The sequence below is a fragment of the Secundilactobacillus paracollinoides genome, assembly GCF_001702155.1.
GTDB lineage: Bacteria > Bacillota > Bacilli > Lactobacillales > Lactobacillaceae > Secundilactobacillus > Secundilactobacillus paracollinoides.
Genome location: NZ_CP014912.1, coordinates 865,071 through 922,741 on the forward strand (window position 1 = coordinate 865,071; position 57,671 = coordinate 922,741).

The 57,671-nt window shown below is 47.2% G+C and carries 57 protein-coding genes (2 of these 57 cut by a window edge); 24 read left to right on the top strand and 33 right to left on the bottom strand.

Annotated features, from left to right (window positions below):
* The 3 genes from adhE to AYR61_RS03540 all read right to left on the bottom strand — a co-directional run.
* Positions 1 to 654 carry the start of a bifunctional acetaldehyde-CoA/alcohol dehydrogenase gene (gene adhE, locus AYR61_RS03530; protein ID WP_156319314.1) on the bottom strand. Its footprint begins 1,977 nt before the window's first position, so the window shows 654 of its 2,631 coding nt (coding positions 1–654); the start codon lies at positions 652 to 654; its stop codon lies beyond the left edge, outside the window.
* Positions 655 to 969: 315 nt separating this feature from the next.
* On the bottom strand, positions 970 to 1,494 hold the full coding sequence (locus tag AYR61_RS03535) for a DUF1836 domain-containing protein (protein WP_065901708.1): 525 nt from the start codon (positions 1,492 to 1,494) through the stop codon (positions 970 to 972).
* Between the two features lie 322 nt (positions 1,495 to 1,816).
* Complete coding sequence (locus AYR61_RS03540) at positions 1,817 to 4,150, bottom strand: cation-translocating P-type ATPase (protein ID WP_065901710.1); 2,334 nt, start codon at positions 4,148 to 4,150, stop codon at positions 1,817 to 1,819.
* Between the two features lie 148 nt (positions 4,151 to 4,298).
* Between AYR61_RS03540 and AYR61_RS03545 the strand changes: the two genes are divergently transcribed.
* Positions 4,299 to 5,153, top strand: coding sequence for an aldo/keto reductase (locus AYR61_RS03545; RefSeq protein WP_156770454.1), 855 nt, complete (start codon positions 4,299 to 4,301; stop codon positions 5,151 to 5,153).
* Between the two features lie 708 nt (positions 5,154 to 5,861).
* Here the strand turns inward: AYR61_RS03545 and AYR61_RS03550 are convergent.
* The 5 genes from AYR61_RS03550 to AYR61_RS03570 all read right to left on the bottom strand — a co-directional run bounded on the left by AYR61_RS03550 (position 5,862) and on the right by AYR61_RS03570 (position 9,016).
* Positions 5,862 to 6,287 (bottom strand): Hsp20/alpha crystallin family protein, encoded by a 426-nt coding sequence (locus AYR61_RS03550; RefSeq protein WP_054710568.1) that lies wholly within the window; start codon positions 6,285 to 6,287, stop codon positions 5,862 to 5,864.
* Between the two features lie 120 nt (positions 6,288 to 6,407).
* The gene (locus AYR61_RS03555; protein WP_065901714.1) at positions 6,408 to 6,824 is read right to left on the bottom strand and encodes an Hsp20/alpha crystallin family protein; all 417 of its coding nucleotides are present in this window, start codon (positions 6,822 to 6,824) and stop codon (positions 6,408 to 6,410) included.
* Between the two features lie 584 nt (positions 6,825 to 7,408).
* Complete coding sequence (locus AYR61_RS03560) at positions 7,409 to 7,771, bottom strand: rhodanese-like domain-containing protein (RefSeq protein ID WP_056987180.1); 363 nt, start codon at positions 7,769 to 7,771, stop codon at positions 7,409 to 7,411.
* Between the two features lie 2 nt (positions 7,772 to 7,773).
* Positions 7,774 to 8,301 carry a MarR family winged helix-turn-helix transcriptional regulator gene (locus AYR61_RS03565; RefSeq protein ID WP_054710575.1) on the bottom strand — a complete coding sequence of 176 codons (528 nt, stop codon included), beginning with the start codon at positions 8,299 to 8,301 and terminating at the stop codon, positions 7,774 to 7,776.
* Between the two features lie 100 nt (positions 8,302 to 8,401).
* Positions 8,402 to 9,016: a TetR/AcrR family transcriptional regulator gene (locus tag AYR61_RS03570; protein ID WP_156319316.1), complete on the bottom strand. Its 615-nt coding sequence runs from the start codon at positions 9,014 to 9,016 to the stop codon at positions 8,402 to 8,404.
* A gap of 103 nt (positions 9,017 to 9,119) precedes the next feature.
* Here AYR61_RS03570 and AYR61_RS03575 point away from each other — a divergent pair, with 103 nt between their 5' ends.
* Positions 9,120 to 10,070 (top strand): alpha/beta fold hydrolase, encoded by a 951-nt coding sequence (locus AYR61_RS03575; RefSeq protein WP_065901716.1) that lies wholly within the window; start codon positions 9,120 to 9,122, stop codon positions 10,068 to 10,070.
* A gap of 141 nt (positions 10,071 to 10,211) precedes the next feature.
* Here the strand turns inward: AYR61_RS03575 and AYR61_RS03580 are convergent, their stop codons facing one another.
* Positions 10,212 to 10,913: a TVP38/TMEM64 family protein gene (locus tag AYR61_RS03580; protein ID WP_054710583.1), complete on the bottom strand. Its 702-nt coding sequence runs from the start codon at positions 10,911 to 10,913 to the stop codon at positions 10,212 to 10,214.
* Positions 10,914 to 11,289: 376 nt separating this feature from the next.
* The gene (locus AYR61_RS03585; RefSeq protein ID WP_065901718.1) at positions 11,290 to 12,459 is read right to left on the bottom strand and encodes an iron-containing alcohol dehydrogenase; all 1,170 of its coding nucleotides are present in this window, start codon (positions 12,457 to 12,459) and stop codon (positions 11,290 to 11,292) included.
* Positions 12,460 to 13,046: 587 nt separating this feature from the next.
* Here AYR61_RS03585 and AYR61_RS03590 point away from each other — a divergent pair.
* Both AYR61_RS03590 and AYR61_RS03595 read left to right on the top strand, forming a co-directional pair.
* Positions 13,047 to 13,421 carry a hypothetical protein gene (locus AYR61_RS03590; protein ID WP_054710587.1) on the top strand — a complete coding sequence of 125 codons (375 nt, stop codon included), beginning with the start codon at positions 13,047 to 13,049 and terminating at the stop codon, positions 13,419 to 13,421.
* A 446-nt stretch (positions 13,422 to 13,867) separates the two neighbouring features.
* Positions 13,868 to 15,250, top strand: a complete 1,383-nt coding sequence (locus tag AYR61_RS03595; protein ID WP_065901726.1) for a hemolysin family protein — start codon at positions 13,868 to 13,870, stop codon at positions 15,248 to 15,250.
* 146 nt (positions 15,251 to 15,396) lie between these two features.
* Here the strand turns inward: AYR61_RS03595 and AYR61_RS03600 are convergent, their stop codons facing one another.
* Positions 15,397 to 16,848 carry an aminotransferase-like domain-containing protein gene (locus AYR61_RS03600; RefSeq protein ID WP_225353201.1) on the bottom strand — a complete coding sequence of 484 codons (1,452 nt, stop codon included), beginning with the start codon at positions 16,846 to 16,848 and terminating at the stop codon, positions 15,397 to 15,399.
* Between the two features lie 36 nt (positions 16,849 to 16,884).
* Between AYR61_RS03600 and AYR61_RS03605 the strand changes: the two genes are divergently transcribed.
* Positions 16,885 to 17,499, top strand: coding sequence for a LysE/ArgO family amino acid transporter (locus AYR61_RS03605; protein ID WP_056987178.1), 615 nt, complete (start codon positions 16,885 to 16,887; stop codon positions 17,497 to 17,499).
* Between the two features lie 583 nt (positions 17,500 to 18,082).
* Here AYR61_RS03605 and AYR61_RS03610 read toward each other — a convergent pair.
* Positions 18,083 to 18,646, bottom strand: coding sequence for a TetR/AcrR family transcriptional regulator (locus tag AYR61_RS03610; RefSeq protein WP_054710593.1), 564 nt, complete (start codon positions 18,644 to 18,646; stop codon positions 18,083 to 18,085).
* A gap of 155 nt (positions 18,647 to 18,801) precedes the next feature.
* Between AYR61_RS03610 and nrdI the strand changes: the two genes are divergently transcribed.
* The 4 genes from nrdI to AYR61_RS03630 all read left to right on the top strand — a co-directional run bounded on the left by nrdI (position 18,802) and on the right by AYR61_RS03630 (position 21,107).
* Complete coding sequence (gene nrdI, locus AYR61_RS03615; protein WP_065901730.1) at positions 18,802 to 19,269, top strand: class Ib ribonucleoside-diphosphate reductase assembly flavoprotein NrdI; 468 nt, start codon at positions 18,802 to 18,804, stop codon at positions 19,267 to 19,269.
* Positions 19,270 to 19,281: 12 nt separating this feature from the next.
* Positions 19,282 to 20,031, top strand: a complete 750-nt coding sequence (locus AYR61_RS03620; protein ID WP_054710595.1) for an NADPH-dependent oxidoreductase — start codon at positions 19,282 to 19,284, stop codon at positions 20,029 to 20,031.
* Positions 20,032 to 20,366: 335 nt separating this feature from the next.
* Positions 20,367 to 20,579 carry a helix-turn-helix domain-containing protein gene (locus AYR61_RS03625; RefSeq protein WP_054710597.1) on the top strand — a complete coding sequence of 71 codons (213 nt, stop codon included), beginning with the start codon at positions 20,367 to 20,369 and terminating at the stop codon, positions 20,577 to 20,579.
* Between the two features lie 9 nt (positions 20,580 to 20,588).
* Positions 20,589 to 21,107, top strand: a complete 519-nt coding sequence (locus AYR61_RS03630) for an IclR family transcriptional regulator domain-containing protein (protein WP_083215466.1) — start codon at positions 20,589 to 20,591, stop codon at positions 21,105 to 21,107.
* Positions 21,108 to 21,177: 70 nt separating this feature from the next.
* Here the strand turns inward: AYR61_RS03630 and AYR61_RS03635 are convergent, their stop codons facing one another.
* Positions 21,178 to 22,356 carry an MDR family MFS transporter gene (locus AYR61_RS03635; RefSeq protein ID WP_191982275.1) on the bottom strand — a complete coding sequence of 393 codons (1,179 nt, stop codon included), beginning with the start codon at positions 22,354 to 22,356 and terminating at the stop codon, positions 21,178 to 21,180.
* Positions 22,357 to 22,494: 138 nt separating this feature from the next.
* A complete protein-coding gene (locus AYR61_RS03640; RefSeq protein WP_065901736.1) occupies positions 22,495 to 23,748 on the bottom strand; it encodes an MFS transporter in 1,254 nt (417 codons plus the stop codon).
* Between the two features lie 108 nt (positions 23,749 to 23,856).
* On the opposite strand from AYR61_RS03640, the gene AYR61_RS03645 reads away from it, so the two are divergent.
* The gene (locus AYR61_RS03645) at positions 23,857 to 24,345 is read left to right on the top strand and encodes a MarR family winged helix-turn-helix transcriptional regulator (RefSeq protein WP_065901737.1); all 489 of its coding nucleotides are present in this window, start codon (positions 23,857 to 23,859) and stop codon (positions 24,343 to 24,345) included.
* A gap of 545 nt (positions 24,346 to 24,890) precedes the next feature.
* On the opposite strand, the gene AYR61_RS03650 is transcribed toward AYR61_RS03645, so the two are convergent.
* From AYR61_RS03650 to AYR61_RS03660, 3 genes are all read right to left on the bottom strand, one after another.
* A complete protein-coding gene (locus AYR61_RS03650) occupies positions 24,891 to 25,232 on the bottom strand; it encodes a hypothetical protein (RefSeq protein ID WP_056987173.1) in 342 nt (113 codons plus the stop codon).
* Positions 25,233 to 25,236: 4 nt separating this feature from the next.
* Positions 25,237 to 26,400, bottom strand: a complete 1,164-nt coding sequence (locus AYR61_RS03655; RefSeq protein ID WP_065901739.1) for an MDR family MFS transporter — start codon at positions 26,398 to 26,400, stop codon at positions 25,237 to 25,239.
* A gap of 99 nt (positions 26,401 to 26,499) precedes the next feature.
* Complete coding sequence (locus AYR61_RS03660) at positions 26,500 to 27,525, bottom strand: zinc-binding alcohol dehydrogenase family protein (RefSeq protein ID WP_065903766.1); 1,026 nt, start codon at positions 27,523 to 27,525, stop codon at positions 26,500 to 26,502.
* A 195-nt stretch (positions 27,526 to 27,720) separates the two neighbouring features.
* On the opposite strand from AYR61_RS03660, the gene AYR61_RS03665 reads away from it, so the two are divergent.
* Positions 27,721 to 28,059: a hypothetical protein gene (locus AYR61_RS03665; RefSeq protein WP_054710612.1), complete on the top strand. Its 339-nt coding sequence runs from the start codon at positions 27,721 to 27,723 to the stop codon at positions 28,057 to 28,059.
* Positions 28,060 to 28,071: 12 nt separating this feature from the next.
* Positions 28,072 to 28,899 (top strand): SPFH domain-containing protein, encoded by an 828-nt coding sequence (locus tag AYR61_RS03670; protein WP_065901741.1) that lies wholly within the window; start codon positions 28,072 to 28,074, stop codon positions 28,897 to 28,899.
* Positions 28,900 to 29,671: 772 nt separating this feature from the next.
* Here AYR61_RS03670 and AYR61_RS03675 read toward each other — a convergent pair.
* The 14 genes from AYR61_RS03675 to AYR61_RS03740 all read right to left on the bottom strand — a co-directional run bounded on the left by AYR61_RS03675 (position 29,672) and on the right by AYR61_RS03740 (position 43,336).
* On the bottom strand, positions 29,672 to 30,469 hold the full coding sequence (locus AYR61_RS03675) for an Ig-like domain-containing protein (protein ID WP_054710616.1): 798 nt from the start codon (positions 30,467 to 30,469) through the stop codon (positions 29,672 to 29,674).
* 635 nt (positions 30,470 to 31,104) lie between these two features.
* The gene (locus AYR61_RS03680; protein WP_054710618.1) at positions 31,105 to 31,359 is read right to left on the bottom strand and encodes a hypothetical protein; all 255 of its coding nucleotides are present in this window, start codon (positions 31,357 to 31,359) and stop codon (positions 31,105 to 31,107) included.
* 1 nt (position 31,360) lies between these two features.
* Positions 31,361 to 31,891 (bottom strand): shikimate kinase, encoded by a 531-nt coding sequence (locus AYR61_RS03685; protein WP_054710620.1) that lies wholly within the window; start codon positions 31,889 to 31,891, stop codon positions 31,361 to 31,363.
* 3 nt (positions 31,892 to 31,894) lie between these two features.
* Entirely contained in the window at positions 31,895 to 32,761 is an 867-nt protein-coding gene (locus tag AYR61_RS03690) for a prephenate dehydrogenase (protein WP_065901742.1), read from the bottom strand.
* Between the two features lie 4 nt (positions 32,762 to 32,765).
* A complete protein-coding gene (gene aroA / locus AYR61_RS03695) occupies positions 32,766 to 34,061 on the bottom strand; it encodes a 3-phosphoshikimate 1-carboxyvinyltransferase (RefSeq protein WP_056987171.1) in 1,296 nt (431 codons plus the stop codon).
* Between the two features lie 519 nt (positions 34,062 to 34,580).
* Positions 34,581 to 35,747 (bottom strand): chorismate synthase, encoded by a 1,167-nt coding sequence (aroC, locus tag AYR61_RS03700; RefSeq protein ID WP_065901743.1) that lies wholly within the window; start codon positions 35,745 to 35,747, stop codon positions 34,581 to 34,583.
* Between the two features lie 20 nt (positions 35,748 to 35,767).
* On the bottom strand, positions 35,768 to 37,276 hold the full coding sequence (locus AYR61_RS03705) for an MFS transporter (RefSeq protein WP_065901744.1): 1,509 nt from the start codon (positions 37,274 to 37,276) through the stop codon (positions 35,768 to 35,770).
* Positions 37,277 to 38,236: 960 nt separating this feature from the next.
* On the bottom strand, positions 38,237 to 39,382 hold the full coding sequence (gene folP, locus AYR61_RS03710; RefSeq protein ID WP_225356511.1) for a dihydropteroate synthase: 1,146 nt from the start codon (positions 39,380 to 39,382) through the stop codon (positions 38,237 to 38,239).
* Positions 39,379 to 39,978 (bottom strand): non-canonical purine NTP pyrophosphatase, encoded by a 600-nt coding sequence (locus AYR61_RS03715; RefSeq protein ID WP_054710626.1) that lies wholly within the window; start codon positions 39,976 to 39,978, stop codon positions 39,379 to 39,381. The genes folP and AYR61_RS03715 overlap by 4 nt, the downstream gene beginning before the upstream one ends.
* Entirely contained in the window at positions 39,971 to 41,296 is a 1,326-nt protein-coding gene (locus AYR61_RS03720) for a bifunctional folylpolyglutamate synthase/dihydrofolate synthase (protein ID WP_065901746.1), read from the bottom strand. Before AYR61_RS03720 ends, AYR61_RS03715 begins: the two co-directional genes overlap by 8 nt.
* A gap of 6 nt (positions 41,297 to 41,302) precedes the next feature.
* The gene (gene folE / locus AYR61_RS03725) at positions 41,303 to 41,872 is read right to left on the bottom strand and encodes a GTP cyclohydrolase I FolE (RefSeq protein ID WP_065901748.1); all 570 of its coding nucleotides are present in this window, start codon (positions 41,870 to 41,872) and stop codon (positions 41,303 to 41,305) included.
* Entirely contained in the window at positions 41,865 to 42,368 is a 504-nt protein-coding gene (gene folK, locus AYR61_RS03730) for a 2-amino-4-hydroxy-6-hydroxymethyldihydropteridine diphosphokinase (protein ID WP_054710630.1), read from the bottom strand. Before folK ends, folE begins: the two co-directional genes overlap by 8 nt.
* Positions 42,365 to 42,772, bottom strand: coding sequence for a dihydroneopterin aldolase (gene folB / locus AYR61_RS03735; RefSeq protein WP_082409244.1), 408 nt, complete (start codon positions 42,770 to 42,772; stop codon positions 42,365 to 42,367). The genes folK and folB overlap by 4 nt, the downstream gene beginning before the upstream one ends.
* Before the next feature lie 72 nt (positions 42,773 to 42,844).
* Positions 42,845 to 43,336, bottom strand: coding sequence for a hypothetical protein (locus tag AYR61_RS03740; protein ID WP_156770456.1), 492 nt, complete (start codon positions 43,334 to 43,336; stop codon positions 42,845 to 42,847).
* 156 nt (positions 43,337 to 43,492) lie between these two features.
* On the opposite strand from AYR61_RS03740, the gene AYR61_RS03745 reads away from it, so the two are divergent.
* The 7 genes from AYR61_RS03745 to AYR61_RS03775 all read left to right on the top strand — a co-directional run bounded on the left by AYR61_RS03745 (position 43,493) and on the right by AYR61_RS03775 (position 52,756).
* The gene (locus AYR61_RS03745) at positions 43,493 to 43,996 is read left to right on the top strand and encodes a phosphatidylglycerophosphatase A family protein (protein ID WP_056987182.1); all 504 of its coding nucleotides are present in this window, start codon (positions 43,493 to 43,495) and stop codon (positions 43,994 to 43,996) included.
* Between the two features lie 425 nt (positions 43,997 to 44,421).
* Positions 44,422 to 45,726 (top strand): IS1380 family transposase, encoded by a 1,305-nt coding sequence (locus tag AYR61_RS03750; RefSeq protein ID WP_065900857.1) that lies wholly within the window; start codon positions 44,422 to 44,424, stop codon positions 45,724 to 45,726.
* A gap of 220 nt (positions 45,727 to 45,946) precedes the next feature.
* Positions 45,947 to 48,841, top strand: a complete 2,895-nt coding sequence (locus tag AYR61_RS03755) for a hypothetical protein (protein ID WP_083215474.1) — start codon at positions 45,947 to 45,949, stop codon at positions 48,839 to 48,841.
* On the top strand, positions 48,831 to 50,120 hold the full coding sequence (locus AYR61_RS03760) for a hypothetical protein (RefSeq protein WP_054708189.1): 1,290 nt from the start codon (positions 48,831 to 48,833) through the stop codon (positions 50,118 to 50,120). The genes AYR61_RS03755 and AYR61_RS03760 overlap by 11 nt, the downstream gene beginning before the upstream one ends.
* Before the next feature lie 203 nt (positions 50,121 to 50,323).
* Positions 50,324 to 50,977, top strand: coding sequence for a hypothetical protein (locus AYR61_RS03765; RefSeq protein WP_054708192.1), 654 nt, complete (start codon positions 50,324 to 50,326; stop codon positions 50,975 to 50,977).
* A gap of 160 nt (positions 50,978 to 51,137) precedes the next feature.
* Positions 51,138 to 51,881 carry a glucose 1-dehydrogenase gene (locus AYR61_RS03770; RefSeq protein ID WP_065901751.1) on the top strand — a complete coding sequence of 248 codons (744 nt, stop codon included), beginning with the start codon at positions 51,138 to 51,140 and terminating at the stop codon, positions 51,879 to 51,881.
* A 338-nt stretch (positions 51,882 to 52,219) separates the two neighbouring features.
* Positions 52,220 to 52,756: a TetR/AcrR family transcriptional regulator gene (locus AYR61_RS03775; RefSeq protein ID WP_054708195.1), complete on the top strand. Its 537-nt coding sequence runs from the start codon at positions 52,220 to 52,222 to the stop codon at positions 52,754 to 52,756.
* A 69-nt stretch (positions 52,757 to 52,825) separates the two neighbouring features.
* On the opposite strand, the gene AYR61_RS03780 is transcribed toward AYR61_RS03775, so the two are convergent.
* The gene (locus AYR61_RS03780; RefSeq protein ID WP_054708198.1) at positions 52,826 to 53,134 is read right to left on the bottom strand and encodes a hypothetical protein; all 309 of its coding nucleotides are present in this window, start codon (positions 53,132 to 53,134) and stop codon (positions 52,826 to 52,828) included.
* 237 nt (positions 53,135 to 53,371) lie between these two features.
* Here AYR61_RS03780 and AYR61_RS03785 point away from each other — a divergent pair, with 237 nt between their 5' ends.
* From AYR61_RS03785 to pepI, 4 genes are all read left to right on the top strand, one after another.
* Positions 53,372 to 53,692 (top strand): PadR family transcriptional regulator, encoded by a 321-nt coding sequence (locus AYR61_RS03785; RefSeq protein ID WP_054708201.1) that lies wholly within the window; start codon positions 53,372 to 53,374, stop codon positions 53,690 to 53,692.
* Entirely contained in the window at positions 53,685 to 54,317 is a 633-nt protein-coding gene (locus AYR61_RS03790; protein ID WP_054708204.1) for a DUF1700 domain-containing protein, read from the top strand. The genes AYR61_RS03785 and AYR61_RS03790 overlap by 8 nt, the downstream gene beginning before the upstream one ends.
* A complete protein-coding gene (locus AYR61_RS03795; protein ID WP_065901755.1) occupies positions 54,314 to 55,273 on the top strand; it encodes a DUF4097 family beta strand repeat-containing protein in 960 nt (319 codons plus the stop codon). Before AYR61_RS03790 ends, AYR61_RS03795 begins: the two co-directional genes overlap by 4 nt.
* 416 nt (positions 55,274 to 55,689) lie before the next feature.
* Positions 55,690 to 56,568 (top strand): proline iminopeptidase, encoded by an 879-nt coding sequence (pepI, locus tag AYR61_RS03800; protein ID WP_065901757.1) that lies wholly within the window; start codon positions 55,690 to 55,692, stop codon positions 56,566 to 56,568.
* A gap of 46 nt (positions 56,569 to 56,614) precedes the next feature.
* Here the strand turns inward: pepI and AYR61_RS03805 are convergent, their stop codons facing one another.
* A complete protein-coding gene (locus AYR61_RS03805) occupies positions 56,615 to 57,217 on the bottom strand; it encodes a TetR/AcrR family transcriptional regulator (RefSeq protein WP_056987020.1) in 603 nt (200 codons plus the stop codon).
* A gap of 95 nt (positions 57,218 to 57,312) precedes the next feature.
* Here AYR61_RS03805 and AYR61_RS03810 point away from each other — a divergent pair, with 95 nt between their 5' ends.
* Positions 57,313 to 57,671 carry the 5' end (the start) of an MDR family MFS transporter gene (locus tag AYR61_RS03810; protein WP_083215473.1) on the top strand. Its footprint extends 1,105 nt past the window's final position, so the window shows 359 of its 1,464 coding nt (coding positions 1–359); it begins with the start codon at positions 57,313 to 57,315; its stop codon lies off the right edge, out of view.

Here is a 57,671-nt window from a genome sequence, read left to right on the forward strand (position 1 = left end):
CTTCACCATGCCGGGACCACCAGTTGCCAATACTGAGGCAACCATTGGATGGTTCATCAAGGCGTTCGTAGCTTCCAAACTAGGCTTGTCGATCCACTGGATAACACCTTTTGGCGCGCCGGCAGCAACCGCAGCATCACGAACGATCCGAGCGGCTTCAACAGATGACTTTTGTGCTTGTGGGTGGAAACCAAAGATGATTGGGTTCCGCGTCTTAACAGCAATTAATGATTTGAATAAAGTAGTAGAAGTTGGGTTGGTAACAGGTGTAACACCGGCTAAGATCCCCAGTGGTTCAGCAACGGTGATGAGTTGACGTTCGCGGTCATCATTGATGATGCCGACCGTCTTATCATTTTTGATGCTGTTCCAAATTTCTTCAGTGGCAAACATGTTCTTGATTGCTTTATCTTCGGTAACCCCACGGCCCGTTTCTTCAAATGCCATCTTGGCGAGCTTCATGTGGTTGTCCAGACCTGCGATTGCCATTTGGTGCACAATGTGGTCTACTTTTTCTTGAGAAAAATCATCCATGGCACAAAGTGCATCGTGCGCCTTGGCAGTCAACCGGTCGATCATTTGATCAACGGTTTCTTCTTTAGTAGTAGTTTTAGTTGTTTTTTGGTTTTTGTCTTGGTTCATTTCTTTTAACATTTTCCGACCTCCGTCATGAAAACTTCTTTGTTATTTCTTTCACATGTATTACTATAACACCTATTTTTTGAATGTAAACAGTTTTTATAGAACTTTTTTAGCGTCTTGCTCATCAATATGCAATACTGTTATATCAGCGATTACATCATTTTCATAGAAAAATAGGCAATGAAAGCGCTTTATATTTTTGATTGTGAATCGAATTACGAACTCAAAAATTATTTTCATTTTTTTGACTGTTTGATTTTCATTTTAAGTCATCAAAAAGACCCAACTAACGATTAAATTAGTTGGGTCTTAATTTTAGTGTTTTTGTTAGATTTTCTTCACGCGGCGAGCCGGTTTTTGAATCATCGTCAGTAATTTTTCGGATTGGATCCGGCTGATCACGGCATCAATTGCGACCTGCATCAGTTTTTCGTTCAGAGTCGTAGCAACTTTCACGTCGTGTTGTTCACCAATGTGTGCCAGCGCGTCGTTTAATGCATCCACGAAGTTATCGTAGGCCTGCTTAGGAAAATCGCCCGCCGTCACCTGATCGATTCCGTTGCGGATCGTATCTGTGCTAAAGAGCGGTTTTAACAGCCCAATCAGCAAAAGATCGGCCAGATGCATGGTCTGATACTTCTTTTTAACAGGCGACAAGATCACCTGATGCTTGACGTAATTGTTGATCATCGCTGGTGTCATTGGATCAACACCGAGTGGCCCCAGGGCGTCGTTTATAAACGCAATCACCTGGTCCATGTATAAATCAAATTTTGGTAATTCGCTCCAGTGCGGTATCCGCAGCTCGCGAATCTGGTTTTTCCAACGATGATACTGATCAAACTCAGCCATGTCTGTCACCCTTCCTGCTTCCTCTTTACTCAATATCTTAATGATAACACGACAATCTAGTTTTTAAAACTAGCTAATCCAAAGTTGTGACTATTTGGATAGAATCTGATACTAACAGAGTGTGCGCCTCTTTTAATTCTTTGCTACCTTAGTTGTTAAACTCACAGAATATACCAAAGCAGTTTTTTCATATGGTAGGGGATGGTCCGTTGCATTCCGCAATTTGGCATTGCGGAGCTACACTTTTACATTGTCGAAAACGTGTTCCGCAGACCAATCGCGCAACGCCACGAAATGGCTACCAGACCGTCCTTTTGCAAAGTTACCGCCATCTTATTCGACTAAACAGCCGCTTTCCAAGCAGTTCCTGCACCAGGTAAAAGAACGGATAAACCGACGCCAATAGTGGCAGATAGAACATTGCCAGTTGAAGATTGAAGATGGACGACAGTGAGAACAGGTTCCCAAAGAACACAAAGATCATGACGAAGCAGACCAGCATCAGGACTACCAGTCCCACCTTCAGTCGGTTCAGCGGTCTTGCGCACATGATCAGCGCCATGAAGCAGACCGCGCCCGTCATCATGACACTCAGCGTTGAGGTCTGGACGTACGGCATCTGAAGCTGCACACCGCCGACCAAGAAGATGAACATGATATAGGAAACAATACAGATTGCCGCTGGAGCTGCGATAACCATAACTTGCTTCATAAATTGGCCACTTAACCGTTGATGGTTCGGCTCCAGCGCCAAGAAGAACGACGGAATCCCCACCGTAAACATAGAGATCGGCGTCAGTTGGATCGGCTGAAATGGGTAGCTGCTGGCCATGAAGATGAAAATAATACTAAGCGCCACCGAATACATCGTTTTAATGAGGTAAAGCGAGGCCACACGTTCAATGTTGTTTACAACTCGACGTCCCTCGTTTAACACGTGCAGCATGGCATCGAAGTTGGAATCAATCAGCACAAAGTCCGCGATACTCTTGGTTGCCTCGCTCCCGCTAGCCATGGCAATGCTGCAGTCAGCCTGGCGCAACGCTAAGATGTCGTTGACCCCGTCACCGGTCATCGCAACCGTGTGATCTGCCCGTTGCCAAGCCTTCACCAACTCCCGCTTCTGTGTGGGCGTGACCCGGCCAAAAACGGTATACGTTTCAACTAAATGGTCGTAGTCGATAGGCTCTGGCAGCGTGCTCATATCAACATGGTGCTCGCAGCCCGCAATCCCTGCGCGGCTGGCGATATTTGCCACCGTTGTTGGATTATCGCCGGAAATGACCTTCAACGCCACATCCTGATTTGCAAAGTAGGCAAACGTGTTGGCGGCATTGGGCCGCAGTTCATCCGTGATCAACACCAATCCCATCGGTGTCACCGTACCCAGATCATCCGCAGACAGGTGACTCACACGTGCCACAAAGAGCACCCGGTAGCCCTCAGCGGCATATTGGTGCACACGTTTTTGAAGCGCGGGATCCGGCTGTGGCAGGATAAACTCCGGCGCACCCAGTACATAGGCCCCCTGCTCAAACGCTGCCCCGCTCCACTTACGAGCGGAAGAAAGCGGCATGACCTGTGTGGCTGTCCAGTTGGGATTCGGCCAGGCAGTTTTGAGAGCCATGGCGGTTTCGTTATCGTCACCAATCGCGTGAATCAGCCCACTGGTAACGGTTTCAAGTTCCCCTTTAGTCGTTTGACCAAGTGGGACGACTTGGTCTAATTTCAATTTGCCGCTCGTAATCGTTCCTGTTTTATCCAGACAGAGCACGTCCACGCGGGCGAGGCCTTCAATGGCTGGTAATTCTCGCACCAGCACGTGGCGCCGCGCAAGATTCATTGCAGAAACGGCGAGTGACATGGAGGTCAATAACACGAGCCCTTCAGGAATCATCCCGACCATTCCGGCAACCGTTCCTAATATGGCGGCGTTTAATGAATTCCCGTTGACAAGTTTTGAAATAAAGAGTGCGGCCCCCAACGGCACAATGACGATCGTCAAAATTTTAATAATGCGGTTAATTGTTGCCAACAACTGACTGTGGCTGGCGTGCTCGGTCTTGACCTCACTCGATAGTTCGCGAATAAAGCTCTGACTGCCGACAGCTGTCACCTGAGCGACTGCCTGCCCGCTGACCAGAAAGCTCCCGGAGGTCAGTGAATCGCCGACCTGTTTGGCAATCGGCGTCGACTCCCCAGTAATTTGCGACTCATCGACTTCCAACCCCTTCGTTGAAACGATATGGGCGTCCACCGGCAGCTGATCGCCGCGGGTTAAAAAGATCAGGTCGTCTTGCACAATGGCGTCCTGATGGACTTGGATAAGTGCACCATCCCGTTTAAGCTGATACGTGGCTTCCGACAACAGACTCATTTTATCGATCTGTCGTTTCGAGCGAATTTCTTGAAAGATTCCAATTGCCGTATTGAAAAGCGCAACCCCAAAGAACAGCATATTCTTATAGCTGCCGGTAAAGAACACTAAGGCTGCCAGTAAAATGTTAATTAAGTTGAACCAGGTCAGGAGATTATCGCTGAAAATGCGTTTCACTGACCGGGTCAACGCGGGCGCCGGGTCATTCTGCTGACCCGCATCGATTCGTTGCTGTACTTCTGTCTTCGTTAAGCCCGTCTCTAAATTAGTGGGTGTCATCCCAGCGCCTCCTGTTCATTATTCATTACTTATATTGTAACTAAATTTCCCACCATTTGGCCGAAATATGCTGTCGTCTTAAATAAAAGCCAAGAAATGAAAGCGGTTTGATATAATGGAGAGGACGAAACAAATGGAGGATGAGGATATGACGACAAAATTAGACACAGTGAAACTCGCTGATGGCAATGAAATGCCAACGGTCGGCTTCGGAACTTACCTGATCGACACGCAAGAGTTAATGGATAGCACGATCAAAACAGCGTATGAAACGGGATATCGCCTCTTTGATACCGCGCAGTTGTACCGCAACGAGGATCTGCTGGGTGATACCCTGGCCAAACAAAGCATTCCACGAGATCAGATTTTTATTACCTCAAAGGTTGCAGAAATCAGCCAGGGCTTCGACAATGCGATTGCCAGCATTGATGATTCACTGAAACGTTTAAAAACGTCCTACTTAGATTTAGTGATGGTCCACTGGCCAGTTCACGATCATTTTTTTGAAACTTGGAAGGCGCTGGAACAGCTTAAAAAGGACGGCAAGGTCAAATCAATCGGTGTCGCAAACTTTGAGCTGTCCCACCTTGAACTACTAAAGACCCAGGCCGAAGAGATGCCCGTTGTTAACCAGATTGAGTGCCACCCTTACCTGAGTCAAAAACCACTTATTGAATTCGATAAGGAAAATGACATCGTCACGCAGGCCTGGAGCCCCCTTGGTCGCGGCGTTGTTTTGGATGACCCCATGCTCAAGAAGATGGCGGCTCACCATAACGTTTCCGTCGCGCAACTTGTCCTCCGCTGGCACACCACAAACGGCGTCACGATCATTCCAAAGTCTAAAACACCAGAACGTATCCAAGAAAATATCCAGCTGGACTTTGACCTCACCGAAGACGAGATCGACATGATCAACATCATGAACCGCAACCAGCGAACTGGCCGCGAACCTGAACTCGTTTATGAACTTGGAAAACAGTATAAACTGCGGAAGGATTAGTGCTTTGCAGTCGCTGCGTTGCGCCGGTCGGCCCTGCAGGCTGTAGTGGGTCGCTACGGAGCTATTGAATTTCTTTCAGAAATTCAAGGATCTCCTCCGTCTCCCGTGTTTGTAGGCGAGGAAAGGACCCTCACCAACAAACACCGACACTACTGCCTGCAATGCCGACCGGCGCCACTCCGCTTACTATTTGCGAAACGATTAAAATTCCGATGCACGGTTACATCAACTATCAGAACGTTGACCTCAGCATAGTCGCTTAATTCAAGCTCATACCGTATTGCATAATGGTTTACTGTCAGTGGTTAATCAGCAGTCGAGCGCGGATAATCTGCAAACTAGTTTTGACTGAATTTTTGATACTTAGCCGCTCTCAACAGGTAGCTCACAGTCAGTGGAATGGCGCGATTTGGCACGGAGTTGTGGTGTCGATATCACTTGGTGGGCGAGGTCTTCGGCCACCTAGTGATATGCGAGTCGAATGAGATCCACTCGAGAGCCGCACAGCGGAAATCGAGTTAGCTCATTCGCGAGCCACCACTGCGGAGTGCCAAATCGTGCAATGCAACGGACAGATACATCTCATGACAGCATCAGCCTTTAAAAGAAAGTGGCTGTAAAAAAACACCCCGACGAAACCGCCGGGGTGTTTTTGTGTCTTAGTTAGGTTAGATGAGTGTGTGTGTCTTGTTGATTAGCGCGAGTTGATTAGTCGATTTCAATGTGGTGGCTGTCTTTTTGATCTTCAGCAACCTTTGGTAAGGTCAGGGTCAAAATACCGCCATCGTACGTTGCTTTAACGTTATCCTGATCAACACCTGGCAGGTAGAAGCTGCGCGTGATGTTGCTGGAGCTGCGTTCTTGACGTAATACCCGGCCATCTTCGTCCTTGTCTTCCTTTGCAACGTCATGGGAAGCGTTGATTCTTAATGTGTCATCACGGTAGTCAAGGTGAATCCCATCCTTCTTGAAGCCTGGCAATTCAGCCTTTACTTCATAGCCCTTGTCTGTTTCGTTAATATCGGTCTTCATCGTGGAGTTGCCGTTGAAGAAGTTGCGGCCAAAGTTGCCCATGTCGTTGAAAATGTTCATTGGATCAAACTCATTGTTCCGGTTGATTAAATAACGTGCCATAATTAAAACCCCTTTTTTAGTTTTTAATTTAGCAATCTAATATTTAGAGTGCTAACGTTAGTCAAAATTTATCCCGCCGCTCTTTTATCTGCGGGGGGGTGTCGTTAAGTTGCTTAGTGTTTAGTTGATATCAATGTGGTGACTGTCTTCAGTTTCCGGAGCCCGCTTTGGCAACGTCAACTTCAGCAACCCACCATCGTAAGTTGCGGCGATCTTGTCAGCATCCGCGCCTGGCAGGTAGAAACTGCGGCTGATGTTACGTGAAGACCGTTCCTGACGCAACACGCGACCTTGTTCATCCTTATGCTCCTGAGTCAGATCGTGGTTCGCGTTGATCCGCAACGTATCATTGTTATAGTCCAGGTGAATGCCATCCTTCTTGAAACCAGGTAACTCAGCTTTCACTTGGTAGTCGTTCTCGGTTTCTTTGATATCGGTCTTCATGGTGGTGCTGCCCCCAAAGAAGTCCTGGTCGAAGTCATCAAAAACGGTCATTGGATCAAATACAGTGTTTTCATTTGGTAAATAACGCATCATGTTAAAAACCCCTTTCAGCATCTTCATCTAGGTTCGGTCGGTCATTGGAAATAACCCTTAACCAACCTTGCAAGATATATAATAGTCAGTATTGGTCAAAGTTTCAAGCATTTAGCACTCTTTTATTTAGAGTGCTAAAATTAATTTTGCTTGATTGCTTTAAAGCACTGTTATTAAGGCGTTTATACGCATAAATTATTTTCAAAGAATTAGTTAAATAAGGTAAAATTGGAATCGTTTAAAAAATAAAGGTCAATTAATTTATGCATCTGTTCCTGTATGAACGCATAAAAAGGCCGATGCGTTTTTGTGCGCATCGGTCTTTTTATTTGCTTTATGATCTGTCTTTCTTGGCAACCGTGCCGAAATGAGCTCCACAAGGCACGGGACTAACGTGTAACGGACTCTGGCCAAAAAGTCAGGCCCGGACTTTTCGGCCAGAGTTGACTTTCTTTGCAACCGTGCCGAAATGAGCTTCGGAAAACTGAGGGCTACTGCCTAAGCCACTCTGGTAAAAATGCCAAACCCAGGCATTTCTACCAGAGTGGCTTAGGCTCCGCCCTCAAACCGTTTTCCTCCGCTCTCTAGATCTCTTCAATCGGTAAATTCATACCTTTCCAACCTTCCAAAGCGCCGGCTAATTCAAAGGCTTTGAATCCCGCAGACAGCAAGGTTAACAATGCTTCCTTACCTAGGGTCGTCCCAGCATTCCAATCGTACACGACGTAGGTCTTAGACTTATCCAATTCGTCTAAATGGTCGGCCAAATCCTTTGCAGCCAACGCAACAGCACCCTTGATCTGATTCTTCTTGACCTGAGCTGGCGCGTTACGGACATCCAGCACCACCATTTCAGGGTCAGCCTTCTTCATATCGGCTAAAACGGCAAAGTGACTGATGTACAAGCTCAAATACGTTTTTAAAAAATTAATTTTTTCTGTTTCCATGGTTAAGACTCCATTTCTGTTTTCAAATTTGAGGTACCCTGATTGATCTTGTTCAACAACGACGCAAATGTTTTCAGTTCGTCTGGGGTCAACTGACCAAAGAGCGTCTTGACGGCCGCAAAGTTGGCGGGCAAAAATGCATCCAGGGTCGCCTTACCAGTTGGGGTCAACTGCATGTACGTTGCCCGTTTGTCCGTCTCGGAGGCTCTTTTTTGTACCCACCCATCAGCCGCCATTCCGCGCAGCAGCTTGCTGACGGTGGCTCTCGTGGCGCCCAGCTGATCCGCAATTTCAGACGGCAATAACTGTTGGTCTGTCGCTTCTGACAAAAACATCAGGATGATAAAACGTGATTCCGTTAAATGATGCTGCGTCAAAACAGCATCATATTGTCGCTGCATGCCACGGTAGGCCCACTGAAAATTGAGGAACTGTAATACGACTTCGGTATCAATATCCGACAGCGCACTGTTTTTCGTCAGTTCAATACGTGCCGCGTTCGGGCGGTTGTTAAAGTTAAATTTATCCATGTCGTCACATCTTTCAATCTAATTAGCCGGCTAACTATATTGGGTAGTATACGCCGGTCATCTTGAATGTCAATCTTTTTGGTTTTAAAAAATGACGAGCCTAATTTTCGTCGTTAGTCTTGGGTTGTGCCTCATGAGTTAGTCGAGTCCCCGCTTGCCGCATCTGGTCGAGGACTGGCGGCTCACCAAACAGGCCGTTCAACTCAGCGACCACTTCTGCCGGTGAATCGTCCGGAAAGACGGTCATTGCCACGCGTAAGCCGGTCATCATCATCGCCGACCGTACCTCAATGAAGTAGCGCCAATCCCGCTGGGCAATGTGCCCGCTCTCGCGTAGAAAGCCCAATTTGTCAGCTAACAGCTCCGCTACCATCTGCTGAAACTGATCAAATAATTTAGCCGCCATAAGTGCATTAAACAGTGGCTTCTGATCCAACCAGCCCTGCATTAAGGCCGTCATCACCGTCTGCGTACTCGTCTGCCATGAGGTTTGCGCCACGATGGCATCAAACTGCTGATTCATTTGGTACAACAACACGTCACCCTTATCATCAAACAACCTGTAAAAGGTTGCCCGGCCAACGCCAGCTCGTTGGGTCAGCATTGTGATCGTGATCGTTTCGAATGGGGTTGTCGCTAACAGATTCGTCATGCCTTGATAAATCAGCCTAGCTGATTGCTGTTTTCGTTTGTCATTACCAACGTGATACATCATCCCGCCTCCTGTTTCACTTCTTCTTATACGCTATAATTCATGAATTAAACGTGTTACGATACAAATGTATCATATCATAACCACTAAAAACGAGATGATTTTTATGACAAAAACAACCTTTAAACAACCACTTTTAGACCACAACTCGCCAGAATTCAAGACTGCCAAGCAAGCTGAAGCGGCCCTCTTTAACGTGTATAACCTTACCGGGACTGACACATACTATCAGTTGCCGGATTCAGACATGCGCGTACGCGTGACCGAAATCGGATCCGGAACACCCATCTTCATCGTTCCCGGTAACACGGGCGACGGTTTCCCTTTCAGTAGTCTCATTGGTCATATGGGCAACCACCATTTCTACCTTTTTAACCGCCCTGGTGGCGGACTTAGTGACGGTATTGACCTGACGAAATTACCTGACATCCGCCAGTTTGTCGTCGACACTATCGATACCGTTTTAAACGACCTTCACCTAGACCGGGTGCCAATCATGGCCCACTCAATGGGCTGCCACTGGGCACTCTGGTACGCTCTGGCGCATCCGGAACGTGTCAGCAAGTTAATTTTAATTGGCAACCCAGGCCGCGTGATGCTGGGGAAGACGCCGGCGCCACTTAAGGTGCTTACACTGCCCGGTCTCGATAAAATCGTTTCAAAGCGCCTCATTCCTAAGAATCAAGATCAGGCATTCAACGGCTTGAAACTGATGGGCACTAACAAGGAAACTCTGGCAACCTTGCCGAATGAACTGCGTGAAGCCTACCTGCGCTTTGAGCACTTACCAAACTACAGTGTTTCTACGTTATCGTTGCTTAAGACCCTGACGGTAAACCCTAAGTATGAGATCAAGGCCGCCGATCTGGCTCAGATTCAATGCCCAACACTGATGTTATGGGGTGAAAACGATACGTTTGCCTCCGTTGATAAGGGACGTGAAATTGGAAACGCCCTGCCTGATAATCGGTTCCATCTAGTCAAAGATGCCGGTCATATGCCTTGGCTGGACCGGCCTGAAGAGTGTGCTGGTCAAGTTGAGTTGTTTTTACAATAATGAAGTTTAAATAAGCAGCCATATTAAAACCCCCAGATACAAATTCCGAATTGAATGTTGTATCTGGGGGTTTTATGAGTTATTGATAGGTTTTGTCGAAACACCTTTTGAGAAACTGAGGGTGACTGCCTAACCAACGCGCTATTCTGTGGCTTCACGTTTCTTGATCCGCTTTGTCAGCACAACTAACAGACAAACCGCTAGGATCACAATGATGCCAATCGTCATATTGCCGTTACTGATCAGATGGCCACCCATTGCGTAAATAATGGCAACTGGTAACGTGCCAACAAGCATTGGTAGTAAAATTTCACGCATGGTTAATTTTAAATTCACGGCTGTAAAATTGACGAACAGTGTCGGTAACATAGGTACCGCGTAGCCAATTGTCAGGCCCACGCGTGGTGCCCGCATATTGGAGATCCGGTCAATGAGCCGAAAATCATGTTTCTGCGTCCAACGGGAAAGTCCCCACCGTTGCAACACACTAAACGTGATCAGATTACCAGCTGCGATACCTAGTAGATTGATCAGCCAGCCCCATGAAGCCCCGTAAATGGCGCCAATCAGGACACAGGCTGCTGAAACAGGGAAACCAGGAACTGCCGACAACGTGGTAATGAGCAGAAAAACGAGTACCAGCGTGGAAGGCCTAGCTTGGTTGGCTCGAACTGTATTCCAAAACTGCTGACGCGTGGCCGTGTTAAAGGATTCGATTGCATGAATCTGGGGTGCAAATTGTACCAGGAGAAGATTGACCAACAGGACAATGAGGATGACGCCCAGCATAAACATGGTAAAGTGCACCCACCGTCGCCGGCGATGCCAGTACTTCGGCCGCATGGTGTGGCCTCCCTTCTGTGATGGAAATTATAGTATCTAGGATACTCGTGAAGTTCTTCTCACTCAACTAAAGGTAATTCATTTTGGGTATTTTGTTGGTATTTGAAAGTATGTTTGATTGGTTATGCTTTCTATGGGTCTCTTCTACATAGCCGAAACGCGCAAAAAGGGGCACCCCCGGCCACGTATGCTAAATAAAAACAAGATCCCAAGTTCAGGGACCTTGTTTTTTACTGTGGTTCTCTCTCACATAGCCGAAACGCGCAAAAAGGGACAGCCCCCGGCCACGTAAGCTAAATAAAAAGAAGACCCCAAGTTCAGGGGTCTTCTTTTTATTTAGCTTACGCTCTGGGGGCTAACCGTCCCTTTTTACGCTCTATTCTGCGTCATAAGCTTCCTGGAACAACTTCACAATTTCTTCTTTAGTCCCCTTACGAGGGTTTGAGAATGCGTTGCCGTCCTTCAATGCATTTTCAGCCATCAATTCAAAGTCTTCTGGCTTTGCACCGATTGCCTTGATGCTACGTGGGATGTTGCAATCATCGGCCATTTGACGCATTGCCTTGATTGACAAGTCAGCAGCGTCGCGTGTTGATAAGCCATCGGTGTTTTCACCCATGTACTTAGCCAATTCAGCAAACCGTTCTGGGCAAGCCACGATGTTGTACTTTTCAACGATTGGCAACAAGATGGCACAGCAGACACCATGAGGGGCATCGTATTGACCACCCAATTGGTGAGCCATGGCATGAACGTAGCCTAAGTCAGCGTTGTTGAAAGCCATCCCACCGAGCATTTCGGCTTCGACCATCTTAGTACGGGCTTCAACATTGTGGCCGTTAGCAACGGCATCACGAAGGGCTTCTTCACAAAGCTTGATACCTTCGATACATTGACCGTCAGTGATTTCGTTACGGTTGGTTGACACGTATGGTTCGATCAATTGAACGAACGTATCCATACCAGTAGCAGCAGTTAAGCCAGCTGGCACAGCCAACATCAACATTGGGTCGTTGAAGGATACCAACGGAATGTTACGCCATGAAACAACAACGAACTTCAGCTTTGTTTCTTCGTTCGTGATCACACAGTGACGGGTCAATTCTGAAGCAGTCCCGGCAGTGGTGTTAACAGCCATCAATGGTGGTAATGGGTTTTCCAAAGTTTCGATCCCGGCTAACTTGGTGATATCATCGCCATTAGTCAAAATGATACCGGTACCTTTCCCACAGTCATGAGATGAACCACCACCAACAGTGATGATACTGTCACAGTTTTCGTCTAAGTATACTTGTTTTGCAGCTTTAATGTTGCGAACTTTAGGGTTTGGTTCTACACCATCATAAATGGCGTAGGTCACACCGGCAGCGTCCAATGAAGCTAAGGTTTGGGCAACTGGGCCGTTATCCATACCGCGCAGGAATTTGTCCGTTACGATCAATGGCTTCTTCATGTTCAACATCTTGGCACGATCGCCAATCTTTTCAATGACACCTTTACCAAAGAAGTTAACACTTGGCATTAAGAAATCGAAGTTCTCTTTCATGGTATAAACGCTCCTCATAAAATGTTTGTTATTAAGTTCACACCAGAATCATACCACCGCGTTTGTGAATTGTAAACGTTTAATCGACTGATATCGTGCAGATTAATTAACCCGGTAAATCGTATTCTAACGGCGTTTTTAGTTATTTATTATACTTATTTTACAAAAATGTCCATTAGAATTCACTAAGGTTACTCGACGTAATGTGGCCACTAATTTCACAAGCATTTTGGCATTAACTGACCAGCAAAAACAGGTGACACCCTTTAATGAACCTCCTTTTGGGACGTTAATTGTTTTACTTATCAAGGCATTTATTTGTGATTTCTTTCTGAGGGTGGCATGTGATGGTTTCTGTGAGAAATGACGTTGCCTATGATATTTTATAAATTGGTCGCACAAGCCACGAATAAGGTTCTTATATTCAGACCTAGATTTGGCAAATTAGTGCTAGTTTTATAGCGTGATTTTGCGCAGCTTGTTACCGAGCCCCACCTGCCGATTTGCAGCCCTGAACTTTTATTGCGCTAGTATCCGCTTTCAGTGCTAAGATAAAGGTGTCTATTAAAACAAAGGAGATCTTATTTATGGCAGACAAAAAAGCAGAGGGCGCCACGGTTACTGAGCCGACCTACGACTTTTCCGATGAAACGATCGAGAAAGCTGCTGACCTGATTGCCAAGCAAGGCTACATCACACGCAACGATATTCCAGAGATGAAGGACCTGCAGTGGGCAGATGCGTTCGGCAAGAAAATGGACGAGTACTTCCTGGCAAAACAGGCAGACCGGTTCATCTACTACGAAGACTTTGACTACGTCGGCGGCGACATTGACGCAATCATCTTTGATATGGATCAAGTCAAGACAAGAGACGATGCCCTCCACGTGCTGGGCAAGGCGCTTGGGTTGAAGATCGTTGATGGTAGTTTGGATGAGATCGAGAAGAATATTACGAATTAGAGCGTGGAACAAGGCGTTTTGAGGGCGGAGCGTAAGCTAACTCTGGCAGAAATGCCCGGGTTTGGCATTTTTGCCAGAGTTAGCTTATGCAGTAGCCCTCAGCCTTGTGGAGCGCGTTTCCGCTACGATTCCAAGAAAGCCGTAGCCTCACCCTACTTCAAACAAATTACCACAAAACAAAAACCAGTTCAGTTCAAATAAAGACCTCCAGCCAATCTCAATCCCGAGATTACTGAAGGCCTTTTTACATAAAAAACACCACACCAACAAAACCACCACCCAAATTTCACCCCCAACCCAAACACACCCCCAGCTATATGTTGGACTCCCCACTTCATCCCAAACACCCCATCAGTATTTTCCCTGATTAATGCAAACACTACTTAAAAAACAACTAACAACGCGGTATAATAAATGGTAGTTTTACAACTATATGCTTTTACGAAATGAGGAATGAATCTTTGGATAGTGGTCAGATAATTATCAATTTAATTGTTATTTTAATCACTTTCTGTTTTGCTGCGTTTTTCGTGGCTTGCGAATTTGCTCTGGTTCAAACCAGACCCAGCGCCCTTGAAGAGGCACTGGACAACGGAGAAGGCTCAAAAGCCCGTCTAAAGCGCTCGCTGAAGATGGTCACGAACCTTAACGAATACCTATCGACGACACAAGTTGGGGTTTCAGTAGCCGGCATTATTTTAGGTTGGCTTGGGGAATCCACACTTTCTGCCATTTTAATCGATCTGCTAAATATTACCCACACGAATCCAGGTGGCGCCACTGCTCATGCAATTGGCGCGGTCGTGGGGGTCCTCCTACTAACTTACCTGGAAGTTGTCTTTACGGAAATCGTGCCGAAGAACATTTCGATCGACATGCCAATGCAGGTGCTGCGCTGGGTCACAACGCCGCTGCATTATTTCCATATTCTGTTCTACCCGTTCGTTTGGTTGTTAAACGTCTCAGCCAGCGGCGTCGTCAAACTGTTAGGATTTCCCGTAGCGGACGAAAGTGATGAGGTCTTCTCACAGGCGGAAATTTTGAGCCTGTCGCGAAACGCCGTTGAAGGTGGGGAACTTGAGAAGAACGACTATGTTTACATGCAACGGGCCTTCGAATTAAACGACAAAGTGGCTAAGGATATCATGATCGACCGAACGGCGCTGGTGGTGATCGACATCACGACCTCCGTTAAAACGGCCATCAATGTCTATCTGCAAGAGAAGTTTAGCCGCCAGCCTGTCGTGGCAGACAACGACAAGGATAAGATCCTGGGTTACGTCTACAACTACGACCTCATTCGGCAACAACAAGTTAATTCTGACATTCACATTGATAAACTGTTGCGGAATATTTCGACAACGCCGGAATCAACGCCAATCACAGAAGTCCTGCAAAACATGATCCGTAAACGCACCCCAATCGTGGTCGTTGTGGATGAGTATGGTGGGACTTCCGGCATCATCACGGATAAGGATATTTACGAAGAACTCTTCGGGACTGTCCGGGATGAAATTGATGATTCGTCAACTGAAGATATTTTCAAACAACCTAATGGCAAGTACCAAGTCAGCGGGAAAATGACGACTTACGATTTCGAACGCTATTTTGATACCGATTTGAAAGAATTTGAAACAAACGACATCGTCACAATTGCTGGTTCCATGATTGATAATCACCCCGATTTGAAACAGGGTGACATCATCAAAGTCGCTAACTTCGACTTTAAAGTTCTCGATTACGAAAATTCGTTTATCAACTGGTTTGAAGTCACTGTCCATGATCCAAAGGACATGCCGCCAGAAGATGACGACGAGGATGACGATTAAAAAACACCCAGGTCAGTCTCAGCTGGCTTGGGTGTTTTTTGGTTGGTTGTAAACGTCACTCTTGGTTGGGTTGTCGTCCTTAGTATGCTGTTATGATTAACCACGCTCTCAATCAAATTAACCATGACACGAAAAATTTGGTTGGGTCAACGCAACTGTTGATGAATCAACTCAGCGATAATCGTCAGTCCCTCGGTGAACCGTTCCGAAGTTTCATATCCATATGACAGCCGAATCTGCTGGGTGGCATGACTATCGTAAACTACACCAGGATTAAGCAAGACCCCGGCTTCGACGGCATCGTTAAACAGTTTCGTGACTGATATCTCCGGTGTCAGCGTCACCCAGATATAAAAGCCGCCACTTGGTCGGTTCCAGGTCGCAACATCGCCGAGCTGCCGTTCCAATTCGCGCTGTGCATTATCGCGTCGAACCCGAATTGCAGCGCGCATTTCTGTAAGATAGGCTTCATAGTCAGCATCGGCGAAAATAGCGGTCAGCACCTGTTGGGACAGTGAACTGGCACCATAATCCGTCTGCATTTTAACATCCGCCAATCGTTTGATAATCGCACTAGAGCCAACCAGCCAGCCTAACCGCATCCCCGGCGCCAGCGACTTTGAGATTGACCCCAAGTAGAGGACATTTCCTGCAATGTCGTTTGCCTTCAAGGGTTGCGGTGGTCGCTCATCCAGCCAAATATCCTGGTAAGCTGTGTCCTCGATGATTGGCAGCTGATGCGTTTTAGCAAACTGCAGGAGGTCCTGCCGTCGCTGAGCATCCATCACGGTGCCGCCCGGATTATCAAACGTCGGGATCGTATACAGCAGTCGCTGGTGGGTCGTTGGCTTAATGTGCCAATATTGCGGCCCATTATCGTCGACCGGTAATTCCGAAAACTGGGCGTTCACCGACTGCAAAACACGCAAGGATTTCAAATAACTCGCTGGTGTGGTGTACACCGTCGCACCCTTTTCCAGCAGAGAAACCGCAATCAACTGCAAGGACTGTAACGATCCCGAGGTGATCAGCACGTTATCCGGTGTGGTCACGATGCCCCATTTACTGAGCCGTTGAACCAGTGCCTCCCGTAGTGCCTGCAATCCAAGCGGCGGCAAGTAGTTCAAGTTAGTAAGTTGGTCAGCCGCTTGGCGCATCGCTCGCTGGATAAACGCCTTGGGATAGAGGTCAGGCCCTAATTCGCCAGTACTCATCCGAATCAGGTCGCCACGGCCTTCCAGATCATTGATCCGCTGAATCACAGGCTGGTTGGCAACAAATTCGCCAGACGAAATATAATCCTGCCAATTCATGGGGTCATGTGCCATCATCACGGACCAACTGTTACTGGCGATTCGAGTACCAGCACCATGGTCAGTCGTGAGCACCCCATCTGCCAACAGAATCGTTATGGCCTGTGAAATGGTACTGCGATTAACACCAAACTGAGCTGCCAATTGCCGCTGTGTGGGCAGTTGGTCGCCAATCAACCAGTCGCCTGTCTGGATCCGCGCCAAAAAATAACTGATAATTTGCTGGTACATCGGAATAGTCGCCGTTGAATCCGGCACCCAATTCAGTTCAATACGTTGTCCCATTTTCCACACCCTTTCGTGTCTCATAAAGGAGTTCCTATGATCAATCTTATTAAGGGCCTATTATTTGGCCTTGCCTACGTGGCACCAATCGGCATGCAAAACCTCTACGTCATTAATACGGCGCTAAAACAACCACGCCATAAGGCTTATATCACAACCATTATCGTCATTTTCTTTGATATTTCGCTATCCCTCGCCTGTTTTCTTGGTGTCGGCCAGTTGCTGAAAGTCTTTCCCATTATCAAACAAGGCTTATGGCTCATCGGCGGTGGTCTCGTCGCCTATATGGGCATCTCACTACTCAGGGATAAGGGCAGCGATAGCCAAACAATAAGCGAACCAGAATCCTTTAGTTATCGCAAGGTCGTCATCGCAGCCTTTACGATTGCGTGGCTAAACCCGCAAGCAATCCTAGACGGCACGCTGCTGCTAGGGGCCTTTCGAGCGTCACTGCCAGGAACCGCTGGCGACATCTTCCTAATTGGCGTGATGATTTCTTCATTCATTTGGTTCAATTCATTAACCACCATTTTCAACTTGTTGAAGGCAAAAATCAATCTCAGGATCCTGGTCATGATCAACCGCGTCTGCGGGGTGATCATGATTGGGTATGGGGTGAGGTTGTTGTGGGCATTTGTGCAGAGTGTGTAGCGAGGCGGTAAGGGGCGGTGTGTAACGGACTCTAACGGAAATGCCTGGGTTTGGCATTTTTGTTAGAGTCCGTTACACGTTAGCCCCTTGCCTCGCGAAACACGTTTAGTCTATGAAAACTAGAAGCACAGATCTAGCAGAACATTCCGAACCAAACTTAGGCGATATGGCATAAAAACGCCACAAAACTGCCGCCAATAAACCTTTAGCATCTCTATATAAACTCAAAAACGACCTCAGGCAAGATTCTATATAAAATCTTAGCTTGAGGTCGTTTTCTTGGTTATGTTTACTGGTTTGACGCTACATTATATTCATGAGATTACTGAAGCTATACCTTCTAGGCCTCGCAGCCTAAACGTGTTCGGCAGAGGGCTCCTGTGTAAGCAACTCTGGCAAAAATGCCATTGATTTTTCGCCTAGATTTACCTTATTGGCATTACGCTTTCTCGGTGATATTGCCGAAACGTGCTCCGCAGGGCAAGGGGCGGCCATATAAGGGACTCTATCACAAATCCCAAAACCGGGGATTTCTGCCAGAGCCCCTTATATTCTGCCCCTTAACCGCCCTGCTCCACACTCTCTACGGATTCAACACAAACTCCTGCAACCGATCCCCAAACTGAATCACCGCATCGTTCTTCCCGTTACGCAGCTGCCACAGCAAAAACAACATCACGTTGCTTGAATACAGGTCACTCAAATATTCCAGTGGTAAGCCTGTCTTACCTGCCAGATCAATGTGATCGAAGTATGCCTGGGCCGTTTTACGTAAGATTTCTTGGAAGTTGCGCTCCAGATCAGCGGATTCCGTGTGGATATCAAAGAGTTGCAACAGAATATCCCGGTACTGGGTCAGAGCCAGAATCAAGACCTTTACCGTGTTGGACCCAATTTCTGGTGTATGTATACTGAAACGTTGGTTCACGATGTCTTCAAACACACCTGTATAATAATTCACGAGTTGTTCAAGGAGATCGTACTTGTCGTAATAGTGGCTATAAAAGGTAGAACGCCCAATTTTAGCTGTCTTCGATATGTCCTGAACGGTAATTGTTTTAAATTCCCGCTTCTTTAATAATAGGAAAAAGGCCCGTTCGATCTGTTCGTTTGTGCGACGAACCCGCAAATCTTGTTTTTCTGTCACTCTGGCTCACCCCGGCTTCTTGTTGTTATTAAGTTCCGCTAACACCTTTAATAATTTTAGAGTACAATAAAAATTGTAACACTAAATATAGTATCTCATATCATTAAGATCATATTTCAATCCACAATTTATCGACCCCCTGGAGGCTAACCAAGATGGACCCAATTCGTATTTTATACATTTCCATTGCGGGCAACACCCGTAACTTTGTTGAACACCTGACCCGGTATGCCATGGCGCAGAACCTTAAAAACAAGGTATTACCAACGATCGAAGCAACTGAAATTTCAGAAGAATCTGACTTTGCAGACGAAACGACCCCCTACTTCTGCTTTGTCCCAACCTACTTAGATGGCGGCAACGGCATCGACACCGGGGTCAAGGAACTCATGACCAACGTGATGGGCGAATACATTGCCTACCACGACAACGCTGACCAGTTGATTGGTGTTGTCGGCAGCGGTAACCGAAACTTTAACGAGCAATATTGTTTAACCGCCCGCCGTTACTGTGAACAATTCGACGCCCCATTCGTCGCCGACTACGAGCTTCGTGGTGTTCCGGCCGACGAAAGCCGCATTTACAACAAACTCGTTGTCCGCGTGCAACTGCTCAACCTGTAGCGAGGTGCCATCTTGACCAACCCAATTCTAGACCAACTTAACAATCATCGCAGCATCCGCCAATTTACCGATGTCGCGCTGACTGATACTGAAATCAGCACGCTGGTCGACGCCGCCCAACATGCGCCGACCAGCACCTTTTCACAGCAGTATTCCATTATCAGTGTCACCGATGCTGAAACGATTCAAGCGTTGGCGTCTATTACTGGCCACGCATGGATGAAAAACAGTGGCCACTACTTCATCATGGTTGCCGATCAGTACCGCAACTTGCAGATCACGAAGTCAGCGGGTCGCGACACGGCACTATTGCACTCAACGGACAAGTTTCTTGCGAGCGTTTTTGATGCCGCAATCGCAACTGAAAACATTGTGGTCGCTGCCGAAAGTCTTGGCCTGGGCAGCACCATTATGGGCAGTATCTTAAACAACGCTGGCAAGGTCATTGCGTTACTGAATCTGCCAGAGTTGACCTTTCCACTACTCGGGATAGCGGTGGGTCACCCAGCAGGTATGCCCGACCTCAAACCGCGGATGCCGCAATCAATGATGCACTTTACAGATACCTACAACCTACCTGATGATTTTGCTGCTCAGTTGACCGCCTACGATGACGAGCTTACTGCTTACTACCAGCAACGCGATAGTCATACCAAGCAGGAAAACTTTAGCCACCACTTGGCGCGCGAGTTGTCTCGCGACCTTAATGTGCGTGCGGATCTTGCTACACTGGTGAAGCAGCAAGGATTTAAACTGGAGTAGCTGATACTTTGCAGTGATGTATAGGGCATTGCTGTGCGTGTTGGCTTTAGGCTTTTTGTTGATTGCTTTTTCGGTTTTATTGCTAAAACGTGTTTTGCAGGCAGAGGGCTCCTGTGTAAGCAACTCTGGCAAAAATACTATTGTTTTTTCCACTTAATTTACCTTATTTGTATCGCGCTTTCTCGGTTATATTGCCGAAACGTGTTCCGCAGGGCAAGGGGCTAACGTGTAAGGGACTCTGGCAGAAATGCCAAGTTCAGGCATTTCTGCCAGAGTCCCTTACACACCGCCCCTTAACCGCCCTGCTCCACACTCTACTTTGGAGGACTCCCCACATGACCAAACCCATTCAATCCGTTGAGCGGGCCACCAGGATCTTGGATTATCTGGCGGACCGGCCGGAAACTAAAATTAGTGAACTTAGTGATCATTTAGGCATCTCTAAGACCACGTTGTTCGGCATTGCTGAAACGCTCTGTCAGACTGATATGCTGTATAAAAACCCACTTTCAAGCGGCTATTCAATTGGTTCAAAATTCATTCGTTAAGTTAAACCACTGTCTAACGACAAGCTCACGCGGGTGCTTAAACCTTACCTGCAGGTCGTTTGCAACGAGTTTGGCGAAGACATCTACTTAACTATTCTTCAGGACCAGCACGTCCACTACATCGCTAAAATTCAGGCTGATCTGACGCAACATAAACAGGTGCCGACATCCACCGACGACTTTCTGTACAATACCGCCGCCGGGAAGATTCTCCTTAGCAGCTTTTTACCTGCCGAACTCTCGGTATACCTGGATCAACTGCACGAATCCAACAAACTTTCTGTCAGTCAGGTTCATGACCTCAATCGTGACCTGACCAAAACGCGCCAGGACAACTTGTCATACGATCTCGGCGGCCAATCCCCAGACATCAACTGTGTGGCTGTGGGCATTCGGAATTACCGGCACGATATTCTTGCCAGCATGGCCGTTTTGATGCAACGCAACGAAGATATTTCCGAACGCACGGCAGCGATTGCTGAACGGATGCAGGATATATCGACTGAGTTAGAAAAGCGTCTCATTTAACGCATTACCCTTAATTTCAAAATAAAAAAGCGCTCATCCAGCAAAGATGAACGCTTTTTTATTTTGCGTTTTAATCCTCATAGTTCACAGTCCGATGCATCACAAACGCAAAGCTGACAAGGAGTATGACCAGGAGCAGTACATAGAGCGCAACCGCACTTCTAAACAACCACGTGTAGGAAGTTGCTTCAATGATTATCCCGCCAATCAACGGTCCAACTGCCCGTCCAGCAGAAATCAATGCGTTGAGCATCCCCTGATACTTTCCTTTTCGTGACCCATCACTGAGTTGATTAACTAACGCCGGAATAGCTGGAAACATGGTCGACTCGCCAATCGTCAGTAAAATCATGGCGCTCACAAACTCAGCGTACTGGTGGGCAAAGGAGAGCACGATGAAGGATAGGATAAACATGACCATCCCAAAGGTAATCTGCATCCGTTCGGTGATCCAATGGCTCGGCAACAAGTTCAAGCCCATCTGAATCAGCACGATGCCCGTGGCATTGATCGTCCATAAAATACTGTATTGTGAAAGCGCAAACCCCAAGTGCGTCATGTAAACAGAGACGTTTGACACCCACTGCTGGTACATGACCCAGATCGTAAACAGCGTCAAAAAACCGATGTAGACCATGATCCGGTTGGCTCGCGGATACGCGGAAGGTTGCGCCACATTCTGCGCAGTCTCAAGGTGACTGGTCGTTTGACGATTGACGGGCTGAAAGGTCAGCTGCAAAATGATCAAGAAAATGACGAACAGCACGGCGGCCACCGCGAACAATAAGGCCACGTTGATATCGTACAGAAAGCCAACCATGGAACTGCCGATGACCACACCTAAATTTTGAAAGAGGTAGAGGGTGTTAAACACGCGTTTGGACGCCGTACTATGAATGCTTGTACCAATGGCGTTGATCTGCGCTTGAATCCACCCAGCCAGAAAGCCCTCGATGGCTAACCACACGGGAAAGATTGGCCAACCGTGCCAGAGTGTCAGGCCAACCATGACGCCCAGCAAAATGATAGCGGCGCCCCGCAGCAACTTAAATGGGTTATGGCCATCGTAGAGCACGCCGCTCAACGTACTGCCAGCAACGCCCGTCAGCGAGTTCACTAACAGTACGACCCCAATAACCGTCAGCGATTGATGTAATTGATTATGCAGATACACACTGGTCAGCGGCCACACAAAACTCATTCCTAAATTATTGATCATGGCCGCCACGGCAAGCCAGCGTAATTTCATTTCCGACATCGTTTTCTCCTCGATCTTTTAGATAGCGAACCTTTAATTATAGCTACCCGTTAGACCGAGTGCAACCCAAATCGTGTGACGCGCTTTGCCGCTTGATCAGATTGCGCGCCAACGAAATGCCAACCGCAACTAAAACCAGGGCGCTGCCCAACCAGTAGATCCACTGTTGCCCAGCACCATCCCAAGGTTGCGCGCCAACGCGTTAACGCTGCCAGCAATCCCTAACTGGTTGCTTGGGACAGCGCCCATGATCATCGCGTTATTTGGCGACTGGAAAATGGCGTTGCCAAGACCAAGAAGGCCAATAAAACTACAGTAGCTGACGAGCATCGTTTGCAGTGTCACGTGGGCAAACAACACCTGTGTCACCAGAATGATGCCGAGTCCCACCACGGAAATTTTCAGCGCGCCAAACCGGTCTGACAGCCGGCCAGAAATCGGTGCAATGATCACCTGCACCAACGGGAGCGCCATCATCATATAACCGACAATGTTCGGGCCAAGATGCCGCGCATTTTCCAGATAAAATGGTGTCAGCACCATGTAAAAGTTATTAGCGATAAAAATAAGAATGGCGGTGCCAACGCCGACCGAAAAGTGAAATGACTTAAAAATGCTAAGGTCAATCGATGGCGTGCTGGTGTGCCGTTCATAGCCAACAAAGCCCACAATAGCCAGCAGGGCGGCCACGAGGAATACAAGCAACGCCGCGTTTGCGTAGCCAAATTGCCGGCCGCCATACAGGTAGGTGAACACGCCAATGATGCCAACGCTAACCAGAATGGTGCCAAGACCATCAAACTGAGTGACTTGCATCGTTTTATTTCTGGGCAACACAATCAAGCCGAGAATCACCATCGCGACACCGATCGGCACGTTGATCCAAAAAATAGCCTCCCAGGGAAAACTGTTGAGAATCACGCCACCGACACCGGGCCCGGCAATCATGCCAAGCGCCACAAACGACCCGATCCAGCCAAGTGCCTGGCCGCGTTCCCCAGTCGAAAAGGTTTCAGTAATGATGCCGTTATTGGTGCTCATCGTCATCGCTGCGCCAACCGCCTGAATGGCCCGAGCAGTTAGCAGCATGCCAAACGCAGTACTAATGCCGCAAAGCAGTGATCCTAATGTGAACACCACCATCCCGATTTTAAAGATTTTGATTTTACCTACTGAATCCCCCAGCTTGCCAAACGGCAGCAAACACACGCAGATGACAACAAGGTAAACGGAAATCAGCAGTTCCGATAAACTCATGGTAATGTGCAGCGACCGGTTGATCACCGGCAGTGCGACATTAACGATGCTAGCGTCCAGGTCACTCATGAACGTGATGACGCCCACGCAAATGAGCACCCACCACCGTTTTGAATTTTGTGCCAAATTAAAGTCTTCTTTTTACATTCATTTGAATACGTGTAGTATTATAGACATTAATAACATAAAGTCAAATATCTATTCACGTGAATAAAAAGAAAAGAGACGAAATTCATGATACAACCACATGCAAAAACGCTCGTCCAACAGGTCGGCCGACTATTAGACCACGACACGACTTACGATAATGAAAAAATATGGATGATCGCCCAATCAAAAAACGACCCTGGCCTGCAGCAAGCCATCAAGGGGCTCAGCACCGCAGACATTCACGTCATCGCCCGGATTACGCAAAGTGACCAGGTCCGCATTAAATCCCTACCAGAACTGACCAAGCTTTCTCAACCGACCATTTCACGGACGATCACGAAGCTTGAGCAACGCAACCTCCTCGAAAAATACCGCACGGTGAAAAACGATAAGGAGATTCTGGTTCGGCTGACGCCAACTGGCAAAGCCATCGCAACAACTCACAGCCAACTCGATGCAGAAATCGAACGCCAAGTTGCCGAACTATTAGCGCCCTATCCACAAGAAGAGATTACCGATTTCATCACGCTCATTGGCAAGCTAGCAGCCATAGACGTGCCTTACCAGAATTAATCGGCAATAAAAAACGCCTGAACGCTATGGACGCGTTAGACGTTTTTGGGTTTTGGCTAAGCATGCCGCTTCGTTGCGCCGGTCGGCCCTGCACGTAGAAGTGGGTCGCTACAACGTGCAATGCCGACCGGCTCCACTACGCTACATAGTGTTAATAATCAACACCCAATGAGACTGCATCATAGTATTGTCCTGTAGCCTATTAATTGGTCGCGGTTACTTGCTTTAACACTGTACAAAGCATTGCTAACAATGAGCTTAGCAGCAGTCGAGGGCGGATTCTCTGCAAACTCGGGTTAACGCTATTGTGATGCTTCACCAGTGTAAAAAGGGAGCTCATAGTGAGTGGAATGCAGCAATTTGGCACGGAGCTGTGGTGTCGACATCAGTTAGCGACCGTTCTTGGGTCGGTTACTGATGTGCGAGTCGATGGAGATCCATTCGAGAGCTGCGCAGCAGAAATCGAATTAGCTTCATCGCGAGCCACTACAGCTCCGTGCCAAATTGCGGAATGCAACGGACTTATAACCTAAATATAAAAAGTGCTACCGTTGTTTATTATCCCCATAAAGAAACCGATAATAATGCCCAGCGCGATTAAAACTCGCGCGGACAAGTTTGGCTGCTTTTCGAGGATCCTTAGCGACCAGCATATCCTCATTGCTTTTAAGTAGGACACTGGTCATGGCTTCGTTGATGACAAATTCGGCTTGATACGGTGTGAAATCGTATGCGCGGCCTAGCACCCGTTTGAGTTCCTGCAGAAAGCGTAACTTAAACTGCCGCTTACCCTGTGAATCGCCCCAGTCGCCATGAAATTGGAATCTGTGGTGCCAGACTTGGCCAATAAGTTTATGCATCGCTAGTTCACGCTTTTCTGGTGTCATTGTCTCACCTTCCGACTTGTAAATACCGCCCCATCAGCAAGAACAAGGCCACCGCAATCGCGAGTGTCGCTGTCAAAAATAAGGACTGGTAACTGAACTCGTCGATCATAATACCCCCAAACAAGGGGCCGACTGCCCGACCTAGCGAAATCGCAACGTTGTACATGCCCTGATACTTACCCTTGCGCCCATTAACGGCCAGGGCGTCGATCCAGGCTGGCATGCCGGGGAACCCGATCATTTCACCAATTGTCAGCACCACCATGACAATGATGAACATGTAGTACTGACTGGTAAAGATCAGCAGGAAAAACGACGCTGCAAAAATAAACACACCGATGCCGATCTGAACCGGCAACTTTAAATTCTGGAACAGCCGGTTAACGAACGGCTGGCCAATAACGATCATAAACCCGTTTAGTGTCCATAATAAACTGTAGTTTCTAAACGGAATCCCAAGGTTGGTCATGTGAACTGAGATCACACTTTCCCAAAGTGCGTAACTGGCGTATATCGCAAAGACCATCAGGCACATCAGCAAAATGAGTTGCAGGCGGTGCGGTGCCACGTGGTCAGCCGTTTTCTCAGCTGGTTTCATGGCGTCCACATCCATCCGAAAGGCCGTTGCCATGATGATAAAGAGCGCCACGTAACAGACCGTTGTCACTGCAAACACCACAGTGACGCCAAGATCCAGCAGGTATCCAACGAGTAACGTTCCGATCACCACCCCAACGTTGAGGGCAATGTATAGGACGTTGAACACCTGTCGCGTTTTATGGTGCGTAATGGTCGCGGCAAATGAGTTATCGATGGTCAGGCTGATACCGTCGCCAAACCCAACAATGACCAGCAGAATACCAAAAACCGGCCAGCTGTGAAAGAAGATCAGCAGCACCATGGCAATCAACGACATTCCGGCACCCACAAGTCCCGCCTTATAGGGTGACCAGCGATCGAACAGGATTCCGCCGACGTAGTTGCCGACCATCATCATCAGTGACATTACCAACAACGTCGTCCCGGCAGTCGTCAGCGATTTATGCAGCATTGTATTCATATAAATGGTGGTGAGCGGCCACATAAAAGCCGCTCCGGTATTCAACAGTAACGTCGCCCAGAAAACGGCTGCGAGACTGATTTGTTTCTTTTTGGCAAATAGTGACATTGGTTTCTCCCCTTATCGCATGTCGTGCTCAGGGCACACGGAATCAGCGGTCTGGCCTACTGACCGCCCTCATCCGTTCACTGTAACACGCGTGTTCAATTAAACGGTGCCGTTAAACGGCCCGCTCACCACCAGTTTGCCAAGCGTATGTTCGGCTTCAACTAACTGGTGGGCCTTGCGTAAATTGGCAGCGTTGATGCCCGTATCGATGTTGGTCGTTAACGTGGATTCAAGCACGTCTTGATCCAGCAGCCGACTAGCGAGTTGCAGGATCTTCCCCTGCGTGTGGACCCGATAATTAGCATCCGATTTAGCAAACATGTACTCCCAATCAAAACTAGCGGCCTTATTTTTAATCAGATATAACGGCAGATCAACAGTGCTGCCGACGATCGACCCAATGTGACCAAACGGTTTTACGAGGTCACTGGCCACTTCAAAATAGGCTTCTGGTGCGTACAGGATCGCAATCGCGTCCAGTTGCTGATACCCCAGGTAATGGATCTGTTCCAGGAGATCGTCGTGGTAGTCCAGCGGGTGGTCCACCCCGTGGCGTTTTAACCATTCGAAATTAGCCGGACGGCTGGTAGCCAAAACCGTCAGACCAGCCCAGTGGGCAAGCTGGCTCAATACCGAGCCAACACCACCGCTGCCGTTGATAATCAATAGCGTTTTATTTTGGTTTTGATTGCCTTTAGGAACGAAATGCATTTTTTCAAAAAGAAGTTCGTAAGCCGTCAGCGTTGTGAGTGGCATGGCAGCGGCTTCGGCGTCACTCAACGACTTGGGTGCCGTGCTGGCCAATCGCTCATCCACCAGTTGAAATTCCTCGTCGGAGCCGGCTACCTGGGTACTGCCAGCATAGTATAGCCGGTCCCCCACCTTGAATTTTTCAACGTCCGGGCCGATTTCAGCAACCGTGCCAACCGCATCATAGCCGAGGATCTTCGGTGCTGTTTCCGCCGTGACCGTGGTGCGCAATTTCGTATCAACGGGATTGACCGACACAGCCTTAACAGCGACCAGTACCTGCCGCCCTGTTGGCGTTGGTTTGTCCAGAGAAAGGTCAACTAAGGACTGCTCATCCGTAATATCAAGCGCTGTTTTTGCGCCAATTGCTTTCATTTTTGCCATATCGATTGCCTCCGTATTTTGTCTGTTAGCCCCATTGTACCTTAGTTAACGCTAATGGCGCCACCGTTGACTTGCAGGAATCGGCCTGGCCAGCGTGAATCTTGATAGTTTCGTAACTTGACGGCGTCGCGCGAGTCACGGATAATCAGTGTAGATCGTAGCGCAACACGCATAGGAGTGGTGACAATGACAACGCAGGACCATTTGGGAAACGATATTGAGCTGAACTTAACATTAGACGCGCAGCTGTACAGCCGCCTGACCGCCATCGCGGCGGATAAGGGACTGCCACTAAACGCCTATATTGTTAGTGTTTTAGAACAGGTTAAGGTCTCAGAGACGTTTGAAAAACGGCAGGTGATCGGCCAGCAAGTTACTGGTCGCGCCCTCGCTGCAGACGATCTCGTTTCAGTAGCCGGCATCTACTACCGGTATCAGCTGGCAGATCAACGACCCGTCGATCCATCGGCCAAATACGTTGTCATCGCCGCCAACGGCAACAGTTTGACGCTACGGCAATTATAGGGGGAAAACCACATGCCATTAGGACTCAAGATCGTACCGCAAAATAACCAGGGACTTATTGAAACGCTGGGTAAATACAGCCACAGCGTTAACTCAGGCCTGCACTTCTACATTCCATTTTTCCAGAAGATTCGCCGTGTCAGCCTGGCCATGGAACCGCTGGCACTGCCGAACTACTCGATCATTACCAAGGATAACGCTGATGTGTCGGCAAGTCTGACGCTGAACTTCCATATTACGGACGCTGTGAAATACCAGTATGAAAACACCGACTCCATCGAATCAATGGCGCAGTTGGTTCGTGGTCATTTACGGGATATTATTGGGCGGATGGACCTGAACGAAGCGTTGGGATCAACTGCCAAGATCAACCAGGAATTGACGTTAGCCATCGGTGATCTGACCAACACGTACGGCGTCAACGTTGACCGGATCAACATTGACGAACTGACCCCATCTCAAGCCATTCAGGAAGCCATGGACAAGCAACTGACTGCCGACCGGGAACGGATCGCCGCCATCGCCAAGGCTGAAGGGGAAGCCAAGTCCATCGAACTGACAACGAAGGCCAAGAACGACGCCTTAATGGCCACCGCAAAAGCGGAAGCCGATGCCACCAAGACTCGCGCCGATGCTGAACGCTACCGGATCGACACCGTCCAAGCCGGTCTTTCAAACGCCGATGACAAATACTTCCAAAACCAGTCCATCAACGCCTTCTCAGAACTCGCTACCTCACCAGCCAACCTCGTTGTTGTCCCATCTGACAGCGCTGCTGACTATGGGAAGTTGCCAGTTGTTGGACAGCTTTTGGGTAAGGGCGCTGATAAGAACGCTTAATGGATTTGCATTAGGAGTCCGTTGCGCTCCGTAGAACGGATTCTGGGTGCTGTGGTGGTTCGTGAGGAAGCTAATTTTTTCGTCACCGAAAAAAATGGATCTCCCTCGCTCACATGGCTCTAAGCAGCCGAAAAATCATCGTCTGCTAAGTGCCGTCGACACCACTGCACCGAGTCCGTTCTACTCCGCGCAACTCACATTCCTGACAGTTATTAAACGACTTAAGTATCAAACTACAGTTAACCCAAGTTCGCGAATTATCCGCCCTCGACTGCTAACAACGCCACGGTCAGTAACGCTGGCCGTTTCAGTTTGGATGACTGGCTTGCCCAGCCTCAGCCAACGTTTCGTTACCTCGGTGAGAGCAGGGCATCGAATGGATTCTCAATCTGTAACCTCCAGCGTCCCCTGACAATTGTCGAATTAGCAGTCGAGGGCGGATAATCTGCAAACTGGCTTTGACTGCGTTGATGATGCTTAGCTTGGTGTAAAAAGCAATCTGACTGTTAGTGGAATGGAGCGATTTGGCACGGAGTCATGGTGTCGACATCAGTTAGCGACCGTTCTTGGGTCGGTTACTGATGTGCGAGTCGATGGAGATCCATTCAGATGGCGCACAGCGACAGCTGAATTAGCGTCATCGCGAGCCACGATGACGGAGTGCCAAACCGCGCAATGCAACGGAGATACCCATCAAGCTTTCAAATTCAAAAAATTAAAAACGCCCAAGCCATTTCTGGTTTGGACGTTTTTTAGTGGCATGAATGCCGCATTATTTTTGTAAGGTGTAAGTGTAGTTTGCTGCAGGGGCCTTACCAACTGAAGCCTTGATGACTTGGTTCTTGCTGTTAACAATGACGAACTTGTTCTTAGCAGTAAACCGCATGTAGAAGGATGACTTGCTGCCCGTCTTAGGGGTAACATTGATCTTCCAGAAGGTTGGTGTCTTAGTAGTGACACTGTAAGTAGCGTACTTCACTGGGTAAGCAGTCTTCTTGCCGTAAGTCACCTTTTCAGTTAAACCGGTCTTTTGGCTGAAGGTGTATTGAATAGCCCAACCCTTGTAAGTGGCGCTCTTCCAAGTACCTGTAGGGGTAGAGATCTTGAAGCTAGCAGCTGAGCTCGTTGACTTGCTTGAGCTTGATGAGCTGGTGCTAGTGGTCTTACTTGAAGTAGAGGATGACGTTGTGCTGGACTTCGTTGAAGCAGCCTTAACCGTCATGATCCGGTAGAAGTAACGACCAGTCTTGTTGTTGTGGGCGTATACGTAGAGCTTAGTACCCGTCTTTTCAGTTGATGGTAACTTAACGCTGTAAGCACCAGTTGAAGATGAGGCAGTACCCTTAGCAATGGTCTTGTTCTTAGCATTGCGGATAACAACGGCAACACCCTTAGTGGCCTTACCAGTAACCTTGGTTGAGTTGTTGTAGATCGTGTTCACTGAGATGGTAGGACTCGTTGAAGTCGTAGCAGCATTAGCAGTTGTTTGTGAGGTGTATGATGCGGCACCCAAACCCATTAACCCAAACGCTGCAACCAAACTGGCAGTAACGACAGCCATTTTTTTCATTACTTAATCGCTCCTTTAATTTAAATGCCCAGTGGTCTGACCCACTAAACTAATTTCCGTTTGTTAGTGTAACGCTTTATGCTTTCAAAGCCAAGGGTATTTTCAAAACTTTTACAAGTTTTTAACGCATTTTAAGAACTCGTTCGTTTTACATGTCAAAAATTAAGTTTAAGATACAAAACATTATTATTAAATATGTCCTTTATTTATCAAAATCATGTGAGTTTTCGCTTCCCCACAAATCGCTACCGGTGAAAGAAATTATTGATTGTTACCGTCAATTTTGAAAATAGATAACGTCGCTACACAGGTTCACAAGCCGAATGCAACAAGCAGTCGAGCGCGGATAATCTACAAACTCGTGTTGAATCTATTATGATGTTTAACCGACCTTTATAGTCAGCACACTGTTAGTGGAACGCAGCAATTTGGCACGGAGCTGTGGTGTCGATGTCACTTGATGGCCGTTCTTTGGCCATTTAGTGACATGCGAGACGACTGAGATCCACTCGAGAGCCACGCAGTGGAAATCGAGTTAGCTCAGTCGCGAGCCACCACACGGAGTGCCAAATTGCGGAGTGCAACGGACTATCACGACCATCTCCAAAATAAAAAAGGCCCCTCAAAAAGAGACCTCACGATTTAGGTTTCAATTCCAGTTCGAACGCCCCACCGTTGACTTCAAAGGGGTGGGAAATGAGTTGACCGGGATCGAAATAGACTTCAGTTTTATGATAAACTTTCCCGCGTTTGTCCAGCAGGTCCAAATGAACACCGTACTGGGTCGCTTCAAAAGGGTTGCGGGTAACAACGTAGGAGAGGCTGGTGCCATCGGCGTAACGCTGTTTAATCGCCTTGTTGAGCACCAGTGGCAACGTGATGTGTTCCATGTTAGCTAATGTCGGCTTGGTCGTCTAATTCAAATTGGTGAAATCGACGAATGGCGGCAACGACCTCTTCTGGTGTCAGGTTGTCCGTTTCAATTTCAACGTCACTCACGTTATGGTAGCGCGAGTCGCGTTGGGCCTTCAAACCAGCTAACCCGTCGAGCCCTAATTTTTTAACGAGTGGTCGAACGTTGTCGCCCGCTAACCGTGCCATGATGGTTTCTGGTTTGACATTTAACAAGATAACGGGCACATCACTCTCCTTGAGCAGCTCAAAGTTGGCCGCTTGAACCGGCGTGCCGCCACCCGTGGACAAGATGCCCTCGGTGTTGTTCAGTGCGTCTTCCAAAACTTCGTGTTCCATGCGGCGAAAGGCAAACTCACCGTCTTCGTCAAAAATATCTTGGATCGACTTGCCAGCGTGTTGGATCACGAGATCGTCCAAATCGCTCTGGGTCGTATGTAGCTGTTCTGCTAAAAGTTGGCCGACAGTGGTTTTGCCGCTGCCCATGAATCCTACTAGAATTGCTTTCATAAGTTACCCCTCCTCAGTGGTGTGGTCAAGGTGTTGGCGCGTGCGTTGCGCCTGGTCAAAAAAGTCGTGGATCGTCGTTTTATCTCCCGCTGCAATGGCGGCTTTGATCGTGGTTAAGTTAGTGATATAGGCATCTAATTGTGACGTGATGGCTTCGGTATTGCTCAGCATGATAGCGGTCCACATGGTGGGGTCGGACGCGGCGATGCGCGTGGTGTATTTAAATCCGCCAGCAGCTGCTTTCAGCCCAACAGGATCGTTTTTTAATTCATCTGCCGCCGTGTTGATCAGCGTAGCTGCCAGTACGTGCGGCACGTGGCTGATCTGGCTGACTAAACGGTCGTGTTCGTCAGCGTCAATAGTGACCCAGCGTAACTGTGCCGGGGCGAGGAGCCGTTGAAACAATTGTCGCTGTTCCAGCCGCTGCGTGCCGTTGACGATAAAGTAGACCGCACCATCAAACAAGTTGGCCCGACCAGCGCGACCCCCAGTTTCGTGGGAGCCCGCCATCGGGTGCCCGCCCATGAACGCAATCCCCTTATCCTGGACGAGTTTAGCAGCCGCCATGACCTGGCGTTTTGTGCTGCCGACATCCGTGACTAGTACCGATGACTTAAGTGATAAGGTTGCCAGTTCTGCAAGTTGTGTCGTGATAACGGAAACGGGTCCAGCTAGAATGATGACATCTGCTTGAACGCTGCCTTCAGCAAACGTTGTGCAGTCATCGATCACGCCCTGGGCCAGCAGAAACTGGCTGGTGTCGTCGTTCGGGTCGGCACCTAACACTGTCACGTCAGTGTCGCCCTGTTTAATAATGCGGGCCAAGGAACTGCCAATCAGTCCCAAGCCGCTGATAAATACCGTCGTCATCGCGTCACTCCTTTGGTAACAATGTGTCTAGGTCGTCGAAAAATTCAGGGTAGGAAATGCGGACACTGTCGGCACCGGCCAGTTCAAGTGGTTGGTCCACCAGTAAGCCAGCAACACCAAGCACCATCCCGATTCGGTGGTCATCGTGGGCGCCTAACTGTGTGTCTGTGACGTGCCAAGGGGTTCGACCATCGATTACAAAACCGTCCGGCAGTTCTTCAATGTTGATGCCCAATTTCTTGAATTCCTGAACGATGGCGGCAATGCGGTCTGTTTCCTTGACCCGAAGTTCTTCGGCGCCGGTGATCCGGCTGACGCCATCCGCCTTAGCTGCCAGTAAGGCGACTAACGGCAGTTCATCGATCACAGCAGGAATCTCTGCCGCACCAATAGTGATGGGGTGCAGGTCAGCCGTTTCAATGGTCAGGTCGCCGATTGGTTCACCGTCCGTTGGTTCCGCATCAATGGTGACCTTGCCGCCCATCCGTTGCAGAATGTCCAATAGCCCAGTCCGTGTCTTGTTTAACCCAACGTCTTTGAGGGTGATCTTAGAGTTTGGTACCAGGCTCGCTGCAACCATAAAAAACGCTGCGGATGACATGTCGCCGGGCACCGTCATGGTTTGGCCAGTCAGATGTGGTTGCGGCTGAACGGTAATGGTGACGCCATCAGTAGCGGTGGTGATATCCCCGCCAAACTGCGTCAGCATCCGTTCCGTGTGGTCTCGCGTTGGTAGCTGTTCGACAAACGTGCTTGGCTGATCAGCCTGTAACGCAGCCAGGATCAGTGCACTTTTAACCTGCGCACTGGCAACTTGCAGCTGGTAAGTCACGCTGTGAAGCTGACTGCCGGTGATGGTCATTGGCAAATGGCCGTCAGTGGTTGCAATCTGCGCGCCCATCTCACCAAGCGGCACACTGACCCGTTTCATGGGCCGTTTTGACAGGGAAGCGTCACCAATCAAAGTACTGGTAAACGACCGTCCTGCTAACAGGCCAGAAATTAGTCGGGTAGTCGTCCCCGAGTTGCCCATATCTAGCGGTTGTGCGCTGGCTTGCAGGCCGTGCAGACCCACACCATGAATGGTCACTTCCTGATCATCACGTTCGATCTGCACGCCCAGTTGCTGGAACGCCGCTAACGTTGATAAACAGTCAGCTGATGTGAGAAAGTGCGACAGGTGCGTCGTTCCTTCGCTAATGGCACCGAGCATGATGCCCCGATGAGAAATACTCTTGTCGCCTGGCACCACGAGGGTCCCGTGTAAGCCAGCGCTTGGTTTTCCGTTCAGTGTTTTCAATCTGGTGCCTCCAATGAATTTAATTACTAGATTTTTTTCATGAGTTTAATTATTGCTTTAACTGCCGCTGCGTTGCGGACTAGTCAACATCTCACAGCACCGCAACATAGTGTTACGCTTCAAAAGTGGTATTTAGTTGGTAACACAGAGTGAAGCAACATCCGAAGCATTGCTATCAATGGGCTTCCCAGCAGTCGAGGGCGGATTCTCTACAAACCGTCTTTGACTGTGTTTCGATACTTAACTAGAAAACAAAGTTAGCTCACTCTGAGTGGAATGGAGTCATTTGGCACGGAACCGTGGTGTCGATATCAGTTAGCGACCGTTCTTTGGTCGGTTACTGATATGCGAGTCGAATGAGATCCACTCGAGAGCTGCGCAGCAGAAATCGAGTTAGCTCATTCGCGAGCCACAACGATGGAGTGCCAAATGACGCAATGCAACGGACTATTAAATCTATCTCAAACAAGTATTAATAGGTAAGATACCCCATCACCACTCGTTTGAACACCAATCTGCCTAGAAGTTTTTCAGTTCTTCGCGGTAGTCAGCAAGTTGTTTCTTCAAACGATCCATATTGCTACCATCAAACGTGTCGGTGATGGCTTTAGCGAGTTCGATAGCAACGACGCTTTCAATCACGATTGAAGCCGGCACAATGGCTGTGGTGTCCGAGCGTTCAACGTTGGCTTTCTTAACTTCTTTGGTTTCAACATCAACGGACTGTAACGGCTTGTACAGCGTTGGAATTGGCTTCATTGCTGTCTTGATAATGATTGGCATCCCGTTGGTCATCCCGCCTTCAAAGCCACCAAGGTGGTCGGATTCGCGGTCAAATCCATCGCCATCGTGCCAGTCGATCTCATCCATGACGTCGCTGCCGAAACTCGTCGCAGCGGTGAACCCATCACCGATTTCAACCCCCTTCATGGCGTTGACGCCAACGACGGCGGCGGCTAGCTTCGCATCAAGCTTCGTATCCCAGCTGATGTAACTGCCTAAGCCAGCAGGCACGTTGGTGGCAACCACCCGGATAATGCCGCCAAGGGTGTCGCCATCCTTCTTCGTCTTATCAATGAGGTCGTGAATTTCTTCAACCTTATCTGGTTCAACGATTCGTAAGTCGTTTGCTAAAATGGTATTTTCAATATCGGCCACGTTTAATGGGGATTGATCATCCGCCTTCACTGGCCCGATCTGTTGCACGTACCCGACAAGCTTGATGCCAAGTTGTTCAAGGAACTGCTTGCAGACCGCCCCGATTGCGACACGGATCGCAGTTTCACGAGCGGATGAGCGTTCCAGCACGTTTCGCAGGTCGCGGTGGCCGTACTTCATCCCGCCAACAAGGTCAGCGTGACCAGGACGTGGCCGTTCAACCTTTCGGACAGAGTTAGCAGCCGTTTCGCCAGCAATCGAATCCATGATCTCTGACCAGTGCGCGTGATCCCGGTTGTTGACGACTAGCGCAATTGGCGATCCTAACGTGATCTTATGGCGAACGCCGCCAACAATGGTGACTTCATCGTGTTCAATCTTTTGCCGATTACCACGACCGTAGCCGCCTTGACGGGCTGCCAATTGGGCGTTAATGCCATCGATATCTAGCGTCAGGCCAGCGGGTAAGCCTTCAATTATACCGGTCAGCTGTGGGCCGTGTGATTCTCCTGCAGTTAAGTAGTTCATAGTTGTGTGATCCCTTTCCGTTACTTATTTGTCAATTGGCTAGAAGCAGGCAACGGTTTGTCGTGCTTGACCGTGTCCTTGTCCTTCAGTGCCTTTTCAGTCGTCAATTTTGCTTGGTACTCACGCGAGTTACGCATGATGTGCGTGTAAATGTCTTGCATGTAGGCGCGCGTTTCCGGGTTTGGATCGTTTTCAGCGACGCGTTTGAGCACTTGGTCTTCGCGACCGTGATCCATTACCGGCAAATTTGTAGCACGCTTGGCCTCATTGACCATGGTGACAGCATCGAAGCGTTTTGCCAAGAGTTTAACGATATCTTTGTCCAAATGATTGATCTGCTTGCGGGCAGTTGCCAGTGACGCTTGCCGGCCAACGGTCATTGCAACCAGTAAAACGACAATGGTGCCGAGGATCCCAACGATGATGTCGGCGTCCATGGCGCGGGCGATGCTTTGTTTAGAAAGCCAACCGGTGACAACGGGCACGGTAAATGTGGCGATACTGCCAAACGTGAAGTAGGTCCCGGTAACCAGCCCCTTGTGTTTCGGGTAGATCCGCAAGAAGATGTTTAAGGCCACCTGCATCATACCGCCAGCGGCTGTGAAGCCAAAGACGAAGCAGACTGCGGCGGACAACCATTGAATCGATGTTGTACATAGAATAATCAGGGCAACGAGTGACAACGCGTTGTTGATCACCAGCAGACCCGTTTCAGAAACTTGCCGGCGCAGGAGTGCGAAAGTCACGATAACGCCAGAGATAGAACCGATACTGTAAAGTGAAAGCAGGCCGTGGCCAACCAGCGCGCTGTAGTTGAGCTCGTTGGTGGCAAACATCGTGATCCACTGGGTAAACAGGATCATGATGGCCATGCTGGTGTACCCGTAAATGGACAACGCTGCGGTGGCGATCCATTTCTTAGGCCGTGATAACTGTTCCTGGGTCAACTCAGCGGCTTCATCAACTTGATTCCGTTTCGGGAAGGTCACTCGATTTAATAAGAAGAAGTTAGCAGCTAAAATCACAGCAGCGACCATGAAGGACCAGCCAAACCACATTTTCTCAGTATCAAGCGTTGCAACCAGCAGTGGCAGGATGAATTCTCCCACTGACATGAAGGCCTTGATGAAGACGTTTGAAGCACTGGATTTGCCGCCCATTTCAACGAAGGTCGGGTACGTTCCAGAATCTAGCGCTGAGTTGGCGATCCCAGCCATAATGGCAAACAGGTAAGCCAACTGAATGTTCTTCACGAATGGCATGCCCAGGAAGAAAATCAGGTAGGAGAAAACGCCAACGTAGATCAGAAACTTACGGCCAAACCGGTCTGAGAGGTAGCCAAACACGAAGTAGGCAAGCAGCCGGCCAATGCCGATACCGGAAACCACGTAGGATACCGTAGCAATCGGAACCCCCCAAAAGTGCCCGAGTGACTGCATATTTTGTGTAAGGATGATCAGCCCAAACCCGTGAACCAAGTAGTTCAGGTAGAGGCATATTGATAAGATACGTTTCTGAGAATTTGACATTTCCGCTCACTCCTTGTTTTTGGTAAAGAAAAAACCAGCTAGATGATATCCTAGCTGGTTAGTGTTTTATCCGTAAACGGAATAAATGACTAGTACCGGCTAGAACTTCACGTCTAGCTGGCTCGACAAATTGACGGCTTAGCTTTAGACGCGAACGCGTGGTTAGGCGTCCGCTTCTTGCTGCGGACGCTAACTAAAGTAGTAGCCGTAATAATACGCATTAACTTTGGTCAAAGTCTTTGTCATCATCATTCGTTCCCTTCTAGTAAATGTTGTTTACATTAAAACATATTAATCATAGTGCGTCAATACTAATTGTATTTTAATTTTAAGAGTGTGAAAGGATGCAAGTAGCACGTTTCGGAAATGTAATTCAAAAAACAGATGCCGCTCCGTTGCGCCGGTCGGCTCTGCAGGCTGTAGTGGGTCACTCCGGAGCTATTGAATTTCTTGTCAGAAATTCAAGGATCTCCTCCGTCTCCCGTGTTTGTAGGCGAGGACGGAACCCTCGCCTACAAACACCGACACTACTGCCTGCAATGCCGACCGGCTCCACTCCGCTACATTGTGGACTAGGGTAACATTGATGATTATTGTGCCATAGCAGACCCACACTACTAGTTAAATGCTGTTACTAACAAGTGGCACTGTGCCACGTTGAATGAAGCATTGCTATCAATGGGCTTACCAGCGGTCAAGTGCGGATTCTCTACAAACCGTCTTTGACTGTTTTTCGATATTTATCTAGCGTGAAAGTGAGCTCACAGTCAGTGGAATGCAGCAATTTGGCACGGAGTCGTGGTGTCGACATCAGTTAGCGACCGTTCTTTGGTCGGTTACTGATGTGCGAGACGATGAAGATCCATTCGAGTGGCGCACAGCGACAATCGAATTAGCTTCATCGCGAGCCACTACGACTCCGTGCCAAATTGCAGAATGCAACGAAAGAAGAGCACTATCCTAAGCTAACCAGTACCCCTTCTCAATCTCATTCAAAAACGTAATCATCTGCCGCGTCTCTTCAACGTCATGAACGCGGATGATCCGGCCGCCCTTCAGCATCATTTCGGTTTCAGTGATGAGGGTCATTGGCAGCCGGTCGTCCTTTTCCAGGCCCAGCAGCTGCTTGTAGAAGCCCTTCCGTGACACGGCGACCATCATTGGCCGGTTGAGGTCGTTGAACTGGTCAACGTTGCGCATCATGACGAAATCCTGCTTGCTGTCAGGCAGTTTGGAGTAACCGATACCTTGATCCAAAGCGATGCGGTCAAAGGCCACTCCAGCATCCGTAATGGCTTTAATGTTGTCTTCAAAAAAGGTATGCATTTCTTCTGACAGGTTTGTAAAGTCGTTCCCGCGACCATTTAACATGGTGAGTAAACCAACCCGCTGCTGAGCTAAATAGGGCAGTTTTTCCGGATCATCCGTAAAGCTGTTCACATCGTTGATCACGTCAACACCAGCATCAATAGCGGCCTTCATCACGGGCAGTTTGTAAGTGTCGATACCAACGGCCATGTCTGGGTAAAGCTGTTTGATCTGTTTGATGTACGGAATCGTGCGTTCAATCTCCACTTCCGGCGTCACTTCAGTGTAGCCAGGTCGGGTCGTTTGACCGTTTACCTCAATGAGGTCGGCACCCGCTTCGACCATTTCGGCAATGTGGGCACTAACGGCTTCTTCAGTCGTGTAGCGGCCGCCATCGTAAAAGGAGTCTGGCGTGATGTTCATGATGGCGTAGATCATGGGCTTTTCGCGCAGTTCAAATTGAAAATCATTGGCCTGCCAGCCAAGTTCATAACTTGCCAGCACGTTGGTCAGCTGCTTATCGGCTTCCTGTTCACCGGGGAACCACGTTAGCCAGTTGTCACTCAGCTGCTTGGTTGCTTCGTAGGTGAGCAGCGTGGTCACCGTCGTCCCCTTGTGGGTAACAGAAGCATCAAATTGGCGTAGCCGACGCTCTAAAACGGCTGTCTGAGCACTGGTCACGTCACTGAATTGAAGTTGGATCAGCGTTTGCGTTTGGGCCAGTTTGAACAGCGCTTGGCTGGCAAAGTCGCCCTGGGTACCTAATTCTTTGGTAAGGTCATGAAGTTGCATGGTCATTTTCCTTCTCTCTTTTGTAATGCCTGGGCAAGCTGTCTGGCAGCCTGGCCGCGGTGCGTGAGTGGCAACCGAACATCGTCAGTCAGCTCGGCTAAGGTTTGATGCCTAGCCGTGAGTTCAAATAATTTATCAAAACCTGATGAATACATCCCGCGTTCAGCTAGAGCAATCACCCCGTCAACTGAGCCGTTCGCCATGACCGGTTCTTTGTCAGGGAAAACGGCACAGAGCGTGCAGGTCATCGTGGCGGTACGCTCATTTTCTGGCGCATCGGTCAACGCCAGTAGCAACGTTTCGTTAGCGCTGTGCTGCGCATCCTGCTGGAGGTACCGCTTCGTTGTGACGCCTAGTTTGTCGCCAAGGTAGGGCACTTCAATGCCGCTATCATCCGCAATCACCGGTTCGCCGGTAACCTGGGCGAGAAACTGGGCTTTCAACCGGGCATTGTCCGCGTAACTGGCGGTGGTTTCAACGGGAAAGGTCAGCGGTGACCAGTCATCCGTGTAAGGTTTAGCAGTGATGCCTACCAGGTTAAGGCAGGCGATTAGGTCAGCCGTTTTATAGCGATTATTAGACGCAATCAACCAGTCAGTCATCTAGGGCCACCCCCATTTCAACGAGTTCGCGAACCACGTAAAAGGAGCCACTGACAACTATTGGCCCGTTTATTTTGGCTTGGTGAACTGTCTGCCAAGCAGTTGGCATATCCGGCATCACGCGAACGGAAACAGTTGGATCCAAGGCGGCAATATCAGCTGCTAATTGTTGCGCCGGTAACGCCCGTTGCGGGTTGTCAGGTGTTACGGTATAGATTGCCCTTGCAGTAGGCAACAAACTAGTCAGCATAGACGCCACAGCCTTATCTGCCAGCACACCGAGAATCCACGTCACATCAGGTTTCGAATCAATTGCTCGAATACTATTGACCAGCCCAGTCATCCCGTCAGGATTGTGGGCGACATCTGCGTATACGAGTGGCGTTTCAGATAATCGGGTGAAACGGCCGGGCAAATGCACTGCCAATAAACCATCTTTAACCGACTTATCTGAAAGTCCTACGTGCTGCTGACGCAAGACCGCAATGGCGGTCAGAACCAGCGTTAAATTTTGATACTGAAACGTCCCAGTAACGTTCACTTGCAATGCTGGCCAATTAAAGACGTCACTGGTCAGCGTTGCCTGAAGATTTACTAAGCCCGTTTTGGCATCAGTTACGGTTGTCTGAGGTGCGATCAGTTTCACGCCCTGTCGATCAGCCTCCGCCTGCAAGACCTGCATCGCTGCTTCATCCTGCGAGGCCAGCGTCACGACAGTCGTGCCCGGCTTAATGATCTTTGACTTTTGTGTTGCGATTTTGGTGATCGTATCGCCTAAAATGGCCATGTGATCTAATGCAATTTTGGTAAAGATCGTGAGTTGCGGCGCACTAATGGCGTTCGTCGCATCCGTCAACCCGCCTAACCCAGCTTCCAAGATGGCATAATCCACTCGTTCATTTTTAAACCAGATCAGGGTCACTAAAAACTGCCATTCAAAGATTGAAATGCCGTCCAGTGGAATCCCCATTCGGGTCACGACGGGTTTGATCTCCTCATAGCTGTCGATAAACGCCGCTTCACTGATCCACTCGTGGTTGAGCTGAATCTGTTCGCGATCGTTTAAAATGGCGGGACTGCTGAAACGACCCACCCGGTACCCCTGCTGTTCAAGGACGGCGCCCAACATGGCCCCCGTCGAACCCTTACCATTCGTCCCCGCAATGTGGATGATGTGGTAGGTCTGGTCGGGATGCCCAAGTGCAGCCACGATTTTCTTCAACAGCGGCACCCGGTTAGCATCGCCAACGAGCCGTGCCTGGTTAAACTGGTCGATCAGCTGCGTGTATAACTCATGAATTTCCGATTCTGTCGCCATGTGTGATCACCCGTTAATGCGTTGCAGAAATTCCTGTTTGAGCGCAGTATCCGTCTTGAACGTACCCGTGTAGTAACTGGATTCTGTTTGACTGCCGGTCTTTTCCACGCCGCGCATTTCCATACACATGTGACGGGCGGAAATCGAAACGGCAACCCCTTTAGGATCCAGTATCCGGGTTAGCTCCTTGGCAATGTTGACCGTCAGCCGTTCCTGAACGTTGGGCCGTTTAGCGCAGTAGTCGATCAGGCGTGGAATCTTGCTAAGTCCCATGACCCGCTTGTGGTCTGGCACGTAGGCAACGTGCACCGTGCCAAAGAAAGGCAGCAGGTGGTGTTCACACATGGAATAGAACGGAATGTCCTTGATCAGCACCATTTCGGTCGTTTCTTCGACTGGAAACAGCTTATAGTTATCAAAAGCCGGCGCATTTAATGATGAAAAAATTTCGCCATAACTGCGCGCAACTCGCGCTGGCGTTTCTACTAATCCTGGGCGGTCCGGGTCCTCACCAACGGCTTCCAAGATCATCCGTACCGCCTTTTCAATCTTTTCCTGATTTGTCTTATCAATCATAAGCTATCGTCACACCTTCTAATTTTCGTATCCAACTCTCATCTGTCTTTTGAGCCAAGGCCTGCGCCACCCGTTGTGCCGTGGCAGTGTCGTCACCAGCGATTTCCTGAATCGGCAGCAACACAAAGTTGCGTTCAGCGGCGTGGGGGTGCGGGACCGTGAGATCGACAGTATGTATGTCACGGTCGCCCCAATAAATAATATCAAGATCCACGGTGCGCGGTCCCCAGTGAACGAGCCGTTGACGATGCAGCGACTGTTCGATGTCGTGCAGGACCGTCAACAGCGAGTCGGGGTCTAAACGAGTTGTCAGTGCCACTGCAATGTTGTAGAAGTTGGCCTGATCCCGCTTGCCCCACGGTTCGGTTTCGTAGACCGATGATACCGCGGTCACCGTAATATCTGGCTGGCCAGCTAAGCGCTGCACTGCGGCGTTGAGATTCGCCAGCTGATCACCCATATTTGACCCAATACTCAAATAAACCTGTTCCGTCATTTTTCATCACCCGAGGCAAGACTGCCTAATACCTGATTATTAACGACCTGATCGCCGGCGACCTCAATCTCAACGTCATCAAAAATACCCGGCATCGGCACGCTGTATTTACGAATCTTCAAGTTCACGTGCGTCGTTGTTGGATAATCCGTCAAAATTTTTTTCAACAGTTCATTGGCCAGCGACTCGATCAGCTTGTACGAGTGCGTGTTCACGAAGGTGTCGATGGTCTCGCGCACATCCGCGTAACTGATCGTTTCGTTCAGCTCATCATGCTGAACGCGCGCTTCGATCGGGTAGGTCAACGCCACGTCAATGGCGAGCTGCTGACCGTTGCGCCGTTCTTCCGGCAACACCCCATTAAAGGTGTGAAAGCGTAAGTTATGAATTCGAATAACACCCAATGTTGATCCTCTTCTCTCATTAATTAGTACGGTCATTTTACCATGGTTACTTACCTAAGTTTAGTAACTACCTTATGAATAGTTTGACAAGCGGTTGATCGTTGCTTCATCCGTTAGCAGTGCCTGACGTGCCGTCGTGTACTGCTGAAGCGGAACCTTCAACGACTCATGGTGGCGACTCGCGCGGTCCACGTCCTGAGCAACCGTTACCAGCTCATCACAATCGTAGACAGCGGCTGTTCCGACCGTAATATTGTGGCCACGATAATCCTCAAAGTAATCGATCACGGCTTCACGCTCGTGGCTATAGTCATCCAGGTCATCGCCTAGACTTGCTGGCACCTGACTGTGATTGCTGGCATCGGCCACCAGCTGGTCGGTCGTTTGCATCGTTTTATTGAAGTTCGGCAACACCCATTGGCGCAACTTAATGCCATCAATATCACCGTGGTGGCGCTGTTGATGCTCATTTTGCTGATTAGCTGCGCCTGATGTATGCGGCGCATGACAGCCCGTTAAACTCAGCATTAATAGCGCAGCCACCAGCCAGTTTCCTCTTCTCATTCTCATTGCCCCTGCGTTCTCTAGTGGTAAATCTTAGCCTTAATGATACCAGATTTAATGCGGTATCGTTGGGAATTCATGGCTAAATTATTAAAAGCCCATGCCATTTTTCATAAATCATTGGTACACTGTTTATTAAAAGAAGGGATGATGAGTTTGAATAACAAAAACTTTAAGTACCCAGACACCGCCGCCTACAAATTCATGGTGGATTATTTTGAATCAAAAGCCATTCATATTGAAGACATTGCTGACATCACCTATTCGATGCAGCTGAAATACGAGCCGGAACTGACCCGGCCAGAAGCCGTCGACGCCGTGATCGACGTGCTCCACAAACGGGAAGTTATGAACAACGCCATGGTCGGCATCGCGCTGGACCAACTGGCAACGACCCGCCAGCTCCCAGAACCGCTGCAGTCCATCGTGGAAAACGACTCAGGCGTGTTCGGCGTCGATGAACTCCTAGCAGAAGGTGGTATCTCAGGGATATACGGCAAGATCGCTTCAACCAACTTCGGCTACCTGGACCGCGAAAAACAAGGCATCCTGAAGGAATTAGATACGGTTAAAGACGAAGGCGTCAATACGTTCCTGGATGACATCATCGCTGCGGTGGCTGCGGCGGCAGGGGCTAAGATTGCGCATAAGTATGCGTAGAGTGCGGAAGGAGGCGTTTAAGGGGCTACTGGAGCACGTTTCAGCTATATGAGGGCAGCGAGCCTGCCCCAGAAAATTTTCCAAACATAAACCAACAAACCATAAACTCCCACAAGTGTACCAACACTAGCCTAAGATAGATAAGTCTTATTTATTAACGTGTATGATAGGGAATACCTATAACCGTACAAAAAAACAAGCGTCACCGGAAATGGTATCCAGGTGACGCTTGTTTTTTTGCGGCTATTTAATTTTTAAATCGAACCCTGATTTATTCACAAAGATATGCAAAATACCCATCAAACACATGCATCACGCGTTTGATGGGTATTTTGTATTTTCACCTTTTAAGTACACAAAAAGAGCCCCAGCTCTGGTATAGTTAAATTGCTAAACAAAACCACATGAGAGAAGAGGACTCTATATTGAAAACTTTACAGGAAATGGCATTAAATTTCAACAAAAACATTTTAGTATCGCATACGGGTGGTCAATTATCTTCCGATGGCGGGCTAACATTGTGTGTAGAGCTGATGGCAAAATTCCAGTTCACCATCTTGGCCGACAAACTATTGAGGTTCAATGACCAGCGACGATATTGTCAACACAGTAATTCTAGTATCTTAAAACAGTTAATTCTTCAGATTATTGCTGGTTATAGCGCAGATTCTGCGGCAACTTCTTTAGAAAAAGAACCGCTTTTTAAATTATTATTGGATAAACCGTCTTTGGCTTCACAAGCAACAATATCACGTTTTTGGCAACGCTTTGATAAAGATAGTGTTAGCACATTACAGACTTTAAATGAGGCTTTGATCGACCGTGTTCGACTATTAACCAACCAGACAGCCACGATTATTGATATCGATTCGACTCACTCAGACACTTATGGCAAACAGGAAGCCACTAACTACAACGCACATTATGGTACTGAAGGATATCATCCATTACTGGCAACTGATCAAGATGGTAACTTATTGAAAGCTGTCTTGCGTCCTGGAAATGCCTACACCAGCAAAGATGTAAAAGCTTTTTTAACACCACTATTAAAGCATTATCAAACTCAGCTGCCCACGACTGACATTCTGGTTCGTGGTGATAGTGGCTTCGCCACGCCAGAAGTTTACGATGTCTGTGAAGCCAACGATGTGTTTTACATTATTCGACTCAAATGCAATCGAAAATTACAGAATCTAGCTGAAAAGTTCGTCAAGATCAGTGATCAAACCCAGTGGCAAGAGGAAGAGACTCATTACTACTCTGAAATCTATCAATCAGCATCGTGGCCTAAGCCACGGCAGATTTATATTAAATCAACTCGAGTAGCTGGTGAACTGATCTTTTCACATGAATTTATCGTCACTAATCTGACTAATTTAACGGCTGAAACTGCCTTCGAACTGTATCACAAACGCAGCCAAATGGAAAATTACATCAAAGAAGCTAAAACAGGTTTCTTTTTCGATAAGACTGATAGTTCAACGTTTAATGCCAATGCTGCCCGGATGATGGTTAGTGTACTGGCTTACAATATTGTCAACTTTTTAAAGCAGCTAGCACTGACAAAACATGATTCCGGCTTGTGCGTTAGCACATTGCGGATCCGTTTATTCAAAGTTGCGGCACGTGTTGTGCATACTGGCCGACGCATTCAGTTGCGGCTGAGCTCGTATCATGTTTACCATCGGCTGTTCTACCAAGCTCTACAGCGTATCCAGGCTATTGAATAACCGGCAAAATTAAAAAAATCTGTACAACCAAGGGACAAGTGTATCCAAAAGTTCAAAGCAATTCTGAGTTAGTTGAAAGATCTCACTAGCTAGAACTGATAAACATCGTATTTCAGCAAAAGATAAAGACATACCCGTCAGTTTTCGAAAAAATACGAAAACTGACGGGATTTTTATGAACTATGAATAATTCAGGAATATAGAAACTTATAAAATTTTAGTGCTCACAACTGATAAATTTATTCGAAGCTATACGCCTTTTTTTGAAGCGAATGCGGTTCCATTTCAATTTGCACAAGTTTTGAAGAACAGTTTGGTTGTTCTTGATGAATTTGATAGTACAAAAGAGCGTCTATTGGAAAAAAGTATTGACGATGCTCTAAAAGTTAAAGTTGATTTGCTGAATTTGTTTAAGGCAATATACCGAAATTTGCATAAGATAGCTGATTTACCATCAGAGCTTCAAGAGATTATGACAGAAGAGCAATCTGTGGAATTTAATCGCTTAGAAACCAGATCAGATACACTATTAAGTCGTTTTGGCTTGAATTATCTCTATAAAACGCTTGATAGAAATGAAACTGAAAACTTTTTGATTCATGCGCCTCAAAGAACATTAATTAGTAGCGGAAAAAATTGGCATAGTCATTTTAATGAGCAGACAAACTCTGTTGACTTAGGTGTTGAGATGAAGGACGATTTGAAATTCCAGCCAATGTTGTATCAGGTTGTCAGCTTTATTAGACAGTTTACTAAGTTTGTTATTTACTGTGGGCGTAAATATCAAAACAAAAGGGCTCAAAACGCTGACTATCATCAAGATAGCATTAATTTACGAGAGGCTTGTTATTCTATCTATGATGCCTGGACGTTTGAACCTAATCAGATAAATGTTCTTTTAAGTTTAGGATTGGATGGTAAACCAAACCATCAACACAATAACAAAAAATCTATACCAAAATCTGAGCATAGATTTCAAGATTATGGCCTGAGTTTATTTAGTTTTACAAACGCTGAGCGTCATGACCTCCGTACTGACATTAATGCTTCATTTTTCGCGATAACTCCGGAACACTATCTTTTGGATATTTTGGATAAAGTTAATGTTTTAGGTTTATCCGCCACGGCAGATGTGCCTTCAGTTCTTGATAACTATGATTTAGGATATCTCCACGAAAAATTGGGAAAATCGTTTATGGACGGCAGACAGTATCTCACTGAGGCGACTCAAGCCGAATTTAATTATGATGCTCGATATACTGAAAATGGTATTGAAGTTGTCGCACAAGTTGTTAGTCGAGTTTTACACTTTAAAGAAATGCTCAAAAAGTTCATTTCAGATCAAGAGATAAAGCAACATGAAAGTTTGATTGAACAGCTAGAAAATGAGTTACAAAAAGTGGTGAACAAGATAAAAGTAGCAGATGACAGGGATACCTTTAAACAGCAAAATTATTTTAAAGAAAGATATTTTAATCTTTTTAGTAGTTTTATCGCGTTTTTAACTGACCAGAATTTAACGTCATTCCTTGGGTTACAAACATTATTACCGAAACATAATAATCCGACTATGTCATTTGAATTTGTGACGCAGACGTTTACGGCTCTGTGTGAAATATTGGCAATACCTGAGCCTAAGCGCCCTCAGTTGAGGATAATTGCTAAGTTCAAGAAGCAGGATGCAATTTCTGAAGAAGTTGAATCTGCTTTGGAGTTGCCTAGCCAATCAGAAACGAGAGTATATTTACTCAGTGCCTACAAAGCACTCGGAATTGGTCAAAATCTGCAACATAGGCTAGGTGATTTTGAGAAAAACCGAGTCCGAAGTATTAGGATATCTGATTCAGATTTTAAGGATAGTCGAAATGAAACTGTAGATTTAGCGGGTATGTATTTGGGTGAAATTACTAATGTGTTAAGTAATGGGGAGCATTTTGAACTTAATCACGATGGGATTAAACTGCTGACTGAACTTGAGTATTTAATTGACGATAATGAACTCGAGTATTCTGAAATGCAAAACCAGTTCCATTTTTTGGAAGATCAGACTCGTCATTACCGTAAGCCTAAAAACCTGCGAAGTGTTGCTGCAAGTCATCTAGGTATGATTATTCAGGCTCTTGGCCGAATGAACCGAACGTTTAACAAAATGCCGAAAATAACTATTCTTGTTGCTAGTCAAATTGTGAAAAATTTAAATACGGTGGGCATGAATGCCGACTTGTTAAGTCCTGAGGTTAAAAAAGTATTGGCGTGTGGTAAAAACACTGAAGACCAAAAACAGTATGAAGATACGCATAATTTAGCACAAAAACAGAGTTTAACAGCATATACGCTTCGTGATTTACATCGATTACTTGGTGGCCTTCAGTCAATAAAAACTGTCAGTGCGGAATACCAAAATTTGCGGGAATATTTTTTACAGTACCCGACTATTGATGGAAAAAAGTTGGCAAAACAACAGAATATTACCTCGGCAGGATGCCTGCAATATTTACCAAATGCTTCTCGAGTAACGCACTACAGCACTTTATGCAAGAACGAAAAAACGGGATACTTCACTTTTCCAGGAAATATTGATGTTTCAGCTTCATCCTCGGGGCTTGAAACCATGTTAAAATTTCCAGGATTAAAACAGGAATTCAATCGGTTGGGTTATGCAACCTCTTGGCAACAAGAGGACTATATTCTAAATCCTGTGCAGTTTATCAATATGTATTTGGGAGTTTTAGGAGAGGCTGCTGGTAAATACATCTTCGAAAAAGTTTGGGATGAAAAGTTAATGACTTTTCAACAAATCGAAAATAACGAGCTCTTCGATTTTAAGACTAACCATCACGTTGCGATTGATTTTAAAAATTGGCGTGAACCACATATGGCGTCGTTAGACAAAGAACGGCGTCACATTATAGATAAACTTGACCATTTAAGGGAAAACACTAACGAAGAATGGCGGGTAGCTGTGATTAATATTATTTCTACCAAGGATGTTAAGCCGGTTGAAACACATGATCATAAAATTTTAGAAGTTTCGGCTTTGATAGGTAACGATGGTCAACTTGTTCTTAGTGATGCTGAAAAAATTGAAGTTGGGAGATTCCTAATTGAAAACTAAAAAAACGATTTTAACAAATATAGTCGATTATACCTTTGATAAGATAGCATTTGATATGGATTTCCGGCTGATTAGAGTTCAATTACAGGACAATTCAGAGCAAAGTCAATTTCAACAAATAGTTCAGCGTATAGATGTAATTGCTATGACGAATCTAAGCAGCAGTATGTGCTATCTTTTAATGGTGCGGAGAGGGACGTCTGTTACTGAATTGGAGAAATCCAATCTTGTTTTCGAAATTATCAGACTTGGTAATCTTCCGGATAATGTTTACGAAAATCAAGTTTTTCAATTACTTTTAAATCAGGAATCTGCATTAGAAAATTTACAGCCTGAAAAAAATAAAAGTCCTCATCTACTGATTAGTCTGAACGATTGGGTGAACAAACCTAAAAGGACAAATGATTGGAAACAGCGATACGCACTTAGAGTTGGATTGAATTGGGAAAGTGATCTCGATTTAAAAGTGCAAACTTATACGCATTTTCCCAAGAGTAAGGAAACAGACGAGTTATTTTATTGGAATTCTGAGAGGAGAAATCTACAAAAATCATTCATGCACAAGGAGTCCGTGCTTTTTCGATATAAAAATGGTACCGGACGAAATAGTACAGTTGCATTTTTGAATTTGGAGCAGATTGAAAAATTTGAAGTATCTGAAGTCGGTGTGGCTTGGATATTGTTAACAAACGTTAGTAAGCATTTTGGTAAATATTTTGAACAATTGCCTAAATATTTAGGTAGTGAAGTTTTGCAGTTTGATAAACAGAAGTTGGATAATAAGGCAGCCATTTGGCGACAATTTAAAGGCGAAATCATCAACATTTATTATGATTCCAATGAACCACTGACGAAAGTTTTAGCTTTGGAAATTAGTCATGCGTTACAAGATAGCGGAATATTAAATGATTATGGTATCCAAATTAAGTTGTCAGATAAATCAAGTTCTGGATTTAACATTCAAATTATTCGCGATGCACGAGATACTGGCAATATTAGTGACACCTATGAAGTTGGCGATAGTCAAAGATATATTCAACACGCAACTATTGAAAATTTTGGTGGCTTTGATAAGCGAACGAATGCATTGAATTGGCAATTAGATCAAACTGGGAAAGTAGATGCAGCTAATGACGATACCCTTGTTAAGTTGGCACAAGAACTCATCATTAAACGAGATTTGGCGAATCGTGATGCCTCAATAATTTCCCTGCCATTAGTCAAAAAACATGTGATTATAAATTTTACAGAATTGAGTGGATACAGCAATCCCCATTAATAGTTGTCGTCATTCAATTTACAATTGACGCATTTAGACATATTAAGCTTACCAAACGAGTCGTTAACTTTGATGAATTTGATGCAGATGATGAGTTTAGTCAACTGGCCTTTAAGGTTAAGAACAGTCTAAATTCTACACAAGATAAGCGGTTTCTTTGGCAGCAAATTGATTGTATTATCAGTCGTGGTGATGATCTTATAATGATTCAACAAACGCCTCGTCGTACAATGCCAAATGGAGAGTTGTTGTCTCAAAAGCTGGGTCTTAGTGACCCATATCAGCCTCTTTTGCAAGCAGAGGTTATTGAAGCTTTGAAGACATTATTTGATTCTCATGCTGGGCAAAAACTATATCAGGGAACGGTTCAGAATCTAATCCAAATTATATCTTCGATGGATGATAGTAATCCTGATCTGGGTGACATCAAAAAAGTCATAAAGAAAAAAGAAATTACATTTAAAAATAAAATTTTGCAAACCATTGATAACGATCTAGAGGAAACTGCCGGTTTTGCCTTTAGCAGCTCAGTTAGGCAAAAAACAAATTCAGCAATGTTGGAAGGATTGCAGGGAATTGGACTAACCAAAATTGCGAATGACTTTTATTATTATGTTGGTTCCGACAAAGCATTGAAACTATCCGTTAATCGTGCTGTTATGCTCAGAAAACTAGTTGTCCTTGATGGTGATGATTCGGCAGTTGAGAAAGAATTTCCAGATTTTTCTAAAATGATGAGTGTTGAGTTTGTTAGAAATGGTCAATATACGGTGTTGCCATATCCAGTTAAATATTTGAGAGAATTTTGGAACTATGAACAACGTATTCATCCAATTGATCCCGCTAAATTTGAGTGATGAGTCTAGTTGATTATTAGATCTTTTGATTCTGAGTAAAAAAGATACAAACACTGAGTGACTTGTATCCTATCCTCACAATCCCCGTGCAATCCCCATCCAACGTGCTATTCTAGTTTCTCGTAAACAAAAACTAACCGCACACATTGGAGGATTGACGATGACAGCAGAATTAGAGAATAAAGTCGCATTAATTTCAGGATCCACAACCGGGATCGGTTTAGGAATCGCACAGTGTTTTGTTGATGAAGGGGCCAAGGTGATCATCACCGGCCACCGGTTGCATGATGAAACCAAAATGTTTTTGGCCGACCACGCAGACAGTGCTGAATTTCAGCCACTTGAGGTTACGGATGAGACTAACTGGTCGAAATTAACCACCGATATCGTTTCAAAATATGGTCACTTAGATATTCTTGTGAATAACGCTGGCGTCTTCCCCCAGCCAGTGCCGATCGATGAAGAAACGCTTGAGGACTGGAATCACGTCATGGACATTAATTTGACCGGGACGTTTCTCGGCATCAAGCATGGCATGAAAGCCATGCGCAAGGGCGAGGGCGGGTCAATTATCAACATCTCGTCAGTCGAAGGCATCGTTGCTGAACCAACTGCCGCAGCGTACAACGCCAGCAAGGGTGGCTCACGATTGCTGACAAAATCAGCAGCACTAGATTCAGCCGCAAACAACTATGGCATCCGGGTTAATTCAGTCCACCCAGGATTTGTGAAAACAGATATGATTCCAGACGAGGTGGAACAAGCAACCAGCAAGTTGACACCGCTGGGCCACATTGGCAAGCCGGAAGATATTGGCAACATTTGTGTTTATTTAGCATCCGATAAGTCAAAATTTGTCGCCGGTGCTGAGTTTGTGGTGGATGGGGGATTTAGTGCAAGGTAGAGAGTGTGGAGCAAGGCGTTTTGAGGGCGGAGCGTAAGTAACTCTGGTCAGAAAAGTCCGGGTCTGACTTTTTTGACCAGAGTTGCTTACGCAGTAGCCCTCAGCCTTGCGGAACACGTTTAGGCAATCTAACCGAGAACCACGTCGCCAAACTATCTTTGAACAAAAAATGCACAACCAACCCACCAGTGTCAATTAATACCCGAATACTCTGAATCCCTAAGCCCCCAACAAGCCAGCAAAAAAAAGCAATCCAGGCTCACCCCCAGCTCGCTTTTAAATTCCCAAAATAAGCCTATACTATCCCTAAAGCCTAAAGTTCGAAAGGGGATAGTCAAATGGACAAGCGCCTCATCAAAACAAGAGAACGTCTCTGGCAGGCACTCTTCAAACTGATGAAAACGAAGTCGATCGCCGATATCACAGTGACCGAATTGTGTGACATCGCGGGCATTACACGGCGCACCTTTTACCGCTCGTTTAACAACGTGATGGCGGTTTTCGACAGTTACAGCGACACCCTTTCAGACCGCAGCAAAGAGGCGTTATCAGCGCATTTTACGGATGTGGACCACCTTTTAGCAGCGGTGGATGAGACAGTTGTCGCTAACTATGAGGGGCTGAAACTCATTTATACGGATCCGCGCCACGGGCAGTTGCGCGCGAATTTTGTTGACGATTTTTACCAGAGTTTGGTTCGCATCGTGCTGCCAGATCCGACGAACGTGCACAATCAATTGGTGATGAAGTATGTTGCGAGTGGCGTGATGGGCATGTTTAGTGAATGGTTCAAAAGTTTCACAGACGTGTCCTACGGTGATTTTGCCAAAATGGCGAAGCCGTTGATCCATAATAGTTTAACGATGCTTGAATAGCTGCCACAATTTGAATTGGCATCAAAAACCACTATCTGTTAGTTGCAGATAGTGGCTTTTTTAATTTGGTTACCCAATAAAGCCATGCCCGCGCAAAGCCTCACGGGAGAAATCGTCCGCAGCTTGGTACCCGTGATCGAGTTGGTCGTTGATGTAGATCTTGTTATAGAAAAACGAAAAAATAATGCCAATGATGCCGGCGCCAAATCCAAATGTGGGTAGGCCGAACACGGCTTCAACGATCAACAGAATAAAAAACCACTTCCAGTCACCGCGAAACAGTGGCGGTAGGCAGCCAAAGAAAAAGACGGTCCAGGAAAACCCAATTTTTGCTGATTTGACCTGATGAGTTTCCGGATTTGATAGATTGATATGCACGGATGTCGCTCCTTCTTAACTCGTGATAATAGCGTGTTACCTCACCCATTATGCCATAGCCCGGTTTCAAACGATATGATTATAGAAAAATAAGGTCGGTTAACGCCGATATGATACGGTTATGGGCAACATCTGTTGCACGTACTAAACAAAGGCGCTTGACACAACCCCCTGACCTCAGGTAAGATGTTCATGAAATCATATTATACGACATATAATATTGTGGGAGGTGATAACGTGGCAATTCAAGTCAGTTCAGAATTGTTGGATGGCTGTGTGCTGGCCATTTTGTCGGAACAAAATTATTACGGTTATGCGCTGACGCAGCGGGTCCAGGAGTCCATTAAGGTATCGGAATCTACCATGTACCCGGTGTTGCGCCGGTTGAAGAAAAACGGGTGGTTGACCACCTATGATGAACCGTATCAGGGACGTAACCGGCGTTATTACGAGATTACATCGGAGGGCAAATTGCATTTAGCAACGATCCGTAACGAATGGCGGACGTTTAAAAATGGCATCGAATCTATGTTAGGGGATGAAACAGAAAATGGATAAATACTTGAAGGCGTTCAGCAGCTACCTCAACCAGCTCAACGATGCAGAACGTGACGAAGTGATGAACTTTTATTCAGAATACTTACAGGATGGCGGGTTCACGAATTACGATGATATCGTGGCTGAATTAGGGACGCCCAAACAGTTGGCACGTAAGGTGCTGGCGGACTATTCGATTCGCATCTTAGATGATCCGGACACAGGGAGTACCCGGACGAAGACGCAACAATCAAAAACGCAGGTGCGGACGATCTGGCTCATTGGGTTAGCGTTGTTGTCAACACCAGTAACGATTCCAATGGCAATCGCTGCAGTTGCTGTCATGGCGGCTGTGATGATTGCGGCGGCTGGGGTGTTGTTTGCCATTATCATGGCGATTATTGGAATTCTTATCGGCGGTTTAACGGGATTTGTTGTCGGTTTTGGTGTGTTGGCGACCTCATTTAGTACTGGACTGACGTACATTGGCGGCGGTCTTGCCATTATCGGAATCTTCATGATGCTGATTCCGGTTATTGTTTGGATCGTTCGGGGGATCATTCGCGGGACATTGGGGTTCAGTCGCTGGTTATACAGCAAACTTTCGCGGAAGAATAAAGCTGAGGAAAGGCGGGATCACAAATGAAAAAGACAGCAATTATTGGGGGCATCATCGCGCTCATCGGTGTGATCCTGTTTGCGGTCGGACTGGGACAGGGTGGTCTGAAATCTATTTATTGGGACAATGGCTTTAGGGTCAACCACAGCGAAACCAAAACGGTTAAGTTTAAAAAAATCAACCAAATTGACGTGACAGCCTCGACTTCCGGTCCGATTATCATCAAGCAGGGCAATACACCGGAAGTGAAGGTGCATTCGACAAAAGCGAGTCCAGTAAAGGCTTCGGTTGCCGGAAATAAACTGACGATTTCAGCGAACCGCAAATCAGGGTTCCTGGTTCATGGGTTTAGTTTTGAATACACTTCTGATTCAAGCGGCTATGGTAACGCCAGCGTAACGGTGACGGTGCCTAAAGGGATGAAGCTTGATACGCTCTCAACTGACGGAGATTCAAGCATCATCGTCAAAAATGTATCCGTTAAAACGATTCAAAATGATGGCGATAACGATATTGACCTCTCGCATATGCGGTTAGCGGATACCCTGAACATTCAGGGGTCTACTTCTGGTGATAGCGACGTGACGCTTAACGATGTCGCCGCTAAGGGTCTTAAACTGGACGCAACCGACGATGTGACCATTGCCAATAGTCGCTTTAACGCGCAAGACAGCCAGATTCAAACGGATGATGGCGACATTACGTTGCACAATAATGAATGGCGTAGCTTGACCGCCAGCAGCAGTGACGGAGATATTAGCTTTAATCAACAGAAGTTGGGTCAGACGCTGAAGGCCAGCACCACTGATGGCGATATTAACGGCGTCGTTGCACCGGATAAGGGTGTGGGCATTCAGACGCACGTTTCAGATGGCGATTCGACGATCTTTGGTCATAGTGGGCGTAGTTATGGGTCCGCTAAGGCAACGCAGACATATGTGCTGTCTTCTACTGATGGTGATATCACGGTGAATAGAAATTAAATCGGCACGCTAACCTTGGGGATCTGAGCTGGGCTGGCGTGTTTTTTTGTTTTGGGGTGATGAGTCAAATGTGCCCATATGTCACATTGTGTCAGCGTTTGGTCCTACAAGGTTGAGGCGGGGTCTGCAATGCTGAAAGGCTCCACTACGCTACGATAACAGTAATCGTCAGCATAAATGGTAGGGCCTTCATAAGGGGGCATGGACTCTGTTATTTAATCGGTACGGACAACTGGCACATCATTAAGAAGCATTGCTGTCAATGGCCTTACTGGCAGTCGCGAGCCACCACACGGAGTGCCAAATTGCGGAATGCAACGGACGAGTACCCATTATTAGAAGTCCCCTTGGTTTGCCGTCAATGAAAGCGTACAATCGAAATTGATACCATTGACTATGTAAAGGAGATCGATCATATGAAAATTGAAGAAGGGTACATGCCGTTTCGCGGGTTTAAGACCTACTACCGCATTGTCGGTGAAGCGAACGGAAAGGCGCCATTATTACTGATTCACGGTGGCCCCGGCTCATCACATAACTATTTTGAACTGTTGGACGACTATGCCGAAACTGGTGACCGCCAGCTGATCATGTACGACCAAGTTGGCTGCGGGAAATCCTCCTTGCCAGAAGATGAGTCCGTCTACGTCAAAGAGACCTGGGCAGAAGAACTGATTGCCTTGCGCAAGTATCTGAAATTAGACGAAGTACATATGCTCGGCCAGTCCTGGGGTGGGATGCTGGAAATGCTGTACCTGACCCAGTATGATCAGACCGGCGTCAAGAGCGTCATGATCGATGGGTCGCCAGCCTCAATTAAGTTGTGGACGCAAGAACAACATCGTTTGATTTCATATTTGAGCTATGAAGATCGTGAAGCGATTGCGGAAGCTGAACGGACAGGGAATTTCTCTGGGCCGAAGTATCTCGCTGCTAATGACCGTTATATGGAACGTTATTGCTGGGACGACCCGGATGAGAATTCGCCGGAACCGTTGCGTCGTGAAACAAACGGGAAACGTGCGAGTCTGATCGCTGAAGGGCCCAATGAATTTACCGAAAACGGGACGATCAGCGACTACGATGTGACTGATGATCTGCATAAGATTCACGTGCCGGTTCTGGTTACCAATGGGACGGATGACCTGTGCACACCGTTGATCGCCAAGTCGGTTTACGACCATATTCCGGGTGCCAAGTGGCACTTGTTTGCAAATAGCCGGCATTTAGCGCTGCTGGATCAGCATGATGAATTCATTGCTGTTTTGGATAAGTGGTTAAAGGAGAACGACTAATTTAAAAAGGACCGTTAAGCTCATTTTTGAGTTTAACGGTCCTTTTTTAGTGCGCACTATTTAAATAACTCGGCAATAATATTTGGTCAACGAACTGGCTAACGGCGTCATCCGAAAGCGCGCCCTTAGTCAAAATCTCAGAAGCAACCAGAATCAATGGCAGGCTGATCAACGATGGCCCAATATGCGCTAAATCAACTTCGCCGCGATCAGCTGCGTGGTCGAGCACCTGGTGCATGATCTTCGCAAAACGGTTATCTTCAGATTCCTCACCCAGAGACGCGGTCACTTTATCCAACGTAATGTCGTGCAACCGGTCGAGTAAAACACCCTCTAGCATCCCTGTGGTCAGCGTTTTGAGCGCCATTTGAAAGTAGTCAAACAGGCCAAACAGGTCATCACGCAGATTACCAGTGTCTGGAAGCTCGAATTTAATTTCCGGCCCGTACTTGCTGAACGCACTGATGACCATCACGGCTTTGGTGGGCCAATGCCGATACAGGGTATTCTTATTGGTGCCCGCTAACGTTGCGATGTCTGAAATGGTGAGATCCTCATAACCAACTTTATTTAATTGTGTCCAAACCGTTGATAGAACAGCCTCTTCTAAGGCTTTCCCACGGCGACGGGTGCTCTTTTTTTCTGCCATTTTAAATAAACCCCTTGCATTTTTAAGATACCGTGGTACCATAAATATCATATTAAAGGTACTACAGTATCTTAACACAGATTCGAGGGAAAAACATGACAGAAAAAAAGGAACGCAGTTTTACAAGTATTGCAACGATTTTAGTGCTTGGTGCCATCGCGCCAATGCTGGATAGTACGGTGATGAACGTTGGTATCAACACGATCATGACCGCCCTGCACAGTTCAGTGAACACGATTCAGTGGGTGACCACGGCGTACGTGTTAGCGCTGGGAATCATGGTGTTATTTACAGGGTGGGCCGCTGACCGGTTCAGCGGTAAATCGCTCTATGTTGCAGGGTTGAGTGTTTTCTTAGTGGGGTCAATTGTGTCTGGCGTTGCCGGCAGTGTTGACGTGCTACTGGCTGGCCGGATCATTCAGGGGGCTGGTGCCGGTCTGATTATCCCATTGTT

What these genes read in the sequence shown, in the direction of transcription:
- AYR61_RS03775 (WP_054708195.1), top strand. Translation starts at nt 52,220, where the DNA reads ATGGACAAGCGCCTCATCAAAACAAGAGAACGTCTCTGGCAGGCACTC.
- AYR61_RS03720 (WP_065901746.1), bottom strand. Translation starts at nt 41,296, where the DNA reads ATGGCGACAGAATCGGAAATTCATGAGTTATACACGCAGCTGATCGAC.
- AYR61_RS03565 (WP_054710575.1), bottom strand. Translation starts at nt 8,301, where the DNA reads ATGGATAAATTTAACTTTAACAACCGCCCGAACGCGGCACGTATTGAA.
- AYR61_RS03740 (WP_156770456.1), bottom strand. Translation starts at nt 43,336, where the DNA reads ATGAGAAGAGGAAACTGGCTGGTGGCTGCGCTATTAATGCTGAGTTTA.
- AYR61_RS03600 (WP_225353201.1), bottom strand. Translation starts at nt 16,848, where the DNA reads ATGGGACAACGTATTGAACTGAATTGGGTGCCGGATTCAACGGCGACT.
- AYR61_RS03675 (WP_054710616.1), bottom strand. Translation starts at nt 30,469, where the DNA reads ATGAAAAAAATGGCTGTCGTTACTGCCAGTTTGGTTGCAGCGTTTGGG.
- AYR61_RS03645 (WP_065901737.1), top strand. Translation starts at nt 23,857, where the DNA reads ATGATACAACCACATGCAAAAACGCTCGTCCAACAGGTCGGCCGACTA.
- folP (WP_225356511.1), bottom strand. Translation starts at nt 39,382, where the DNA reads ATGACCATGCAACTTCATGACCTTACCAAAGAATTAGGTACCCAGGGC.
- AYR61_RS03555 (WP_065901714.1), bottom strand. Translation starts at nt 6,824, where the DNA reads ATGATGCGTTATTTACCAAATGAAAACACTGTATTTGATCCAATGACC.
- AYR61_RS03665 (WP_054710612.1), top strand. Translation starts at nt 27,721, where the DNA reads ATGACAACGCAGGACCATTTGGGAAACGATATTGAGCTGAACTTAACA.
- aroC (WP_065901743.1), bottom strand. Translation starts at nt 35,747, where the DNA reads ATGAACTACTTAACTGCAGGAGAATCACACGGCCCACAGCTGACCGGT.
- folE (WP_065901748.1), bottom strand. Translation starts at nt 41,872, where the DNA reads ATGATTGATAAGACAAATCAGGAAAAGATTGAAAAGGCGGTACGGATG.
- AYR61_RS03540 (WP_065901710.1), bottom strand. Translation starts at nt 4,150, where the DNA reads ATGACACCCACTAATTTAGAGACGGGCTTAACGAAGACAGAAGTACAG.
- AYR61_RS03575 (WP_065901716.1), top strand. Translation starts at nt 9,120, where the DNA reads ATGACAAAAACAACCTTTAAACAACCACTTTTAGACCACAACTCGCCA.
- AYR61_RS03590 (WP_054710587.1), top strand. Translation starts at nt 13,047, where the DNA reads ATGGCAGACAAAAAAGCAGAGGGCGCCACGGTTACTGAGCCGACCTAC.
- AYR61_RS03685 (WP_054710620.1), bottom strand. Translation starts at nt 31,891, where the DNA reads ATGAAAGCAATTCTAGTAGGATTCATGGGCAGCGGCAAAACCACTGTC.
- AYR61_RS03550 (WP_054710568.1), bottom strand. Translation starts at nt 6,287, where the DNA reads ATGGCACGTTATTTAATCAACCGGAACAATGAGTTTGATCCAATGAAC.
- AYR61_RS03690 (WP_065901742.1), bottom strand. Translation starts at nt 32,761, where the DNA reads ATGACGACGGTATTTATCAGCGGCTTGGGACTGATTGGCAGTTCCTTG.
- AYR61_RS03580 (WP_054710583.1), bottom strand. Translation starts at nt 10,913, where the DNA reads ATGCGGCCGAAGTACTGGCATCGCCGGCGACGGTGGGTGCACTTTACC.
- AYR61_RS03535 (WP_065901708.1), bottom strand. Translation starts at nt 1,494, where the DNA reads ATGGCTGAGTTTGATCAGTATCATCGTTGGAAAAACCAGATTCGCGAG.
- nrdI (WP_065901730.1), top strand. Translation starts at nt 18,802, where the DNA reads ATGGACCCAATTCGTATTTTATACATTTCCATTGCGGGCAACACCCGT.
- AYR61_RS03595 (WP_065901726.1), top strand. Translation starts at nt 13,868, where the DNA reads ATGAGGAATGAATCTTTGGATAGTGGTCAGATAATTATCAATTTAATT.
- AYR61_RS03545 (WP_156770454.1), top strand. Translation starts at nt 4,299, where the DNA reads ATGACGACAAAATTAGACACAGTGAAACTCGCTGATGGCAATGAAATG.
- pepI (WP_065901757.1), top strand. Translation starts at nt 55,690, where the DNA reads ATGAAAATTGAAGAAGGGTACATGCCGTTTCGCGGGTTTAAGACCTAC.
- AYR61_RS03625 (WP_054710597.1), top strand. Translation starts at nt 20,367, where the DNA reads ATGACCAAACCCATTCAATCCGTTGAGCGGGCCACCAGGATCTTGGAT.
- AYR61_RS03585 (WP_065901718.1), bottom strand. Translation starts at nt 12,459, where the DNA reads ATGAAAGAGAACTTCGATTTCTTAATGCCAAGTGTTAACTTCTTTGGT.
- AYR61_RS03635 (WP_191982275.1), bottom strand. Translation starts at nt 22,356, where the DNA reads ATGAAATTACGCTGGCTTGCCGTGGCGGCCATGATCAATAATTTAGGA.
- AYR61_RS03570 (WP_156319316.1), bottom strand. Translation starts at nt 9,016, where the DNA reads ATGATGTATCACGTTGGTAATGACAAACGAAAACAGCAATCAGCTAGG.
- AYR61_RS03770 (WP_065901751.1), top strand. Translation starts at nt 51,138, where the DNA reads ATGACAGCAGAATTAGAGAATAAAGTCGCATTAATTTCAGGATCCACA.
- AYR61_RS03765 (WP_054708192.1), top strand. Translation starts at nt 50,324, where the DNA reads ATGATTCAACAAACGCCTCGTCGTACAATGCCAAATGGAGAGTTGTTG.
- AYR61_RS03560 (WP_056987180.1), bottom strand. Translation starts at nt 7,771, where the DNA reads ATGGAAACAGAAAAAATTAATTTTTTAAAAACGTATTTGAGCTTGTAC.
- AYR61_RS03790 (WP_054708204.1), top strand. Translation starts at nt 53,685, where the DNA reads ATGGATAAATACTTGAAGGCGTTCAGCAGCTACCTCAACCAGCTCAAC.
- AYR61_RS03805 (WP_056987020.1), bottom strand. Translation starts at nt 57,217, where the DNA reads ATGGCAGAAAAAAAGAGCACCCGTCGCCGTGGGAAAGCCTTAGAAGAG.
- folK (WP_054710630.1), bottom strand. Translation starts at nt 42,368, where the DNA reads ATGACGGAACAGGTTTATTTGAGTATTGGGTCAAATATGGGTGATCAG.
- AYR61_RS03650 (WP_056987173.1), bottom strand. Translation starts at nt 25,232, where the DNA reads ATGACACCAGAAAAGCGTGAACTAGCGATGCATAAACTTATTGGCCAA.
- AYR61_RS03670 (WP_065901741.1), top strand. Translation starts at nt 28,072, where the DNA reads ATGCCATTAGGACTCAAGATCGTACCGCAAAATAACCAGGGACTTATT.
- AYR61_RS03715 (WP_054710626.1), bottom strand. Translation starts at nt 39,978, where the DNA reads ATGACTGACTGGTTGATTGCGTCTAATAATCGCTATAAAACGGCTGAC.
- AYR61_RS03655 (WP_065901739.1), bottom strand. Translation starts at nt 26,400, where the DNA reads ATGTCACTATTTGCCAAAAAGAAACAAATCAGTCTCGCAGCCGTTTTC.
- AYR61_RS03795 (WP_065901755.1), top strand. Translation starts at nt 54,314, where the DNA reads ATGAAAAAGACAGCAATTATTGGGGGCATCATCGCGCTCATCGGTGTG.
- AYR61_RS03660 (WP_065903766.1), bottom strand. Translation starts at nt 27,525, where the DNA reads ATGAAAGCAATTGGCGCAAAAACAGCGCTTGATATTACGGATGAGCAG.
- AYR61_RS03705 (WP_065901744.1), bottom strand. Translation starts at nt 37,276, where the DNA reads ATGTCAAATTCTCAGAAACGTATCTTATCAATATGCCTCTACCTGAAC.
- AYR61_RS03680 (WP_054710618.1), bottom strand. Translation starts at nt 31,359, where the DNA reads ATGGAACACATCACGTTGCCACTGGTGCTCAACAAGGCGATTAAACAG.
- AYR61_RS03605 (WP_056987178.1), top strand. Translation starts at nt 16,885, where the DNA reads ATGATCAATCTTATTAAGGGCCTATTATTTGGCCTTGCCTACGTGGCA.